Below are 57,671 nucleotides of genomic sequence, written 5' to 3' on the forward strand. Positions count from 1 at the left end.
CACGGCCCTGGGGGTCGCCGGCGTGGAGGCGCTCGACCGTTTCGGGATCGAGGCCACGTGGCTGTCGATGCTCGCGGTCGCGCAGGTCGCGGCCTACGCCGCGCTGCAGCTCCCCGCCGGGGCGATGCTCGACCGTTGGGGCCCGCGGCGCCTCATGATCGGCGGGGCGCTGCTCATGGCGGTCGGCACGGGCCTGCTCGCGGTCACCACGTCGCTCGGCGTCGCGCTCGTCGCGCGCGTGCTCATCGGCGCGGGCGACGCGCCGATCTTCATCGCCGCGTGCCGCCTCATCCCGCAGTGGTTCCCGGCGCGCCGCGTCCCGGTGCTGGTCCAGATCACCGGCTTCGCCGGTCAGGCGGGCCAGCTCGCGACCGCGGTGCCCGTGGCGTGGCTGCTGCGCGAGGAGGGCTGGACCGTCGCGTTCGGCGCGCTCGCCGCGGTGACGCTCGCGCTCGCGGGGCTCGCCGGCCTCGGGATCCGCACGCCCGCCCCGCCGGACGCACGCCCGCGCGCATCGTCCACCGGTCTCCGGGGCGCCATCCGCGAGGCGACCCGGCCCGCGGGCACCCGGCTCGGATTCTGGACGCACTTCCTGTCGCTGTTCCCCGCCAACACCGTGGCGCTGCTGTGGGGCGTGCCGTTCTTCCTCACCGCGCAGGGGCGCAGCGCGCGCGAGGCGAGCCTCCTGCTCATGACCATCACCCTCGCGAAGATGGCCGCCGGCCCGCTCGCGGGCATGTACACCGCCCGTCACCCGCTGCGACGCAGCTGGCTGGTGCTCGCCTCCGCGTGCGCGACGCTCGCGGCGTGGGCGGCGGTGCTCGTGCCGTCGACGCCGCGTCCGCTGTGGCAGCTGGTCGCCCTCATGGCGGTGATCGGCGCGGGCGGCCCGGTCTCGCTCATCGCGATGGACTACGCCCGCACCTTCAGCCCCGAGGAGCGGCTCGGCACGGCCACCGGATTCGTCAACGTGGGCGGCTTCGTCGCGACCATCGTGTCGATCCTGCTCGTCGGCGTGACGCTGCAGGCGGTCTCGCCCGCGGGCGCCTCGACGTACACGCTCGACGAGTACCGGATCGCCTTCGCGACGATGCTCGTGCCGTGGGTCGTCGGGGTGGTCGGGGTGCTGCGCAACCGGCGTCGCGCGCGCGCCGACATGGCCGCCGCCGGGGTGCTGGTCCCGCCGCTCCGCGAGGCCTGGAGGCGCTCTCAAAAGGGACGATGGTGACGTTCACATCGCGGGTTTGACGAGGGGCCCGCCGTGGTCCCACAATCCTGCCAACAGTGCGTGTCGGCTGAGAAAGTCGGCGCGCACTGTCTCTTTTTCTCCATGCCCCCGCCCGGATCCCGTTTCCTCCCTGTTGGTCCGGATCGTCCAGCTGCGCCGGTCCCGCGAGCGCCCGAGGGCGGCGGCGTGGTGCTCTCCGACGCCGTGACCTGACCGTTACCGTAGGACGGTGGTCGACTACATCGGGCGCGCGCTCGTCGCGGACGCCCTACGCGAATGGAGGGAGCAGCTCCAGCAGCTCGCGACCGTGTCACCGCTGCGCGATCTCGCAGCGAGCGAGACGACGATCGTCGATCTCCGCGGCTCTCACCCGGGCGGCCTCGCGCCCCTGTTCGCCGGTCGCGCGACCTCGCTCGCCGCGCTGATCCGCGACCCCGAGCACTACGCCCAGGCGCTCCATCGCGCGCGGGTCATCCGCGAGAACGCGGATCGCGTCAAGGCGGCCACCGGCGTGTGGACCGCGGCGATGGTGGTGGGCACCGTCGCCTGGAACGAGGACGGCCGCCGCCGCGAGCTGCCGCTCGTGATGCGACCCGTCCACTTCGAGCCGGGCCGCCAGGGCGACGTGCTCGTCACGATGCTCGACCAGGTCGCCGTCAACCCCGTCTTCGTCGCCGAGGCGCGCGAGCGCGGCGTCGGAGCGGGTCTCCCGGGCGTCACCCCTGTCGCGGGACCGGGCGTCGAGTTCGATCCGCGCCCGCTGTGGCAGCACGTGCGCGGCCTCGGCGAGGCCTTCCCCGAGATCGAGGTGGGCGACCGGCTGTTCGTCGGGGCGTTCGACGACCCCGAGCAGCGCCTGCTCGACGACCTCGACGACATGGACGCCGTCATCGGCGCCTCGGACATCCTCGCGGCCACCGCCGGGGACCGCGAGGCACAGGCGATGCTCGCGCAGCCGTTGCCCGCGTTCCCCACGGGCGACCGCGACCCCTTCGCCGAGCGCGGCGTCGGCGATCTCGACGACGCGGGCTTCGCGGCGCTCGACCTCATCGCCACCGGCCGCTCCGTGTTCCTCCAGGCGCCCCCGGGATCCGATCCTGCGGGCACCGTGGCGGCGATCATGGCGGACGCGGCCGCCTCGGGGCGCGCCGTCATGGCCGTCGGCGGCACCGAGCAGGCCGCGCGCGCCGTCGCGCGCCGGCTCGACCGCGTCGGCGCGTCGGACGCCTACATCTCCGGCGCCGTCGGGTCCTGGAACGAGACCGCGCGACGCCGTCTGCTCACCTCGATGACGATGGGCGTCGACGACGTGGACGACGAGGCGCTCCGCTCCGCGGGCGAGAGCCTGCTCACGGCGCGCCACGAGCTCCAGGGGCGCCTCGACGCGCTCCACCGTTCGCATCGTCCGTGGGACGTGAGCGCGTACGACGCCGTCCAGGCCGTGGTCCGGCTCATCTCGACGGCGCCCGCGCCGCAGACCCAGCTGCGCCTGGGCCCCGAGGCCGCGGCGCTCGTGGCCGAGCACGGCTTCGCCTCCGTCGCGCACGCGATGAACGAGCAGCTGCACCCGGACGCGCAGAAGGAGGAGCCCGCTCCGGCCCCCGCGCCCGCGACCACCGCGCTCGTGCCCTGGTGGTCGACGGTCACCGAGGATCCCGCGGAGGGCGCCCGCCTCGACGAGGCGCTCGCGACCCTGGTGGTGCGCCACCTGCCGAAGATGCGCGCGGAGGCGCAGATCGCCGCGCACGAGACCGGCATGGACGAGGCGCCCACGATCGCGGCCTGGGCCGACCAGGTGGGCCTGTTCACCGACCTGCGCGTCACGCTCGAGATCTTCTCCCCGGCGGTGTTCCACCGCTCGCTGCACGATCTCGTGGCGGCCACCGCCCCGCCCGGCACGCCCCAGGCGGGCGAGCTCGCCCGCCGGGACCGTCGCGCGCTCCGCCGCCGCGCCGTCGAGCTGCTGCGACCCGGCCGCACCAAGGACGAGCTGCACCAGCACCTCCTCGACGCGCACGCCCAGGCGCTGCGCTGGCGCGCGCACTGCTCCGCGGGCGGCTGGCCCGTGGTGCCTGACGACTTTGACCTCTACTCCGACCGCATCGACCAGGCGCTGCGCCTGTGGTCGCGGATCGCCGAGCCCGTCGCGGCGGTGTCCGGCGAGAAGGAGCTGCTCGACCAGCCGTGGGACCGCGTGCGCGAGGTCCTCGAGCGGCTCGCCGAGGGCGTCCCCGGCACCCTCGAGGCGGCCGAGGCGCTCCCGATCGAGCGCGACGTCGAGGCCGCCGGCCTGGGCCCGCTGCTCGCCGAGCTGCGCGAGCGCGACGCGTCGCCCGAGCAGGTGCGCCGCGACCTCGAGTTCGCGTGGTGGGCCTCGGCCTTCGACTCGATCGTCTCGGCCGACCCCCGCCTCACCGAGGAGGGGGCGATGGGCCGCGTGGTCGAGCGCTTCCTCGTGTGCGACCGCGACTTCGCCGAGTCGCGCGTCGGTCCCCTCATGCGCGCGGTGGCCGAGCGTCGCCGCCTCGCGATCGCGCGCCACCCGGACTCCGCGCGCGACCTCTTCGCCACCCTCGTCGAGGGCGCCGACGCGCCCTACCGCGAGCTGTGGCGTGCGCATCCGGCGCTTGTGACCGCGCTGCGGCCCGCGGTGCTCGCCACCGCCGAGCAGGTCTCGCGGCTCGCGCCGCCCTCGCGCTGCGTCGACGTCGCGATCGTGTTCGGCGCGGAGTCTCTCGCGCTCGCGGAGACCGTTCCCACGCTCGCCCGCGCCCGCCAGGTGATCGTGGTGGGGGACGCCGAGTCCGCGACGCGCAGCGCCGTCACCGCCCTCGCCCACCTGCTCCCGCGGGTGTCGTTGCACTCGGCCCCGCAGCCGCGCGACCCGCGCGTCACGGGGGTGCTCGGCACCCTCGCGTACGGCCGCGCGCTCAGCTCCCTTCCGTCCGCCGGGCAGCCTCACGCGCTCACGGTCACCGTGCTCGACGCGCGGGGCACCGCCGTCGCGGGGGAGCGCACGGTCGAGTCGACCCGCGCCGAGGTCGCCGCCGTGATCGAGCACGCCGATGCGGCGGTGCACTCGATGCCGCGGCGCACCCTCGCGATCGTCGCGGGCAACGAGCTCCACGCCGCGCGGCTGCGCGACGGCCTCGAGGAGCGCGGCGCGCGCCTGGCCGAGTCGGTCGACGTGGTCACGCTCGGCAACGCCGCAGGGCTCGACGTCGACGAGGTGATCCTCACGCTCGGCTACGCCCGGGAGACCGACGGCACCCTGCCCTCGCGGCTCGGCGTGCTGTCCGAGGAGTCCGGCGGCCGCACCCTCGCCCAGGCCGTCGTGGCGAGCCACGAGGCGCTCACGCTCATCACGTCGCTCGGCACCGACGACCTCGCCGCGATCGCCGAGGGCGGCGACGCGGAGGGCATCGACGGGCTGCGCGACCTCATCGCCGCATCGTCCACCGAGCCTGTGCCCGCCGAGCGTCCCGAGCCCGCCCCGGGCGACTGGCTGCTCGCCGACATCGCGTCGCGGCTGCGGGCCCAGGGGTACGCGGTGCACGTGCGCTACGGCACCGGCGCGGACGCGATCCCGCTGGTGGTCGGCGGCCGCCACGACCGCGGCTACTCCGTCGCGGTGGTCACCGACGAGGCCGTGCGCCTCAGCGGGACGAGCATCCGGGACCGCATGCGCCGTCAGTACGGCGGCCTCGAGGCGCTCGGGTGGACCGTGGTGTCGCTGTGGACCCTCGACGTGTTCATGGATCCCGACGCGGCCGTCGCATCGATCGTCGACGCCGTGGAGAGCCATCGCGCCCCGCTGGTGTGGGAGCAGCCCTCGCTCGATCTCGGTGTCGAGACGTCCGCGATCCGCGTGCCGGTCGAGGACGTCTTCGACGTCGACGCGGTCGAGGAGGTCACGGGCGCCGAGGACTCCGAGCCTGCGGACGCGGACGATGCGCCGGGGGACGACGCGCCCGAGCAGCCCGTGGAGGCGCCCGACATCACGCTCGGCATCTCGGTCATGCTGGCGGAGCACATCCTCGCCGACAAGGTCGAGACGCGGGCGCTCGCGGTCCAGCAGGAGCTCGATCTCGACTCCGTGGTGCCCGAGGCGCAGGATGAGGACATGACCGACCCGACCGTCCCCGACGACGCCTTCGAGGACGTCGACGAGCCCGAGGACCGGCCCGAGCAGGACGTCGACCCGGTGGAGCAGCCGGAGGAGGCCGAGGCCGAGCCCGAGACCGAGACCGAGGCCCAGCCCGAGTCTGAGGCGCCGGCCGAGCCCGAGCAGAAGCCCGAGCCCGAGACCGCCGCCATCCGCCCGGCGTCACGCACCGCCGGCCGTCCGCTCATCCCGACGCGAGCGAGCGAGGACCTCGACGAGGGCTGGGGCGGCGGCTACGGCGGGTCGAGCCGCGACGAGGAGATCAAGCGCGAGCGTCCGCCGCACTGGTGAGCCGCCTCGGCTCCAGGGGCATGAGAAGGGCCGCGCCGGATGGCGCGGCCCTTGCTTTCGAGCGGGTCAGGACGCGCTGGACGTCGACTTCGACTCGGAGCGGGAGTCGGTGCGGTAGAAGCCCGATCCCTTGAAGGTCACCCCGACGGCGCCGAAGCGCTTGCGCACGGGCGCGGTGCACTCGGGGCACTCGGTCAGGGCGGCGTCGTGGATGGACTGGACCGCATCGAACGCGTGGTCGCACGCGGTGCACGCGTAGGAGTACGTAGGCATGGGGGCCATTCTACGCGGGGAGCGAGTGTGCTCCTTCGGGGGTGATGACCATGTCGACGCCGAGGTCGTGACGCTCGCGCGGCAGCGGTTCGGCGGCGCCGTCTCGGACCTCGTTCGCGAACGTGAGCGCGATGACGGGCGAGCTGGGCCGCGCGTCCATGAGCGCGCGGTCGTACCAGCCGCCTCCCTGACCGAGCCGGGTCCCGCTCGTGTCGACCGCGAGGGCCGGCACCACGATCACGTCGGCGTCGGCGAGCGTGGTCGACGGCAGGAACTCGCCGCTCGGCTCCGGCGGGCGGCCCGGGGCGCGCTCCACCAGGTCCTCGATGCCGTGATAGACGCCCCAGCCGCGCTGGAGGCCGTCGCCCAGCATCGGGATGAGGACACGGATGCCGCGCCGGTGAAGCGCCTCGATGAGCGGACCGGTGCCCGGCTCATGCGGCCGCGACGCGTAGACCGAGACGCAGCCGGCCTCCTGGATCGAGGTCAGCGCGAGCACATGGTCGCGAAGAGCGGCGGCCGCCTCCTGGCGCCGCCGCTCGCTCCGCTGGAGCCTCTCGCGTCGGATCGTCGCCCTGAGGTGCGCCTTCGCCTCGTCCGGTTCGAGTGCGCGCACAGAGCTGTCGGACATCGGCGTCATGGGCTCCATTGTGCCAAAGTTCGGTAAATCTTTGTTCCACCCTCGGGCATGTCCCTAGGCTTCCCTCATGCATCAGGCCGGAGCCGACGTGATCGCCCGCACCCTCGACGAGCATCGTGACGCGGTGACGCGTGCGCTCGCCCCGATCCCGCCGCTGACCGTGCTGGTCGGCGACGCCGCGGGCGCGACGCTCGTGGAGCCGCTCGTCGCGGAGGCGGCGCTGCCGCGTCACGACGTGGCGGCGTGGGACGGCTACGCGGTGCGGGCCTCCGACGTGCCGCTCGCGCATGCGCTCCCCGTGGCGCACGAGGTCGCATTCAACGACCGCGGACCCCGCCGTCACCTGCCTGGCACCGCGGCCCGCGTCGCGTCCGGCATGGCGGTCCCCGCGGGCGCCGATGCGGTGGTCCCGCTCGCCGCGACCGACCACGGCGTCGCGCGCGTCGCGATCACGGGCGAGGTCGAGGCCGGCACGGGGATCCGAGCCGCAGGAACCGATGCGGAGTCCGGGCGGCTGCTCGTTCCCGCCGGGCGGCGTCTCGGCGGCCGCGAGCTCGCGCTGGCGGCGGCGCTCGGGCATTCGCGCCTCACGGTGCGGCCCGTGCCGCGCGTGGTGGTCGTCGCGACGGGGAGCGAGCTGGTCGACGTCGGCTCGGGGCGTCCGGGCGTTCCGGAGGCGACGGCGCACCTCATCGCCGTCGCCGCCCGCAACGCCGGCGCGCACGCCGTCCGCGTGGGGCCGGTGCCGGACGACCGCACGGCGCTGCGCACCGCGCTCGAGGACCAGCTGGTCCGCGCCGACCTGCTCATCGTCACCGGCGGTCTCAGCGACGCCGAGTCGGACACGGTCGTGTCCGTGCTCCGGGACCTGGGACGCGTGGACGATGTCGCGCTCGCCTTCGCGCCCGGGCCGCACCACGCCTTCGCGATGCTGGGCGAGGACGGTGCGCGGCAGGTGCCCGCGATCGCGCTGCCCGGCTCGCCGGTGGCGGCCGCGCTCGCCTTCGAGGCCTACGTGAGGCCCGCGCTGCGGCGCATGTGCGGCTTCACCGAGTCGGTCCGCCCCGGCGTGCGCGCGCGCTTCTCGACCGGGTGGCCGTCGCCGGCCGGGATCACGCAGGCCGTGCCCGTGTGCCTGGGGCTCGACCGCGAGGGCCATGTCACCGCGACCCCGGCATGCGATCCGGGAGACGTCACCCTCGCCGCCCTGGGCGACGCCGACGGCATCGCGTGGGTCGACCCTGCGGTCACCGAGGTGCGCGCGGGCGACGTCATGCGCTGCACCGTGTGGGACGACTGATGCCGTCCGGCCCGGTGCTCGAGTCCGCCGGGGTGCGGCTGCGCGCGCTGCGGCCCCGCGACGAGGCCGAATGGATGGACCTCCGCGCCCGCAACCGCGAGTGGCTGCGGCGTTGGGAGGCGACGCTGCCGCCCGAGGCGCAGGCGGCGGACATGTCCTTCCGGGCCTTCACGCGGCTCGAGCGGCGGCAGCGGCGCGAGCTGTCCGCGCTGCCCTTCGCCATCGAGGTGGACCGGAGGCTCGTGGGGCGCGTCGCGGTGGCGGGCATCCAGTGGGGCGCTCAGCGCTCGGCCTCGCTGGGCTACTGGATCGACGAGGGCTACACAGGCCGCGGGATCGTCACCCGCGCGGCGGCGATGGCCGCGACGTACGCCTTCGACATCGGCCTGCACCGCCTCGAGATCGCGATCCGGCCGGAGAACGCGGCGAGCCGGCGCATCGCCGAGAAGCTGGACTTCACGGAGGAGGGGGAGCGGCGCTCGTACCTCTTCATCGACGGGGCCTGGAGGGACCACCTGATCTTCGCCCGAACTCAAGACGACCCTCGTCCGAGCCGATATTGGGACGTCGACGGCTGACACGCCGCGCGCCCTGCGCGGGTCGCGGGCCGCACGGTCGTACGGTCGTCCCATGCCTCCCGCTGGACTGCTCGCGATCATCGCCCTTGGAATGGTGCTCGCCTACGTCATCCCCCAGCGGATCCGCGAACGCGCCGACTACGCGCTGGTGCGCACCGAGGACCGCTACTCCGCGGAGATGCGTGTGGTGAAGACCACGGCGGAGCGCGTCAAGCGCGCCGTCTCCCGTGCCTCGACCGACTCCGGTGAGGTACCCCTGCTCGCCACCGGCGCCGCGCGCGCCTCGATCGCGCGCCTGGGCGCCGAGTCGATGTCGCGTCCTGCCGGCCCGATCGACAAGGCGGCGACGTCCGCGCAGCGTCAGCTCATCTCGATGCGCAAGGACCGCGCCGCCGCGCTCGCGGAGCGCAAGGCCCGCGCGCGTCGCCGCGCCCGCGTCGCGCTCGCCGTCACCGTGCTCACGATGATCGCCTGGATCCTCGTGCCGTTCACCGCGGTCACCACGCTCGCGGGCGCCGTCATGACCTCGCTCATGGCCGGCGTGCTCGTCATGGGTGCGCGGGCCGCCGCGGCCCAGCGTCGCGTCGATGCGCGTCTCGCGCTGGTCGCACGCGAGGTCGGTGCGGCCGCGACCGCGACGCAGGCGCTGCGCCAGGTGACCCGCGACCGCGCCGCCGGTCTCGACTCGCAGCCGTCCGACGTGGCGACTCAGGCGATCAAGATCGTCACCTCGGCGGACATCGCGCCGCTCTCGGCCCCCGCCCCGGTGGTCGAGCGGACCGCGGAGGCCGAGGCCCCCGCGGTCGAGGAGTCGGCCGCCTGGAGCCCCCGCGAGCTCCCCGCGCCCAGCTACACGCTCAAGGCGGAGGTCCGTCAGGCGCAGGCCCGTCCGCTCGAGGAGGGCGACATCGCCGCCGCGTCCTACCACCAGGACGCTCCGGCCGCGTCGACCGAGCAGGCCAAGGCCGACACGGGCTCACTCGACTCTATCCTCGCCCGTCGCCGCAGCGCCTCCGCGTAACGCGCGCCGCGCATCGTCCCCGCCCACCGCGTCCACCCGCGTCGGGACGCTCAGTACTGGTCTCGAGCTGCTATGCGTGCGTCGCGGGACGGTCAGTACTGCGCGGGCTGCGCTGCGCCACCGGTACTGACCGTCCCGCGAGCGGGCCCCCGCGGCCCGGGACCGGTACTGAGCGTCCCGAGCCGGGGGGCGACGCGTTGGCGCGTCAGGTCAGACGCGCACCCGCTTCGGGCTCGCGACCAGGGTCGGCACGCTGTCGGTGGCGGGAACGGGCTCGAGGCGGGCGAACAGCCTGTCGAACACGTTGACGCGGTCGAACTGCATCGCGTGCTCGCGCGCACGATGCTGCCACCACTCGCGGTCCGCCTCGTCCATCCCGCCCGCGCACACGTTGAGCGCGACGGTGAGCGCCGACGGGTCACCCGACGGCACCACCACGGCGGTGTCGCCCACGGCCTCGAGGATCCCTCCGGTGTCGCACGTGATCACCGGGCCGCCGCCCGCGAGCATCTTCTCGACGAGCGCGATCCCGAAGGTCTCCGTGAACTCGGGAGCGGGCTTCGACGGCAGCGCGTACGCGGTGCAGGCCGCCATGAGGTGCGGCTTCTCCTCGTCGCCCACGTCCTGGAGGAAGATGATCCTGTCCTTCGCCGCGGTGCGCTTCGCGACCCGCTGGAAGTACGGGAGGTCGGGTCCGCGACCCGCGATCACCAGGGTCTGGCCCTCGCAGCCCTCGGCGGCCGCGAAACCGCGGATGAGGTCGTCGACGCCCTTGGCCTTCTGGAGCCGGGAGAGGTACAGCACGTACTCCCCGCGCCGCAGCCCGCGCGCCGCGAGGACCCTCTCGGTCTCCGCCGCGTCGAGGTCGAGGTACGCCGAGGTGTCGATCGCCGGGTAGGAGATCTCGACGCGGGACTCGCACTGCGCCGCGAAGGCGGTGCCGTACATCGCGTCGAGCTCCGCGGCGGACTCCACGATCACACGCTTGGTGTAGTCCGACACCGCGACGCAGAGGTCCTGCGAGAGGTAGGTCGACAGCACGGCGGCGGCCGCGCCGAACTCGCCGTGGTCCACCGCCGAGCGGACCACGTCCGTGATGTCCGAGCCCACCGCCTCCGCGATGGTGGTGACGTTGACCGGCAGCCCGGTCGAGCGGGCGATGCGCAGCGCATCGGCCACCGCCGTGGTGTGCGGGTGGAGGTACAGCGACATCGCGACCGTGGGGACGCCGTCCGTGAAGAGCTCCACCAGGCGCCCGGTCATGCCGGCGAGGTAGCGGCCGTCGGGGATCTTGTATCCGCCCACGGGCCCCGGGCGCTCGACGGTGATGCCGGGGGAGTAGGGAAGGACGGTGTCGAGGGGCTTCAAGGGAAGCCCGGTCTCCTCGAGGCGTTCGAGCGGCCAGGTGACGATCCTGACATCGTCGAAGCCTCGGGTGAGCGCGACCTCGGCCAGGTTGCGCGCCTCTCCGCTGTGCCCGCAGATGACGGGATCGGCCCTGACGATGATGACGAGCCTGCGGTTGACCTCGGTGTTCATGACACCTCCTTCACGGGAGCAGCCCCACGGTGGGGCGAGGGGTGGACGGGGGGCGGTGGGACCGTCCCCATTCGCTCGGAGCGTCCCCGAGCACGTAGCGCAGCTCTCCGCCCAGGTGAAGCTCGGAGCCGCTGATCCAGGAGGACTCGACGGGGGAGCCGTCGAGTGTGACGGACCGGACGTACTGGACCGGTCCGCCCGGCCGAGGCTCGATGAAGCCCTCGGTCACGATGCGGAGCTCGCCGCGCGCCATGCGCATCGTCGCTGAGGCGAAGGCGGGCGGGTGGAGCAGGAACACGTTCTGTCCTGCGACGGGGAACAGGCCCAAGGAGGCCCAGACGTACCACGACGATAACCCGCCGGAGTCGTCGTTGCCAGGGAGACCTCCGCGGCCCGGCCCGAACATCTGGTGGACGATGCCGTGGACCACCTCGGCGGTCCGGTCGGGACGGCCGGCGTAGTGGTACGCCCAGGGCGCCTCCATGTCGGGCTCGTTGTTGAGGCCCTCGAAGCGGCCGAGCGAGTAGCCGGCGACCATCTCGGCCGCGGACGGCCGCTCGCCGGGCTGGGTGACCGGCTCCGCGCCGTAGCCGAAGAACGCGTCGAGAAGCCCGACGAAGGCCTCGTCGCCGCCCGCCATCTCGATCCGCGCGGCCATGTCGTGCAGCAGGCGGAACGAGTAGTTGTAGCGGGTGCCCTCGTAGTACGTCGACTCCTTGAGCAGGCCTGTCGCCGGGTCGAAGGCGTTGCGCCACCGTGAGGCCAGCTCGACGTTCTCGTTGAGCTGCGTGCGGTCGCCGAGGAGCTCCGCGACCACGCCCGTGCACCAGTAGCCGTACGCGAGGTCGAGGGTGTGGCTCATCGGCTGCGCGTGGCCCTGGAGCAGGAACTCCTCGCCGTACGCGCGGCGCAGGTCGGTCTGCATGTGGACCAGCGCCCAGTCCCAGTCGATGTCGTGCATGCCCAGGTGCGCGAGGTCCGCGAGCAGGGTGTGCACCAGCGCGCTGCCCTGCCGGCTGAAGCGGTCCGAGCCGCGCGCCATGCGGTAGCCGATCGGGAGGTTGCCCTCCTGCTCCGCGATGGTGAGCATCGCGTTGGCGAACTCGACGGCACGGTCGGGCAGCAGCGCGGTGAGCAGCGGCAGCTGCGTCCGGTAGATGTCCCACATGGTGGAGACGTCGAAGACGAACGGCCCCTTCTGGCGCCAGAACGGGCTCTCGTCGGGGGCGAAGCACGGCTTGATGAGCGAGTGGTAGAGCGCGCTCGCGAACACCTGGCGGCGGTCGTCGTCCTCGGTCTCGACCGTGACGGCGTGCAGCAGGCTGCGCCACGTCTCGCGCGTGCCGGCGAGGCGGGTCGCGAACGAGCCGAGCTCGCCGAGGTCGGCTCGCAGGTTCTTCTTCGCCTGCTCGACGCCCCGCAGCGAGAAGCCGATGCGCAGCTCGATCACCTTGCCGGGTGCCGCGACTCCCTTCCACATGAGGCCGAAGGGGCGCAGGGTGCTGGGGCGGATCGAGTCGAGGTCGAGGCGCGTGCCCGCGGGCATGAGCCTGCTGTCGTACCAGAGCATCTGGCGCCAGTCGTCGGCGTCGCACTCGATGTAGACCGCGAGCGGCACGCCCTCGACCACGATCTCGCCCTGGACCACGCCCGGCTCGACCGACTCGAGCGTGGCGCGCAGCGGCAGCGTCGCGCCGTAGGGGATCTCGAGGCCGCCGAGCGAGAAGTCGACCACCAGCCGCGCCGACGGGTGCTCGGGGAACGTGTACCGGTGCACCACCGACTTGGGGCCCGCGGCGAGCTCGGCCTCGATGCCGTTCTCCATGACCGCGTGGTAGTAGCCGGGGTGCGCCTCCTCGTCGACGATCTCCCAGGCACGGTCGAGCTCGTCGAGCGGCTCGAGCATCGGGGTGACGCGGAAGTAGTTGTAGTACTTGCGGATCGCGCCGGTACCGGACTGCTGGAAGTGCGTGAAGCCGGAGGCGACGGGCTTGTCGTGGAGGGCCGTGGGGCGGCCCTCGGTCGAGAGGTCGTAGAGGCCGTAGCCGGTGGGGTAGGCGCCCGAGTACGCGCAGGCGGACACCATCCCGAGGGGGTAGCAGGCGCCGGGGTGGGTGTTGCCGACCTGAGGCTTGGGCCACCACCAGGTTGCGGCGATGCCGCTGGGCTCGGGCAGCGCGGTGGCCTCGGTCCCGATGAACGGATCGACGTCGTCGTACACGGCGGCACCTCCCTTCCCGAAGCCTGCTCCTGACGAGCGGGGGATGCACGTCGGCGAGCATCCTTGGGGAGACCGTAGGCGGGTCGCGTGTCGCGTCCATTGCGCAAATGTGACGGACTCTTTAACTTTCCCCGCGAACTTGCCCGGGACGATGCGGGCGAAGGTGTACGTCGGGGCCGGGAAGTGGTGCTAATCTATTCAGGCACTCAGGGGCTGTGGCGCAGTTGGTAGCGCGTCTCGTTCGCAATGAGAAGGTCAGGGGTTCGATTCCCCTCAGCTCCACCACCACGAAGGGCTCGCCGTCAGGCGGGCCCTTTCGCATTGCCCGGAGGGGCGGCCCGGGAGGACGCCGCGCAGGCGGCTAGATGAGCGCGGATGCGAGCGCCTCGAGCGTCTCCGTGGTCCCCGCATCGATCTTGACGTCGGCGCGCCGGTCACCCTTGGTGGCGCCTCGGTTGACGATCACGATCGCAGCGCTGCGGCGATGGGCGCGCTCCACGAGCCGCAGCCCCGAGTTCACCGCCAGCGAGGAGCCGGCGACCAGCAGGACCTCGGCCTCGTCGACGATGCGCTCGGCTGTCCGGGTCCGCGCGGCGGGCACAAGCTCTCCGAAGAAGACGACGTCGGGCTTCAAGACGCCGCCGCACGCGGTGCAGTCGGGCACCGTGAGGCCCTCCCACGACTCCGGCATCACGTCGCCGTCCGGCCCCAGCCGCACCGCACCCGGGAGCGCCAGGGCCGGGTTGTCGCTCTCGAGCCGCGCTGCGACCTCGTCGCGGGAGAAGCGGGTGCGACATGCCAGGCACGACACGCCGCGCATGTCGCCGTGCAGCTCCACCACGTGACGCGAGCCGGCGCGGAGGTGGAGGCCGTCCACGTTCTGCGTGACGAGGCCGGTGACCGCTCCCGCGTCCTCGAGCGCGGCGAGCGCGTGGTGTCCCGCGTTCGGGCGCGTGGTGGAGAAGGTCCTCCAGCCCAGGTGCGAGCCGACCCAGTAGCGCCGCCGCCGCGCCTCGTCGCTCACGAACTCCTGGAAGGTCATGGGCGTGCGTCGAGGAGAGGTCGCGCCGCGATAGTCGGGTATGCCCGAGTCCGTCGACAGGCCGGCGCCGGTGAGGACCGCGATCGTGCGTCCCGCGAGCAGCTCGAGCGCTCGGGAGATTGCGGTCGCGGCGAGCTCGGGTGTCCTGGGTTCTGCTGCGGTCACGCGGCTCCTCCTCCCGGCATGTCGCGCGGGCCTCCGCTCATGATGGTCGCACGCCCGCCGTGGGTAGGCTCATCCCCACGATGAGCGAGCACCGCGCGCGGCGCCCCTGGGAGGGCATCACCCTCACCGAGGACTTCGAGCGCGCCCTGGAGATCCTTCACGGCGGCGGGCACCTGTTCCTCACGGGGCGGGCGGGCACGGGAAAGTCCACGCTCATCCGGCACTTCCTCGCGACCACCGACCGCACGGCGGTGACCGTCGCCCCCACCGGCATCGCCGCCCTCAACGTCGACGGTTACACCATCCACCGCCTGTTCTCCTTCCCCATGGGGGTGAACGAGGACCTGGTGCGCGGCTCCGGCTACTACCCCGGGCGCTTCGCGAGCACGCTGGCCGGGCTCGACACGCTCATCGTCGACGAGGCCTCGATGGTGCGCGCGGACCTCTTCGACGCGCTGGTCGCCGCGCTCGAGCGCTTCGGTCCGCAGCCGGGCGAGCCCCTCGGAGGGGTGCAGCTGGTGCTCGTGGGCGACCTGCACCAGCTCCCGCCCGTGGTCCGCGACGACGAGGTCGACTTCTTCGACGAGCGCTACGGCACCCCGTACTTCTTCTCCGCACGCCGCTTCGACCGCGACACGTTCCCGGTGGTCGAGCTCACCACCGTCTTCCGCCAGGTGGGGGACACGCAGCTGGTCGACATCCTCAACGCGGTGCGCGACGGCGCGCTCCTCGAGGGCGCGCGGGCGGCGCTCAACGCGCGAACCCATCCGGGCTTCGAGCCTCCGCACGACGAGTTCTGGCTCACGCTCGCCACCACCAACCGCATCGTCGGCGCGCGCAACCGTCGCGAGCTCGAACGGCTGCCCAGCCCGCTGCTCTCGTACCAGGCGCGGCTCACGGGCGACACGGACGGCTTCGAGCTGCCCGCGGAGTCGAGCCTCGACCTCGCCGTAGGCGCGCAGGTGATGCTGCTCAACAACGACCCGGCCGACCGCTGGGTCAACGGCACGCTCGGCCGGATCCTGCTGCTCCAGCGCGACGAGGACGGGCCGGTCGCCACCGTGCTGCTGCGCGACGGCCGGCAGGTCCGGGTGCGCGCCTACACCTGGGAGATCACGCGCCCCGTGGTCGCGGGCGGGAGCCTGCAGCGTGAGGTGGTCGGGACCTTCACCCAGCTGCCCATGAAGCTCGCCTGGGCCATCACCATCCACAAGGCTCAGGGCCAGACGCTCGATCGCGTGGTGGTCGACCTCACCGGAGGCACGTTCGCCAACGGACAGCTGTACGTGGCGCTCAGCCGCTGCACGTCGCTCGAGGGCCTGGTGCTGCGGCGCGACGTGCTGCCGCGCGACCTCAAGACCGACGGCCGCATCCGTCGCTTCCTCGCCGTGTCTCGCACGGGCGCAGGGGACGATGCGAGAGCAGGGCACGTGTACATGGCCGCGCTGACGGTGGGCACGGCGGGGGACAGGTACCGCCCCCGTCCCGTCGAGATCGCGGTGGTGACGGATGAGGGCGACGAGGCCACCACCGTGATCAACCCCACGAGCGACCTGTACGAGGCGCAGACCCAGTTCGGTCTCACCACGCGCGACGTCCAGCTCGCGCCGGTGCTCGCGGAGGCGTGGGCGTGCCTGTCGCCGCTGCTCGCGGGACGCGTGCCGGTCGGCGTCGGCATCGATCGCACGCTCGGGTGGATCGACTTCGAGCTCAAGCGCAACGGGGTGGTCGAGCCCATGGCGCTCGGGGTCGAGCTGCCGCTGCATGCGTTCGACGCGGGTCAGCGTGCCGGGCTCGCCGCGCCGACCGCGCTCGAACGGGCGCGGGCGCTGCGGGACGCGGGGGAGGGGTGGCTCGACCGTGGCGGGGACGATGCGCTCGAGGCGGGCACCCCGTTCGCCGACTGGCCTCGCGGTCACGGATTCCTGCAGGCGCGGGTGGTCGATGCACGGGAGGACGGCCACGGCTTCGTGGTCGGCGGCAACCTCTCCGCCGAGGACGACCCGAGCGCGGTGCTCGCCGCCCTGCTCGTTCGCGCGTGGGGGCGCGTGATCGACAGGGACGCCGCCGCGCTCGACCGGATCCGCGCCGCCGAGCGGCACTTCGGGGTCGAGGTGCTGCCGGCCGACCTCGAGCTCGACGGCCCGGTCGAGGCATCGGAGGTGCTCGTGCCCGGCGCGCGCGTGTGCTTCACCGGCACGGTGGTCGCCGCCGGGAGGGGCGTGGTGGACCGTGAGCGCATGATGAGGCTCGCGGAGGAGGCCGGGCTGGTGCCCGTGCCGACCGTCACCAAGACGCGCACCGACGTGCTGGTGGTCGCGGCGCGAGGGACGCAGTCGGGCAAGGCGCGCAAGGCGCTCGAGTGGGGTAAGCCCGTGATCGCGGCGGAGGACTTCCTCGCGTGGGTGGAGGCGGGCGCCTGACCCTCATCGTCGTCCCGCTCCGGGAGGCGCCGGGCCTGGTCGCCGGCCGGTACCGCGTGCGACGATGCAGCCGTGAGACGCGACGTGACCAGCTCCCTGACCCTCGACGCCGAGGGCCCGGCGCGCCTGGTGCTCGCCATCGCCGTGGCGGACGGCCTCGCAGCGGAGGAGACGCTCGCGATCACGCAGGACGGGGTGCCCCTCGAGGTCGCCGAGCTCTCCGACGCGCACGGTACCCGGCTGCATGAGGTCGACGTGACGGCCGGTCGCGTCGAGGTGCGCTACTCGGCGCGCGTCGAGGGCCGCGGCGAGCCGGCGCCCGTCGACGAGCTCGACGATGTCCGCTACCGACGTCCCAGCCGCTACTGCGAGTCCGACACGCTGGCGGCGGTGGCCGCTGCAGAGTTCGCTGGTCTGGGCATGGACGATCTGCTCCCGGCGGTCTCGAGCTGGGTGGGGACGCAGCTCGCGTACGACGGCAGCTCGACGGACCCCACCGGCGGCGCGGTGGCGACGCTCCTCTCGCGCCGAGGCGTGTGCCGCGACTTCGCCCACCTCGTGGTCGCCCTGCTGCGCGCGCTCGGTGTGCCCGCGCGGGTCGTGGCGGTCTACGCGCCCGGGCTCGAGCCCATGGACTTCCACGCGGTCGCGGAGGCCCTGGTCGAGGGTCGCTGGCTCGTGGTCGATGCGACGACGCTCGCGCCGCGCGCCTCGCTCGTGCGCATCGCGACGGGCCGGGACGCCGCAGACACCGCATTCCTCACCACGATCGGCGAGGCGGTCCGGATGGTCCGGATGGAGGTCACCGCGACGGCCGACGCGCTGCCCGACGAGGACGTGCGGACGCCCGTCGCGCTTGGCTGACGCGCCGCGACCGGCTGCCGCCGGCGCGAGAACGCGTCGCGGAGCCCGTCGTCTAGCTCCTGCCGCGCCGCGCGGATGCTACGTCCCCGCGCATGTCGCCCGTGTTTCGGGTCGACCCCCAATGTCACACGGATGTCACATGTGTGTCCGTTCCGTTAACAGTGGCCCGGACCTTCCCTGCGTCCGTGGCGCTTCTCGTGCGGGCTCCGACGCCCAAGAATCGATGGCATGGACGAATCTCGATCCGGCGCCGACGCCGGATGCACGGCCTCACGCCGCAGGTTCCGTCCCTGTGCCGTCCCCACCGTCCGACGAAGGAGCTCCACATGACAGAGACCGTCACGATCCTCACCGCGAAGCTGGTGCGCACCATGGACGATGCCGTCCCCACGGGCACCGGCGTCGCCATCCGCGGCGGCCGCATCCTCGCGGTCGGCACGCCCGAGGTCCTCGCGCAGACCTACCCGGACGCCGAGACCGACGACCGCTACGCCGACAAGGTGCTCACGCCCGGCTTCGTCGAGGCGCACGCCCACATGGGCGGTCTCGACTCCCCGTACTTCGTCGGCTACTTCCCCCGCACCTCGCCCGACGGCACGCCGCTGCCCGGCGCGCAAAGCTTCCAGGGTGTCCTCGACGCGCTCAAGGCCTGGGACGCCGACCTGCCCGAGGGCGCGCCGCTCATGGCCAGCGGCTTCGACACGCTGTTCTTCCCGGGCGAGGTGCTCGACCGCCACGCGCTCGACTCGGTGAGCGCGACCCGCCGGATCCTCGTGATCCACGCGAGCGGCCACGTCGCGACGGCCAGCACCGCGATGCTCGAGGCCGCCGGCTACGACGCCTCGACCGAGATCGAGGGCGTCGTCAAGGCCGAGGACGGCTTCCCGACCGGTGAGCTCCACGAGCTCGCGGCGATGATGCCGTTCATGAGCCTCGCGGGGCTCGACCTCAGCAAGGGGCTGACCAACGAGAAGGGCATGTACAACTACGCCGCGGACGCCCGGAACCACGGCTGCACCACCGCGACCGACCTCGCGAGCTTCGACGTGGTCCGCCCCGGCGGGCTGGACCTGCTCGCCGAGGTGACCGGCCGCGAGGACTTCTCGCTCCGCCTGGTTCCCGCGACGCTGGGCGCGATGACCAAGTCGGCCGAGGAGGCCGAGCAGATGGCGGGCCTCCTCTCCTCGCTCCAGGCACGCGCGACCGACAAGCTCCACCTCGGCTCGGTCAAGCTCATGCTCGACGGCTCGATCCAGCAGTACACCGCGAAGCTCCAGGAGCCGGGCTACGTCTGCGGGCACGATCACAGCATCTGGAACACGGACGCCGAGACCTTCCGCGCGCAGCTCAGCGCTTTCCACAAGGCCGGCCTCAAGGTGCACGTGCACTGCAACGGCGACGAGGCGACCGAGGTCTTCCTCGACACGATGGAGTCGGTGCTCGCCGAGAGCCCGCGCTGGAACCACCGCCACAGCGTCGAGCACAGCCAGCTCACCACCCGCGCGCAGTACAAGCGCATGGCCGAGCTCGGGATGTGCGCCAACATCTTCTCCAACCACATCTGGTACTGGGGCGACCAGCACATCGACCTCACCGTCGGCACCGACCGCGTGCAGCGCATGAACGCGGCGCGCACCGCCCTCGACGCGGGCGTCACCATCGGCCTCCACAGCGACTCCGGCGTGACGCCCCTCGACCCGCTGGCGACCGCCTCGTACGCGGCCGAGCGCCGCACCCCGACCGGCCGCTCGTGGGGCGACGCCGAGAAGATCTCGGTCAAGGAGGCGCTCGAGGCGATCACCATCGGCCCCGCCTACCTGCTCAAGCTCGACCACCTGGTCGGCTCGATCGTCCCCGGCAAGTTCGCCGACTTCGCGGTCCTGGACCGCGACCCGTTCGAGGTCGCCGAGCCCAAGGAGCTGCGCGACATCACCGTGTTCGGCACCGTCGTCGGCGGCGCCCACTTCCCGTCCCCGGTCCTCGCGGCCGCCTGATCCCTCACTCGCAAGGAGCTCACCATGCCCATCCCCGAGAACCCCGCGGGTCAGGAGACCTACCGGCTCGACCGCGCGCACGTCTTCCACTCGTGGTCCGCGCAGAAGGCGCTCGACCCCATGGTCATCACCGGCGGCGAAGGGTCCTATCTGTTCGACGCCGACGGCAAGCGCTACCTCGACTTCTCGTCGCAGCTGGTCTACACCAACGTGGGCCATCAGCACCCCAAGGTCGTCAAGGCGATCCAGGACCAGGCCGCGACGCTCGCGACCATCGCCCCGGCGCACGCCAACGACAAGCGCTCGAAGGCGGCCAAGCTGATCACCGATGTGGCCCCCGAGGGCATGAACAAGGTGTTCTTCACCAACGGCGGGGCCGAGTCGATCGAGAACGCGATCCGCATGGCGCGCCTGCACACCGGCCGCACCAAGGTGATGAGCCAGTACCGCTCGTACCACGGCGCGACCCACACGGCGATCCAGGCGACGGGCGACCCGCGTCGCTGGGCCAACGAGTTCGTGCCCGCCGGCACGGTCCACTTCTTCGGGCCCTTCCTCTACCGTTCGGCCTTCAACGCGACCACCGCGCAGGAGGAGTGCGACCGGGCGCTCGAGCACCTCGAGCAGATGATCACCTTCGAGGGGCCCGGCACCATCGCGGCCATCGTCCTCGAGACGGTGCCGGGCACGTCGGGCGTCATGCCGCCGCCCGAGGGCTACCTCGCCGGCGTGCGGGAGCTGTGCGACCGCTTCGGCATCGTGATGATCTGCGACGAGGTCATGGCCGGCTTCGGGCGCACCGGCGCCTGGTTCGCGGTGGACCACTACGGCATCACCCCGGACCTCATCACCTTCGCGAAGGGCGTCAACTCGGGCTACGTGCCCATGGGCGGCGTCATCATCCGCGATGAGATCGCGGCGACGTTCGACGAGCGCGCCTTCCCTGGCGGCCTCACCTACTCGGGTCACCCGCTCGCCGCGGCGGCCGCGGTCGCGACCATCGAGGCGATGCACGAGGAGGGCGTGGTGGAGAACGCCGCCCGCATCGGAGCCGAGGTCTTCGGACCCGAGCTCCGCGCGATGCAGGAGCGCCACCCGTCGATCGGCGAGGTCCGCGGGCTCGGCGTGTTCTGGGCGCTCGACCTGGTCAAGGACCGTGCGACCAAGGAGGAGCTCGCGCCCTACGGCGGTGCCGCACCCGCGGTGACCGGGGTGCTCGGCGCGGCGAAGAAGGCCGGGCTGCTGCTCTTCAACCAGTACCACCGCATCCACATCGTCCCGCCGTGCAACATCAGCGACGCCGAGGCCCGCGAGGGTCTCGCGATCCTCGACGAGGCGCTCGAGGTCGCCGATGCCGCCTACGAGGGTGCGCGCGAGCCCGCCCTGGTCGGCTGACGCCCACACCCCGAGAGGAATGAACTCCATGGGAATGAAGAAGACCGCAGCCGGAGGCGCAGTCGGCCTCCTCGTCGCCACCGAGGTGGGTAGCGGCCTGGTCCAGGGCTGGTACGGCCCGCTGCTCACGGACCTCGGCGAGAGGTACGGCGCGAGCGCCGCGATGCTCAACCTCGTCGCCGTCGCCTACCTGCTGTCCTCCGTCGTGTTCGTGCCGCTGCTGACGAAGCTCGGCGACAAGCATGGCCACAAGAAGCTGCTGCTGGTCGCTGTCGCGATCACCGCCGTCGGCTCCCTGCTGGTGGCCTTCGCGCCCAGCTTCGGCGTGCTGCTGTTCGGGCGCGTGCTGCAGGGCGCCCTCGTGGCCTTCCTGCCGCTCGAGTTCGCGATCGTGCGCCAGCGCTCGCCCGAGAAGGTCGACCGCAGCATCGGCGCGCTCATCGCGTCGCTCGCGATCGGTGCCGTGGTCGGCGCCGTCGGCGCCGGGGTCCTCGTGTCCGCGGCGGGCCTGACCGCCGCTCTGGTGGTGCCCGGGATCTACTTCGCCGTGTGCTTCGTGCTCATCGCGGTGTTCGTGCCGGAGACCGAGACGTCGGGCACGGGCAGCATCGACTGGGCAGGCATCGGCCTGCTCGGCGTGGGCGTCGCCTCCGTGCTCGGCGGCATCTCGCTCGGTGGTCAGATCGGCTGGGCGAACCCCGTGATCTGGGCGCTGGTCGTCGTCGGCATCGGCGTGCTCGCCGCCTTCGTCGTCGTCGAGCAGCGCGTCGCCGAGCCGTTCATCGACTTCGACGTCCTCCTGCGCGGAGGCATCGGCCTGCCGATCGTCATCGGCCTGGTCTTCAGCTCGCAGTCGCTCGGAGCCGCCTCGCTGTCCGCCCTCTACGTCCGCGTGGACCCCGAGGTCCACGGCTTCGGGCTCGGTCTCGACGCGGCCCAGGCCGGCATGACGCTGTCCGCCATGGCCCTCGCAGGGTTCCTCGGATCGCTGTTCGGCGCGCGGTTCGTCGGGCGGTGGGGCTACCGCCCCACGATGGTCGTGGGATCGCTGTCCTCGGGTCTCGGATACCTGATGATGATCCTCGTGCCGGGGTCCGTCGGCCTGTTCACCGTGTGGCTCGTGCTCGGCGGCATCGGCATCGGCGTCATGACCGCGGTCCTGCCCGCGATCGTGGTGAAGCGTGCGAATCCCGACGCCGTGGCCGTCGTCTCGGGCCTGTACAACACCCTGCGCACCGCGATGGGAGCCGCGGCGGGCGCCGCGTTCACCGCCGTCATGGCGGCCTTCCTGGTCGAGGGCACGGGCACCGGCGACACGGCCGGGGTCACGTCCTTCACCGGCTACGCCATGGTGTGGGGCTGCGCAGTGGTGCTGTCGCTCGTCTCCGTGGCGCTGATCCTGCGACTGCCGAAGGACGCTGCTCCATCGACGCCTGCCGTGGACGATGCGGCGGAGACCGCGGAGGAGCCCGAGCCCGAGCTCGTCTGACCTGCACCCGCGACAGCGGGGGTCGCACCGGCATCCGGTGCGGCCCCCGCTTTCTTGCGTCCGCCCGCCCCGCCTCTGCCCGCCCCGCCCCGCCCCGTCAGTGCGGACGGATCTCGAGAGGCCGCGCCGGCCGCGGGCCCCCCTCAGGGTCGTTCCCACGGCGTGTCGAGGCGAACTCCGTCCGCACTGTCCCGGGGCGGTGGGGCATATGCGACACCGTGTGTCGTCGGTGTTAACGCTGGCACCCCCGCCGTGACACATGCGACACGCAGGTGTCGTGTCGGTTAACGGTGGCCCGGACCTTCCCCCGGTCCGTGGCGCTTACCCGCGGGACCGCGTCCGACCAGGATCGATGTCGTCACAGAAGTCGACAACGAACCGAGGAGGTGACCGTGGCGAAGTATCTGGCCAAGCGGCTCGGGTCGGCGCTGCTCGTGCTCTTCGCGCTCTCCCTGCTGTCCTTCGGGATGGTGCGGATGATGCCCGGCGACCCCGCGCTGCAGTACCTGAACATCGACAACCCGGATCCGAACCAGCTCGCCGAGGTCCGCGCCGAGCTCGGCCTCGACCGCCCCTGGACCACGCAGTACCTCGAGTGGGCGGGCGGGATCCTCACCGGCGACTTCGGCTCGTCGATGACCAAGTCCCAGGAGATCGGGACGATGCTCGGGGACCGCTTCCCGGTCTCGCTGCAGCTCGCGATCATCGCCGTGATCGTCGGCCTCGTCATCGGCCTCCCCAGCGGCGTGGTCTCCGCGGTCCGCCAGGGCACGCCGCTCGACGCCGTGATCCGCGGAGGCTCGTTCCTCGCGCTGTCGGTACCGGCCTTCGCGATCGGCGCGGTGGTCATCATGGTCAACGCGCTCACGCTGAAGCTCCCTCTCATCGGCTACACGCCGTGGGCGCAGGACCCGCTCGGGTCGATCCTGTCGCTCCTGGTGCCGGCGCTCGTGCTGTCGCTCGCCATGTCCGCGGTGATCTCGCGCTACTCGCGCGGCACCGTGCTCGACACCCTCTCCCAGGACTACATCCGCACGGCCCGCTCCAAGGGCGTGCCCACCGGGCGCATCGTCCGCGGCCACGCGCTGCGCAACGCGCTCATCCCCGTCACCACGGTGGTCGGCATCCAGCTGGCCGCGCTCATCGGCGGCACCGTCGTGATCGAGAGCATCTTCACCATCCCCGGCATGGGCTCGATGCTCATCGAGGCGATCAACAGCTCCGACTACCCGACCATCCAGGCCTGCGTGCTGGTGCTCGGCGCGTGCTTCGTGATCATCAACCTCGTCGTCGACCTGCTCTACCCCGTCATCGACCCCCGGGTGCGTGCCTCATGATCAAGCTGAAGAAGAACGGCGCCCTCATCGGCGGAGCCGCGATCCTCGCTCTCCTCACCGTGTACGCGCTCCTCGGCCCGCTCGTCGGCGGCTACGACCCCAACCTCACCACCGGCGGCCCGTTCGAGGGCCCGTCGGGGGAGCACTGGCTCGGCACCGACAACATCGGCCGCGACAACTTCGTCCGCCTCGCCATCGCGACGCGGTACGCGATCGTGATCTCGCTGGTGTCCTCGGTCATCTCGATGGTGATCGGCACCGCGATCGGTCTGATCGCCGGCTACGCGGGAGGACGCCTCGACAACCTGCTCATGCGCGGCACCGAGATCATCATGGCGATCCCGGCGATCCTGTTCGCGCTGGTGATCCGCGTCATCATCGGCCCCGGCTTCATCCCGCTCATCATCGCGATGGCGATCATCGGAGCGCCGGGCTTCGCCCGCATCATGCGCTCGCCGATCCTGGTGCTGCGCGACCGCGACTTCGTGGTCGCCGCGGAGATCGCGGGCGTGCGCAAGCCGTTCATCGCGCTGAGCCACCTGCTGCCCAACGCGACGACGCCGATGCTGGTGAACTTCGCCTCGACCGCCTCGCTCGCGGTGCTCATCGAGTCGAGCCTCAGCTTCCTGGGCCAGGGCGTGCAGGCGCCCGACCCGAGCGCGGGCCGCATGATCTCCGAGTCCATGCGCTACATGCAGCTCGATCCGCTGCTCATCGTGCTCCCCGCGATCCTCATCACGCTGCTCACCGTGGCGTGGAACCTGCTGGCCGACGGCGTCCAGCTCGCGCTGTCCCCGAAGGCCGGCAACCTCGCGGTGCCGACCCGTGGGCGGCGGCGCAGGAACAGGACGTCCGGCGCGGCTGGCAGTGCCGCCGCCGGCACGACGGTGGTGGCGGGCGAGGGACCCGTGCCCGCCGACACCCCCCAGGACGACGCGACCCCGGCCCGGGTCTGACCCGCCGCGCATCGTCCACCCATCCAAGGAGGAGACCCAGCCATGAGGACCATCACCCGAGGGATCGCCGCCACGGCCGCCGTGGCCGTGCTCGGCCTGACGCTCGCCGCGTGCGCGAGCGCCGGCGAGGACACCGGCGCCGCCGAGTCGTCCGAGCCGCTGCCCGCGGTCGAGGGCGGCGCGCTCGTCTACGCGAGCGACGTCCAGCCGCTCGCCGGCGGGCTCGACCCGTACGTCGCGCAGGCCTTCGCGAACTCGAACGCGCTCGTCCAGATCTACGAGCCCCTGCTCGCCAAGGACGCCGACGGCACCGTGATCCCGTGGCTCGCCGAGTCGTGGGAGCAGGTCGACGACCTCACCTACACGTTCACCCTCCGCGAGGGTGTCACCTTCTCCGACGGCACCCCGCTGACCGTGGAGGACGTGGTCTTCTCGCTCGAGCAGATCCGCGCGTCGTCCGCCGGCGCGAGCTACTTCCCCACGGTGGACCAGATCACCGCGGTCGACGACGCGACGGTGCAGGTCACCACGTTCGTCCCCGACGCCACGATCCTCAACATCCTGTCCTACCGCGGCATGGTGATCGTCAACCAGGCCTGGTACGAGGCTGCGACGGAGGAGGAGCGCCAGACCACCGCGCTCGGCACCGGGCCGTTCGTGCTCGACGAGTGGCAGGACCAGGTCTCGATGACCTTCACCGCCAACGAGGCCTACTGGGGCGAGGGCCCCGAGGTCGACACGCTCGAGTTCGACTTCATCGGCGACGAGAACGCGCGTGCCGCGCAGCTGCGCCAGGGCTCGGGCACCGACATGGCGTGGTTCCGCGACCCGATCCAGGTCCAGTCGCTCGAGTCCGAGGGCTACACCGTCGGTGAGAACGCCGAGACCCGCTCGCTCACCATGTACGTCAACGCCTCCGACGGCCCGCTCGCGGACGTCAAGGTGCGCCAGGCCGTCTCGAAGGCCATGGACCGCCAGGCGCTGATCGACTTCGCGATGGGCGGCATGGCCGAGCCCAGCCTCGTGGTCCCGGTCGGCGACCCGTGGGGCATCGCGCCCGACGAGTCGACCCCGAACTACGCGCACGACGTCGAGGGCGCCAAGGCGCTGCTCGCCGAGGCCGGCCAGGAGAGCCCGACCATCACGCTGACCTACGCGTCGGACGCGGCCTTCGCGCTCGACGTGCCGATGGTCGAGGTCCTCAAGCAGCAGCTCGCCGAGGCGGGCATCACGCTCGAGCTCGTGGGCAAGCCCTGGACCGAGGTGCTGCAGTCGTACATCGGCGGCACCTGGACCGACCTGGTGCTCGTGCCCGGCGTGTACATGCCGGACCCGTCGGCGTACTTCGCCACCGTGCTCACCCCCGGCCTGCCGATGGTGACGACGGTCGACGAGACCTCGCCCGAGGTCGCGCTGTACATGCAGCTCCGCTCGACCTTCGACGAGGCCGAGCGCGCCGAGGTCCTCGCGCAGCTCGAGACCGCCGTCGCGGAGAACGTGAACGTGCTCGTCGCGTACACCGGCCCGCAGCGCTACGAGGTCTGGGGCGACACGGTCACCGGCTACGAGGTCGACCCGTACACCTACCGTGAGGGCCTCGCCACCACGGCGAAGACCTCCTGAGAACGTCCTGGCGGGCGGGGCACCGTCCCCCCGAGCCGCCCCGCCCGCCAGGACCCCCCACCACCCGCACCGAGAACGAGGAGGACGCCATGACCGCGACGATCGCCACCACCGACGCGCTCGCCGTCGAGGACCTCACCATCAGCTACGGCGACGGCACGCCGGTCGTCTCCGGCGTCGACCTGCGGGTCGGACCCGGCGAGATCCTCGGCGTCATCGGCGAGTCCGGCTGCGGCAAGTCGAGCATCGGCTTCGCGGTGCTCGGCCTCCTGCCGGCCGTGGCCCGGGTCGACGCCGCGCGGCTCGACGTGGGCTCGCGCCCCATGGGCGACGCCGACGAGGACGACTGGAACCAGGTGCGCGGACGCGTCGCCTCGATGGTGTTCCAGGAGCCGATGTCCGCCCTCAACCCGTGCATGCGGGTGGGCGCCCAGATCGCCGAGGTGCTGCTGGTCCACGGCCTCGCCGACAAGAAGGCCGCGCACGCGAGGGCCCTCGAGCTGCTGAGGCTCGTCCAGGTGCCCGAGCCCGAGCTGCGCGCCAAGCAGTTCCCGCACCAGATGTCCGGCGGAATGCGCCAGCGCATCGTCATCGCGATGGCGCTCGCCGCCAACCCCCAGCTGCTCGTCGCCGACGAGCCCACCACCGCGCTCGACGTCACCGTCCAGGCGCAGATCCTCGACCTGCTCGACCGGATGCGGCGCGAGACAGGCGCAGGAGTGCTGCTCATCAGCCACGACCTCGGCGTCATCGCGCAGACGTGCGACCGGGTGGTCGTCATGTACGCGGGCGAGATCGTCGAGGAGGGCGAGCCGGGCGAGGTGCTCGCGAACCCCTCGCACTCCTACACCGCGGCGCTCGTCGCGTCGATCCCCACCACCTCGAGCGCGCCGCGCGAGGACCTGCCGATGATCGCCGGAGGCGTCCGCGACTCGGACCGTGCGACCGCAGGCTGCCGCTTCGCCGCACGATGCGCCTTCGCGACCGAGGGCTGCGCCTCGCCGCAGACGCTCGTCGAGGTGGCGCCGGCGCACACGGCCCGCTGCTGGCGCAGCACCGAGCTCGATCTCACCACCCGCACGGAGGCGACCGCATGACCCTCACGGACCTCGAGCCCACGCAGCGCCCCGAGGGCGCGAGCGACGCGCTCATGATGCTCAACGGCATCCGCCAGGAGTTCCCCGCGGCGGGTGGCCGCACGGTCCACGCGCTCGACGGCGTCACCCTCGAGGTGCAGCGAGGCGAGACCCTCGGGATCGTCGGCGAGTCCGGCTGCGGCAAGTCGACGCTGGCCCGCGCCGCGCTGCTGCTGCGCAAGCCCACCGCGGGAGAGATCCGCTTCGGCGGCCAGGACGCGCTCGCGATGCGCGGCGGCAGGCTCCGCGCACATCGCCGCCGCGCGCAGATGGTCTTCCAGGACCCCAACGACTCGCTCGACCCGCGCTACAAGGTCCTGCGCTCCGTCATGGAGCCGCTGCTCGCGGCCGGCGTGCCGCGCAAGGAGGCCAAGGACAAGGCCCTCGCCGCGCTCGAGGCTGTGGGCGCGCCCGACGGTGCCGCCGACCGCTTCCCGCACGAGTTCTCGGGCGGCCAGCGCCAGCGCATCGCGATCGCCCGTGCGATCGCGACCGAGCCCGAGCTGGTGGTCCTCGACGAGCCGACCTCCGCGCTCGACGTCTCGATCCAGGCGCAGATCCTCAACCTGCTCCTCGAGCTGCAGGAGAGCAAGAAGCTCACCTACATGTTCATCTCGCACAACCTCGCGGTGATCCGCCACCTGTCGCACCGCGTCGCGGTGATGTACCTCGGTCGCATCGTCGAGGTGGGCCCCGCGTCGCAGGTGCTCGCGGACCCGCTGCACCCGTACACGGCGGCGCTGCTGTCCGCGGTGCCGGACCCGGACGCCGGCAAGCGCGAGCGCATCATCCTCCAGGGCGACCCGCCCAGCCCCACGCAGCGCGTCCCCGGCTGCGCCTTCGCGAGCCGCTGCTGGCTCGCGACCGAGCAGTGCCGCACCGAGGCCCCGCCGCTCGTCCGCACGGACGCCGCAGCCGACTCCACGGGCGGCCACCTGGTCGCCTGCCACCGTCCCGGCGAGGGCCAGGAGGCGCTGCGCCTCGGCCTCACCCCCGCATCGTCCACCACCGTCTGATCCAAGGAGTCACCATGACCGACACCGTCACCATCCTCACCGCGAAGCTCGTCCGCACGCTCGACGACGCCGTGCCGACCGGGACCGCGATCGCGGTCCGCGGCGACAAGATCCTCGCGGTCAGCGACGTCGACCAGCTGCTGTCCGCCTACCCCGGCGCCGAGGTCGACGACCGCTACGCTGACCAGGTGCTCGCGCCCGGCTTCGTCGAGGCGCACTCGCACATGGGCGCCGGCATGGACAGCCCGTTCTACCTGGGCTACTTCCCCCGCATGACCCCGGACGGCGTCCCGCTGCACGGCGCGCAGTCCTGGGAGGGTGTCCTCGACGCGCTCAAGGCATGGGACGCCGAGCTGCCCGAGGGCGAGATCCTCAACGCGCGCGGACTCGACATGCTCTTCCACCCGGGCGAGACGCTCGACCGCCACGCTCTCGACTCGGTGAGCGCGACCCGTGGGATCTACGTCATCCACGCGAGCGGCCACGTCGCCACCGCCAACTCGGTGCTGCTGGAGAAGGCGGGCTACGGCGCGGACACCGAGATCGAGGGTGTCGTCAAGGGCGAGGACGGCCTGCCGACCGGCGAGCTCCAGGAGATGGGCGCGATGATGCCGGTGATGGCGGCGCTCGGCATGGACTTCAGCAAGGGCATGACCAGCGAGAAGGGCATGTACGACTTCGCCGCCGATGCCCGCAACCACGGCTGCACCACCGCGACCGACCTCGCGAGCTTCGACGCGGTCCGCCCCGGCGGCCTGGGTCTGCTCACCGAGGTGACCTCGCGCGAGGACTTCTCCCTCCGCCTGGTCCCCGCGACCTTCGGCGGCATGACCAAGTCGGCCGAGGAGGCCGAGGGCATGGCCGCGCTGGTGAAGTCCATCCAGGGCAAGGGCAACTCCAAGCTCCACCTCGGCACCGTCAAGCTCATGCTCGACGGCTCGATCCAGCAGCACACCGCCAAGCTTCAGGACCCGGGCTACGTCTGCGGACACGACGACGGCATCTGGAACACGGACGCCGAGACCTTCCGCGCCCAGGTGAGCGCGTTCCACAAGGCGGGCCTCAACATCCACGTGCACTGCAACGGGGACGAGGCGACCGAGGTCTTCTGCGACGCCGTCGAGGAGGTCCTCGCCGAGGCCCCGCGCTGGAACCACCGCCACACCGTCACCCACTCGCAGCTCACCACCCGCGCGCAGTACAAGCGCATGGCGGAGCTCGGGATGGGCGCCAACATCTTCTCGAACCACATCTGGTACTGGGGCGACCAGCACATCGACCTGACCGTGGGCCAGGACCGCGTGCAGCGCATGAACGCGGCGCGCACCGCGCTGGACTCGGGCGTGAAGATCGCGCTGCACTGCGACACCCCGGTGACGCCGCTCGACCCGCTGGCGACCGCCTCGTACGCGGCCGAGCGCCGCACCCCGACCGGCCGCTCGTGGGGCGACGCCGAGAAGATCTCGGTCAAGGAGGCGCTCGAGGCGATCACCATCGGCCCCGCCTACCTGCTCAAGCTCGACCACCTCGTCGGCTCGATCGTCCCCGGCAAGTTCGCCGACTTCGCGGTGCTGGACCGCGACCCCTTCGAGGTCGCCGAGCCCAAGGAGCTGCGCGACATCACCGTCCTCGGCACCGTCGTCGGCGGCGTCCACTTCGAGGCGCCCGTCGCGGCGACCGTCTGACCCGTCCAGGAAGGAGCAGTCATGCCTATCCCCAACGATGCCGCGGGCCGCGAGGCCTACGAGCTCGACCGTGCGCACGTGTTCCACTCGTGGTCGGCGCAGAAGGCCCTCGAGCCGATGGTGATCGCCGGCGGCGAGGGGTCCTACCTCTGGGACGCCGACGGCAAGCGCTACCTCGACTTCTCGTCGCAGCTGGTCTACACGAACGTGGGACACCAGCACCCGAAGGTGGTGAAGGCGATCCAGGAGCAGGCCGCGACGCTTGCGACCATCGCCCCGGCGCACGCCAACGACAAGCGCTCCAAGGCCGCGAAGCTCATCACCGACCTCGCGCCCGAGGGCATGAACAAGGTGTTCTTCACCAACGGCGGTGCCGAGTCGATCGAGAACGCGATCCGCATGGCGCGCCTGCACACCGGCCGCACCAAGGTGATGTCGCAGTACCGCAGCTACCACGGCTCCACGGCGACCGCCATCCAGGTGACCGGCGACCCGCGCCGATTCCCCAACGAGTTCGTGCCCGCCGGCACGGTCCACTTCTTCGGGCCGTTCCTCTACCGCAGCGTCTTCAACGCCACCACGGAGCAGGAGGAGTGCGACCGGGCGCTCGAGCACCTCGAGCAGATGATCACCTTCGAGGGGCCGGGCACCATCGCGTCCATCGTCCTCGAGACGGTGCCGGGCACGTCGGGCATCATGCCGCCGCCGCCCGGCTACCTCGCGGGCGTCCGCGAGCTGTGCGACCGCTTCGGCATCGTGATGATCTGCGACGAGGTCATGGCGGGCTTCGGCCGCACGGGCGCCTGGTTCGCGATCGACCACTACGGCATCACCCCGGACCTCATCACGTTCGCGAAGGGCGTGAACTCCGGCTACGTGCCCATGGGCGGCGTCATCATCCGCGATGAGATCGCGGCGACGTTCGACGAGCGCGCCTTCCCGGGCGGGCTGACGTACTCCGGTCACCCGCTCGCCGCGGCGGCCGCGGTCGCGACGATCGAGGCGATGCACGAGGAGCAGGTGGTCGAGAACGCCGCACGCCTGGGCGCCGAGGTGTTCGGGCCTGCTCTGCGTGAGATGGCCCAGCGTCACCCGTCCGTGGGCGACGTCCGCGGCCTCGGCGTGTTCTGGGCGCTCGACCTGGTCAAGGACCGCGAGACCAAGGAGCCGCTGGCGCCGTACGGTGGCGCCGCACCCGCGGTGACCGGCGTGCTCGGCGCGGCGAAGGAGGCGGGGCTGCTGCTGTTCAACCAGTTCCACCGCATCCACCTGTGCCCGCCGTGCAACCTCTCCGACGAGGAGGCCCGTGAGGGCCTCGCGATCCTCGACGAGGCGCTGTCGGTGGCCGATGCGGCCTACGAGGGCGTGCGCGAGGTCGTCGCGGCGTAACGCCTCACGCGAAGGGGGTCGGCGAAGCGCCGGCCCCCTTCGTCATGTCCCGCCCCACCCCGGCCCGACGGTCCGGACGGATCTCGTGGCGACACGCCGATGAGGAGGGACGATGCGCGGGTCGAGGCCCGCGTGTCGGCTCGAACTCCGTTGGAGCTGTCAGCGGGGGGCTACTCCGCCATCTGCTCGCGGATGGCCTCGCCCAGCAGCTGCACGCCCCGGGGGATCGCCTGGAGCGGGATCGCGTTGAACCCCACGCGGATGTGGCGGCGCTCGGCAGCCTCGAGATAGAAGCGCTCGCCGGCGTCGACCAGCACCCCCCGCTCGCGCGCGAGCTCGGCCACGCGCGTGCCGTCGAAGCCCTCGGGCCCCTCGATCCACACGCTGAGGCCGCCCGCGGGCACCGGCGGGAGCTCGAACGGCAGCTCGCGCTCGAGCTCCTCCATGAGCGTCTCCCACTTGCGCGACAGGTGGCGGCGGTGCTGGCGCAGGGCGCGGTGGTACTCGCCGGTCTCGATGAACAGGCCGAGGGCGCGCTGCAGGTGACCCGACGGGTGCTTGGTGAGGTAGCGACGCCGCTCGCGGAGCGCGGCGATGAGCGCGGCATCGGCCACGACGAAGCCGAGCCGCAGGCCCGGTGCCACGAACTTCGAGAAGGTGCCGACGTAGATGACGCGGCCCGTGCGGTCGAGCGACTTGAGCGACGGCGTCGGGCGACCCTTGAAGCGGACCTCGGAGTCGAAGTCGTCCTCGATCACCAGCGCGTCCTCCGACTGCGCGGCACGGAGGATCGCGGCGCGACGGGCGTACGTGGTCGTGACCGAGGTCGGGTGGTGGTGGCTCGGGGTGAGGTAGAGGAACTCCGAGCGCGCGGCGTCGGCGCGGGTGACGCGGGCCCCGCCGCCGTCGACGGGAAGCGGGTGCAGGTGCGCGCCGGCGTTGCGGAAGATGTGCCAGGCGTCGACGTAGCCGGGGTTCTCGACGCTGACCGTGTCGCCCTCCTGCACCAGCAGGTCCGCGAGCAGCGACAGCGCCTGCTGCGCGCCGTTGGTGATGATCACCTCGTTCGGCGAGACCGACATGCCTCGCGGCGGAAGGATCTCGCGGCAGATCGCCTTGACCAGGAGCTCGTCGTCGCCGTCGACCGAGTCGCGGAGGCTGGGGGCGAGGTGCGGCCCGGCGAGCGCGTCGTTGAGCGCGCGCAGCCAGGCGCGCGACGGGAACGTCGACAGCTCGGGCTGACCGGGCAGGAACGGGAAGGGGAAGCGGGTCCAGTCGGGGTGCGCGGCGGCATGCTGGAGGTCCGCACCGAGCGGCCGGGGGAGCCGCTGCGCCCAGTCGACCTGGCCGGTCGGGACCGAGCGCGGGCGCTGCCGGGCCGGGCCGTCGACCGCGTTCGGCGCCTGCGCCGTCGCGAGCCGCTCGGCTGCCGGGTAGAGGCCCGAGCGCGGACGCGACTCGATGAGGCCCAGCGCGGTGAGCTCCTGGTAGGCCGCGGACACCGTGTTGCGCGAGACGCCGAGCACGCCGGCGAGGTGGCGCGAGGACGGCAGCGGACGGTTCGGCTTGAACCGGCCCTCGAGCAGGGACTGCTCGAGGAAGCGGCGGACCTGCTGGAACAGCGGCTCGCGGCTCTCGGGATCGATGTACTGGCGCGCGCGGTCCTCGATCGTCTCGTCGGGCTCGGGACGCAGGTCGTCGATCACCGGGGAACCTCCTGGGTGGCGTGGCCGCGGACTCACGCCGCCACGCCCCGGAGCGCGAGCGCCACACCCGACACGAGCGAGAGCACGAGGGCGGACCGTCGCACGAGCTCTGCCGGGAGGCGGCGGACGAGCGGGGCCGCGGCCACCGCCCCGAGGATCACCGCGGGGGTCAGCGCGAGCCCGTGGAGCACGTCCGCTCCAAGGGAGGCGACGCCGGTGCCGCTGGCGGTCAAGGATAGCGTCGCCAGCGCCAGCACCGATGTCACGGCGAAGTAGGCCGACAGCGTCGAGCGCATCGTGCGGACGTCATCCGGGCGGTACACGACCGCCATGGGCGGCCCGGGGAGCGCGGCGACCGGGGTGAGGACGCCGCCCAGCGCGCCGGCGACCGCGACCGAGGCGGGGGTCATGCGCGCCTTCCACGCGAGCAGCGACAGGGCCGATGCGGCGGCGACCACCGCCCCGACCGTCACCTGCATCGCCGCCTCGGGCGTGACGCGGGCGATCGCGGTCCCCACGACGACGCCCGGCACCGCCGCGACGGACGTGCGCACGAGGTCCGGCACGCTCAGCCAGCGGCGCTCGGACCAGGCCACCGCGCACATCACCACGACCGTGATCGCGAGCACCGCGCCGATGCCGAGCTCCGGAGCGACGAGCACGAGCAGCGGCACCGCCACGATGCCGAATCCCATGCCGGTGCCGGCCTGGACCACGGTGGCGAGGATGACGACGAGGCACGCGGCCGCCCAGGCGACGGCGGTCACCGAGCCTCTCCGGGCGGCGGGCAGAGGGGGAGGAGCATGCCCAGCATCCTGCTGGACCCGCGTGCGCCGGGCCAGGTCCACCTTCGTCGCAAGAGTGAGGCCAGAAGTTACCTCCGGGAAACACGGTGGCACCGCGGGTGTGGCACCGTCTGGACCTGGCCCCCATGCCAGGGGGCCAGGCAGGCTGAGGCCATCCGCCGCGCATCGGGCGCGGCCCGACAGGAGGTAGACATGTCACAGCGGATCGCGGTCGTCACGGGAGCCAGCAGCGGGATCGGCGCGGCCAGCGCGCGGGCCCTCGCGGCTGACGGCTGGCATGTGGTGATCGGCGCCCGTCGCGTGGACCGCCTCGAGGCGCTCGCGGCGGAGATCGGCGGCACCGCGATCGCCCTCGACGTCACCGACCAGGAGTCCGTCGACGCCTTCGCGGCGCAGATCGAGAGCTGCGAGCTGCTGCTCAACAACGCCGGCGGCGCGCTCGGCACCACCTCGATCGCCGAGGGCGACGTCGACGAGTGGCAGTGGATGTACGACGTCAACGTGCTCGGCACGCTCCGCGTCACCAAGGCGCTGCTGCCGAAGCTGGTGGCATCCGGCGACGGCCAGGTCATCAACATCGGCTCGATCGCGGCGCGCGAGCCGTACAAGGGCGGCGGCGGCTACAACGCCGCGAAGCACGCCGTGGCGGCCATGACCCGCGTGCTGCGCATCGAGCTGCTCGGCCAGCCCGTGCGCGTGTCCGAGATCGACCCGGGCATGGTCGAGACCGAGTTCTCGATCGTGCGCTTCGGCGGCGACGCGGACAAGGCCGCGAAGGTCTACGAGGGCGTCACCCCCATGAGCGCCGAGGACATCGCCGACGCCGTGCGCTGGGTCGCGTCGCGTCCCAAGCACGTCAACATCGACCAGATCCTCATGCTCGCGACCGCGCAGACGTCGGCGCAGGTGATCCACCGCGAGCTCTGAGCCTCGCCCGGCCGCACGCCGCATCGTCCCCTCCCGGGGCGGTGCGGCGTCGCCGTGAGGGGCGGAACTCTGCGGAAACTCCCAGCCGCAGGCGCCGGGAGCCGCCGAGGCGGCGGGTACCCTGGATCGGAGCCCGCGTGCGAGGCCGTCACTGCATCAGGACGCAGCCGGCCGGGAATCGCGCGGCAGACCAGCGGTGACCGGGTCGAGGCCTGCGCCGCGTTGCGCCGCGAACCGGCGGACAAGCCTTGAGGAGATCCATGAAGAAGAACGTGCTGGCCAGCGTCGCGATCGGCGCGGTCGCCGTGCTCGGCCTGGCCGCGTGCAGCCCGGCCTCCGACTCCGAGGCGTCCGCCTCGGCCTCCGCCGCGGCCGTGCCCACGGCCGCCGAGGACATCGCCGCGCTCGAGTCGATCGAGTGGACCGAGACCGACGGTGTGCCCGAGCTCGCCTTCGAGCCCACGCTGTCGGTGGGCGACACCACCGTGCTCCACGTCGCCGACGGCGAGGGCGACGCGATCGAGGAGGGCCAGGACGTGGTCCTCAACTACGTGGTGTACTCGGGCGTCGACGGCTCGGTCATCTGGTCGACCTACGACTCGGGCGTGCCCGAGGCCGTCGAGATGTCCGAGGACTACGGCGAGCTCTACGAGGAGCTCGTGGGCCGCAACGTCGGCACCGACTTCCTCTACGCGTTCCCCGACACCTCGACCGAGGACCTCGAGACCAACATCATGGCCGTGACCGCGTCCGCCGCGGTGACGCCGCTCGAGCGTGCCGAGGGCACCGCGGTCGAGCCGGCCGAGGGCCTTCCCACGGTGACGCTCGACGACACCGGGGCGCCGACCGTCGACTTCTCGGACGCGGGCAAGGCCCCCGAGGAGCTCGTCGCGCAGACCCTCATCGAGGGCGACGGCGACCCGATCAGCGAGGGCGACGAGGTGTGGTTCCACTACACCGGCCAGGTCTGGAAGACCGACGAGGTCTTCGACTCCTCGTGGGCGCGCGGCGCGGACGCGATGTTCACGCTCTCGGCCGACCAGCTCATCGAGGGCTGGATCGAGGGGCTCGAGGGCGCCACGGTCGGCAGCCAGGTGATGGTCGTCATCCCGCCGGAGCTGGGCTACGGCGACCAGGACGACATCGACGCGATCCCTGCGAACTCGACGCTCGTGTTCGTGGTGGACATCCTCGGCGTGGCCTGACCCACGCCTGACGTACGCAGGGCCCCGGCGGAAGCCGGGGCCCTGCGTCGTCTCCAGGGTGCGGGCCTCAGCCCTCGGGGTCAGGCTCCGCGGCGGGCGTGGGATCCGCCGAGGGCGTGGGATCCGCGGCCGCCGCGCTGCGGGAGTCGATCTCGATGACCTCCCACTTGCGCCCCGAGTTCTTGACGATCGCGGTGATGAGCGCCGCGATCGGGAGCGCCATGAACGCGCCCAGCGGTCCCGCGACGGCGCCTCCCGCGAGCGCGCCTCCGAAGGCGATCGCGCCGTTCAGCTCCATGGTCTGCGACGAGAACCGCGGGCTCAGCCAGTAGTTCTCGGCCTGCTGGTAGACGATGACCCAGCCGAGCAGCACGAGCGCCGGCACGAGGCCCTGCACCGCGAGGATGATCACGATGGGCAGCGCCGCGCCGAGGTAGGTGCCGATGAACGGGATGAACTCGGACACGAAGCCCATGAACAGCGCGAGCGGGATCGCGTACACGAGCGGCAGCCCGACGAGCAGCATCACCACGAAGCCCAGCCCGCCGCACACGCCCATGAGCAGGAGGCGCGAGTAGAAGTACCCGCCCGTCTGCTCGATCGAGGTGTCGGCGATCCACGCGAACGTCCGCTGGCGCTCGGGGGGCATGCGGGACATGAAGGCCCGCATGATCTGCGGCCACTGCGCCGCGATGTAGAACGCGAACGTCGCGACGGTGAAGAGGTCGAAGACCAGGCCGATGCCCGAGGTCACCAGCCCGAGCGCCTCGTCCGCCCAGCTCGCGACGTCGAGGGAGAAGGCCGACAGCACCGAGTCCGCGCCCGAGGTGTCGATCGGGATGCCGAGCACCCGCTGGCTCCACTCGGTCAGCGAGGCCGACCAGCCGGGCAGCGACTCGCGCACCGAGTCCGCGAAGCGGGCGATCGCCGGGATGAGGACGCCGACCATGAAGACCACGACCACCACAGCGGCTAGGTACATGAGCCCGACGGCGGCGCCTCGTCTCATCCCGTAGCGGCGGTGGAGCGCCGTCACGCCTGGCAGCATCGCGAGCGCGATGAACAGCGCGAAGATGATGAGACCCAGCAGGTGACGCATCTGGAAGGCGATCCAGACGGCGACCACCACGAGCAGGACCACGCGGACCGCGCTCCACAGGCCGCGCTTGATCGCGGCGTCGAGCCACGGCGGTGCGGGCTGCTCGTCGGCGCGCGCGGCCTCGACGGCCATCGCGCGCGCGACGTCCTCGGGGATCTCCGGGTCCACGGGCCCCTCCGGCGCGCTCACAGCTCCGCCTCGATCCCGCGGCCGAAGGTGAACGCGCGGACCAGCCCCATGATCCCGAGCACCACGAAGACCGCGGCGGCGATCCAGATCATCACGGTCGCCGTCATCGTCGGGAAGGCGATCACCGCGATGCCGGCGAGCACCCCGATCGCCCCGTAGGCGACCGCCCAGCCGCGCGAGCGCGCCTTCCCCGACTCGAGGATCACCATGATCCCGTCGATGATCCAGCCGACGCCTACGGTGAGGGCGACGATGACGAGCAGCACGGTGGTCGACGCCGCGAGGTTGCGGAGCATCACCATGCCGGCCACGAGCATGAGCACGCCCATGACGATCGAGAGCCCGCGCAGCCCGCCCGAGATCGATGCGCCGAGCACCCCCATCGCGATGCGCGCGACGCCCGCGATCACGAAGTAGATGCCCGCGAGCGCGGCCCCGACCGCGAGGGTCCGTCCGGGCCACACGAGCATCGCGACCCCGACCGCGAGGGCGACCACGCCGAGCACGGCGAACATCACCCTCACCGCGGTGATCGCGCGTGCGGTGAGGGCTCGGGCGTCGAGCTCGAGGCCCAGCTGTCTGGCGTCCGGCATGTGCGGCTCCTTCCATGCGACTGCGCCGCGAGGCGGCTGATCACACGCTACCGCCGTCCCGGGCGTCGCCGCATGCCGCATCGTGCGCATCCTCGGGCGGGAGACCAGGGGTGACGATGTCATCGGGGCGTGCGCGCGGGCCGGAAGGGGGCTCGCGGGGCGCCTTCCTGCTTCGCGGGGCCGGTCGCGGCGGCGGCCACGGGCCGTTTCAGGCGGATTCTTTCGGAGACGGGTGCCCATTGCGGTGAATAGGTGCAAGAATGGGCCGCCTGGTGCAGGTTGCTTGCGAGGGGGGAGAAGAATGTCGCTCGACGACCTGGACCGGCGGATCATCGACGAGCTGAGGCTCGACGGGCGCGCGTCCTACGCGGAGATGGGGTTGCGCATCGGCCTGTCGCCCTCAGCGGTGAAGCGCCGGGTCGATCGCATGCTGGCCGACCGTGTCATCCAGGGCTTCCGCGTGAGGCTCGATCCCGGACTCGACGCCGGCGGCACGGAGGCCTACGTCGAGGTGTTCTGCCGCGGGACGGTGGCGCCCGAGGAGCTGCGCCGCATCCTCGAGAGCATCCCCAACGTGGTCGAGGCGTTCACCGTCACCGGTCAGGCGGACGCGATCGTGCGCCTGCGCGCGGCGACGATGCCCGACCTCGAGATCGCGCTCGAGCGCGTGCGGCTCGCGCCTCAGGTGGACAAGACGCGCAGCGCGATCGTGCTGAGCCGGCTCGTGGAGAGCCGCGTCGACTGACGGGCTCCGTCAGACCCAGCTGGGCAGCCACATGTGCGCCTGCCAGTACCGGAACGGGATGGGCGTGCCCACCCACAGCGGCATGAAGAAGCCCGAGATCACCAGGATCGCCGCGAGGACGAGCCCCACCCCGATGGTCCCGCGTCGCGACCAGCCGCCGTCGAGCTCGGGAGGCTGCGCGATCCTGCGCAGCGCCCACACGAGCGTGAGGATGAGGAACGGCGCGAACACCACCGTGTAGAAGGTGAAGATGGTGCGGTAGGCGTACGGCAGCCACGGCAGCCAGCCGGCGAGGACTCCCGCCGAGACGGCGAGGGCCAGCCGGTCGCCGTGGCGGAGCACGCGCCACACGGCCCAGGCGAGCGCGGCGGTGCCGAGCCACCAGATCAGCGGGTTGCCCAGCGCGTGGATCGCGCTGACGCAGCGCTCCGCGCCGCAGTCGGCGCCGGGCGCGTCCTCGAAGTAGAAGGCCGTGGGGCGCCACTGGACCAGCCACGTCCACGGGTTCGACATGTAGTTGTGCTCGGACGTGAGGCCCGTGTGGAAGGTCCACATCTGCTGGTGGTAGTGCACGAACGAGTTGAGCGCGTCCGGCAGCCAGGTGAGCCCCTCGCCCGGGTTGTCCTCGGCCCAGCTGCGTGCGTACGAGCCGTCCGTGAGGAACCAGTTCGCCCACGTCGCGACATAGACGATCGGCGTGATGACGAGCGTGGCGAGCCCCGCGGGGACGGCGTCCCTGAACGTGCCGCTGATCCACCGGTGCCAGCCGAGGTCGCGGCGGGCGAACGCGTCCCACACGACCGACAGGACCAGCAGCACCGCGGCGAAGTAGAGGCCGTTCCACTTGACCGAGGCGGCGAGGGCGAACGCGACGATCGCCGCGAGCCTCCACCAGCGGACGCCTGTGCGCGGGCCCGGCCCGATCAGCAGCTCCTCCTCGGCGAGGTCCTCGCGCTCGCGCTCCTCGGCGGCGATGCGTGCGAGCCGTTCGCGCGCGGTGTCGCGGTCGATGACGAGCAGCCAGAAGCCGAGGACCACGAAGAACGTGAGGAAGCCGTCGAGCAGCGCGGTGCGCGACAGCACGATCAGCTCGCCGTCGACCGCGACGAGCACGCCCGCGACCGCGCCCCACACGGTCGAGCGGAACAGGCGGCGCGCGGTGAGCGCGACCATGACCGCGATGAGCGAGCCGAGCACGGCGCCCACGACGCGCCAGCCGAACGGCTCGTTGCCGAACAGCTCGATGCCGAGCGCGATGAGCAGCTTGCCCACCATCGGGTGGACCACGAAGTCGCCCTCGGTCGTCAGCCCGGACGTGTCCCCCTGCGCGAACGCGTCGTCGTCGCCCGTCCAGTCGCCCTCGTAGCCGAGCTCCGTGAGCGAGAATGCGCCGCGCGCGTAGAACACCTCGTCGAACACCAGCGCATGCGGGTCCGCGAGCGACGCGAGCCGGATGATCGCGGCGAGCATGCCGACGCCGACCGCCATGAGGGTGGCGCGCCAGCGCCAGAGCGTCGCGAGATTCACACGCGCAGCCTAGTGGCCGCGGCCCTGTGGGACGCTGGAGCCATGACCGGCCGCATCGTCCTCGCAGCGACTCCCATCGGCAACGTGGACGATGCCTCGGCCCGGCTCCGTACGGCGCTCGAGACCGCGGACATCGTCGCGGCCGAGGACACCCGGCGGGTGCGCGACCTCGCGTCCCGGCTCGGCGTGCGGATCGGGGGAGCGCTGGTCGCGCACCACGATCACAACGAGCAGGCCTCCGCGGCCGAGCTCGTGGCGAGGGCCGGCGGCGGCGAGACGATCCTCGTGGTGTCCGATGCCGGCATGCCGGCCGTCTCCGACCCGGGGTTCCGGGTGGTCGCTGCCGCGGTCGCCGCCGGCGTCGAGGTGTCGGTGCTGCCGGGCCCCTCGGCCGCGCTCGCGGCGCTCGCGCTCTCGGGGCTGCCGACCGATCGCTTCTGCTTCGAGGGGTTCCTGCCGCGGCGTCCGGGCGAGCGGTCCGGGAGGCTCGCGTCGCTCGCGCTCGAGGAGCGCACGATGATCTTCTTCGAGGCGCCGCATCGTCTCGCGGCGACCCTCGACGCGATGGCGGAGGCGCTGGGCGCGGAGCGCGCCGCCGCGGTGTCGCGCGAGATCACCAAGACGTACGAGGAGACCCGGCGCGGGACCTTGTCAGATCTCGCCGCGTGGGCGAAGGCGGACGAGCCACGAGGCGAGATCGTCGTGACCGTCGCGGGTCGGACCGCCGGAGCGCCGACCGTCGAGGCGCTGGTCGCCGAGGTGCTCGCGCGCGTCGAGGCGGGCGAGCGCGCCAAGGCCGCGGTGGCGGACGTCGCGTCCACCGCGGGCGTGCCGAGCCGCGAGCTCTACGCGGCGGTGCTCGCCGCGCGTGACGCACGCGCGTAGCCGCGGCCGCCACGCCGGTCGGCCGTCAGGTGGCCGTCCGCGCGGGACGTACAGTCGAGAGGTGACCGCCGCGAACCGACCCCGGATCGACGGGCGGAGCGCGCCTCGATGAGGGTCTCCCACGAGCCGGTCTACGTGTACCGGCGCCGGCGCCTCGGCGCGGCGCTCGCGGTCGCGGTCCTCGGCACCCTCGCGGGCTTCGGCTCGGCGGAGGTCGCCGACCGGATGCTGGGCGGCGACGGAGACGAGTCCTCGGCCGCGGCGCTCGCCTCGTCCCCGTCGGCCTCCGTCGCGGCGGCGCAGGCCGAGCCGACGGCGTCCGAGTCGCCGACGGCGTCGCCCTCGGCCTCCCCGTCGGCGACCGCGGCGAGCCCGTCACCGGAGCCCTCGCCCGCCGAGGAGGCGGATCCCGGCTTCGACCTCGCGGCGCTCAGCGTCGACGACCCGGCCTCGACGTGGGTCGTGGTGAACAAGCTGCGCCCTCTCGACCCCGAGGGCTTCGCGCCCGAGGACCTCGCGAGCGTCGACGGCGTCGGGGGCGGGGCGCGGATGCGCGCCGACGCCGCCGCCGCGATGACGGCGCTGCATGCGGCCGCGGAGGAGGCCGACGCGGGCTTCTCGATCACCACCGGCTACCGCGACCACGCCTTCCAGTCGTCGCTGTACGAGGGCTACGTCGCCTCGCGCGGCCGCTCGGCGGCGGACCGCTTCTCCGCGCGCCCGGGGTACTCGGAGCACCAGACCGGCCTGGCCGCGGACATCCGCTCCGAGGGCTGCGATCTCGAGGCGTGCTTCGCGTCCACCGCCGCCGGGGTGTTCGTCGCGGAGCACGGGTGGGAGTTCGGGTTCATCGTGCGGTACCCCGCCGGCGCGGAGGATGTCACCGGCTACATCTACGAGCCGTGGCACCTCCGGTACGTGGGCGTCGAGCTCGCGGCCTACCTTCACGAGGAGGGGGTCGCGACCCTCGAGGAGGCCTTCGGTCTCGACCCGGCGCCCGACTACGGCTGACGCGAGCGCCGCCGCCCTTGACCGCGGGCGGAAGGCCCACAGGGGCATCGTCCGCGAACACTAGGATGGACGCCATGTCACGCATCCTGTCCGCCGTCGCCTGGCCGTACGCGAACGGCCCCCGTCACATCGGTCACGTCGCCGGATTCGGCGTCCCGTCGGACGTCTTCTCCCGCTACATGCGCCTCGCCGGCCACGACGTCCTCATGGTCTCGGGCACCGACGAGCACGGCACGCCCATCCTGGTGCAGGCCGAGGGCGAGGGAGTGACCCCGCAGGAGCTCGCCGACCGCTACAACCGCGTGATCGTCGAGGACCTCACGCAGCTGGGCCTCAGCTACGACCTCTTCACCCGCACCACCACGGGCAACCACTACGCGGTGGCGCAGGCGATGTTCAAGGCCGTGCACAAGAACGGCTACATGATCTCCGAGACCACGCGCGGCGCGATCTCGCCGTCGACGGGTCGCACGCTGCCCGACCGCTACATCGAGGGCACCTGCCCCATCTGCGGCTCCGACGGCGCGCGCGGCGACCAGTGCGACAGCTGCGGCAACCAGCTCGACGCGATCGACCTCAAGAACCCCGTGAGCCGGATCAACGGCGAGACGCCCAAGTTCGTCGAGACCGAGCACTTCTTCCTCGACCTGCCCGCGCTGGTCCAGCCGCTCACCGACTGGCTGGGCGCGCGCCAGGGCTGGCGCCCCAACGTCCTCAACTTCTCGAAGAACCTCCTGGTCGACGTGCGTCCGCGTGCGATGACACGCGACATCGACTGGGGCATCCCCGTCCCGCTCGACGGCTGGTCCGACAACCCCGCCAAGCGCCTGTACGTGTGGTTCGACGCCGTCATCGGGTACCTGAGCGCCTCGATCGAGTGGGCGCGACGCGAGGGAGACGCCGACGCGTGGCGCCAGTGGTGGAACGACCCGGCCGCGCTGTCCTACTACTTCATGGGCAAGGACAACATCACCTTCCACTCGCAGATCTGGCCCGGCGAGCTCATCGCCGCCAACGGCCGCGGTGCGCGCGGGGGAGAGCTGAGCGAGTTCGGCGACCTCCAGCTGCCCACCGAGGTGGTCTCGAGCGAGTTCCTCACCATGGAGTCCGCGAAGTTCTCCTCGTCGCGCGGGCACGTCATCTACGTGCGCGACATGCTGTCGCGCTACCAGCCCGACGCGCTGCGCTACTTCATCGCGGTCGCCGGCCCGGAGACCTCCGACGCCGACTTCACCTGGTCCGAGTTCAAGCGTCGCAACAACGACGAGCTGGTCGCGGGCTGGGGCAACCTGGTCAACCGCACCGCGTCGCTGCTGCACAAGAACGTGGGCGAGATCCCGGCTCTCGGCGAGCTCGCCGACATCGACCGTGCCGCGCTCGCGGCCTCCGAGGCGGCCTTCGGCACGGTGGGCGAGCACATCCGTACGCAGCGCCAGCGCGCCGCGATCGGCGAGACGATGCGCGTGATCGGCGACGCCAACAAGTACCTCGCGGACACCGCGCCGTGGAAGCTCAAGAACGAGGACCCGGAGCGCATGCGGACGGTGCTCGCCGTCGCGGCGCAGCTGGTCTCCGACGCGAACACGATGATGTCGCCGTTCCTCCCGCACAGCGCGCAGCAGGTGCACGAGGCCCTCGGCGGCACGGGCACCCTCGCGCCCATGCCCCAGATGAACGAGGTCGAGGACCTCGACCTCGCCGACCGCCACTACCCGGTGATCCAGGGCGACTACTCCTCCGTGGTCGGCTGGGGTCGCAGCGAGCTCGTCGCGGGGACCGCGGTGCCCGCGCCGTCGCCGATCTTCCAGAAGCTCGACGACGAGATGGTCGAGGCCGAGCTCGAGCGGATGGCGGACGAGTAGGAGATGCGTTCGGGAGCATGGCCCCCCGCGCCTGAGGCGCTGCCCGTCCCGGTGGTGGACAACCACTGCCACCTCGAGTTCCCCGCCGGGGACCCCGAGCTGAGCGTCGAGCAGCGCCTCGCCGCGGCCGCCGCCGTGGGCGTCGACCGGTTGGTCCAGGTGGGGTGCGAGCTCGACTCCGCACGGTGGACGGCCGAGGCCGTCGAGCGTTACCCGTCGATGCTGGGCGCCGTCGCGCTCCACCCCAACGAGGCGCCGCTGCACGCGGACGGCTCGCATGAGAGCGGCATCGGTTACGAGGACGCCCTCGCGGAGATCGCGGCCCTCGCGCGCGGCTCGCGGATCCGGGCGATCGGCGAGACCGGGCTCGACTTCTTCCGCACCGGCGAGGAGGGGCGCGCCGCGCAGATCCGCTCCTTCAGGGACCACATCGCGCTCGCGAAGGAGCTGGACCTGCCGCTGCAGATCCACGACCGCGACGCTCACGCCGAGGTGCTCGACGTGCTCGAACGCGACGGCGCTCCCGAGCGGACCGTCTTCCACTGCTACTCGGGCGACGCCGGGATGGCGCGGGTGTGCGCGCAGCGCGGCTACTACCTGTCCTTCGCGGGCACGGTGACCTTCAAGAACAACGACGGGCTGCGCGCGGCGCTCGCGGTGACGCCCCTCGAGCGCGTGCTGGTCGAGACGGATGCGCCGTTCCTCACGCCGCACCCGCATCGGGGTGCGCCGAACGCCCCGTATCTGGTCCCGGTGACCATGCGGACCGTCGCGACGGTGCTCGGGACGGACCTGGAGGCCGCCTGCGCCGCCGTCTCTACAACGTCGGAACTTCTCTATGGCCCCTGGTAGACCTCGGTGTGTGACGCATTCCACAGGACCTAGGTCTCAAGCGGGGTTGGACGACGCCGTTATCAATATGAGATAAAAGGCGTCAGACAGCGCGGCCTCGCCCCCCAGGCATCGGTCCGCCAGACGAGAGGACCCCGTGAGCTACCGACGATCCAACCCCATGCCCGGAGGGCGCCGTGAGCAGCGCACCCGGCGCGGTGCGCGGAGCCGCGTCCTGACCCAGGTCGGCGCCGCCGTCGCCGTGGGCTCGTTCGCGATCGGCTCGTTCGCGGCCGCCGCGACGCCCGTGTTCGACGCCCCCGAGGCCACGACCGTCCAGGCCGACCTCGCGGCGCTGCCCGAGATCGCCACCAGCGCCGACGACGCGCCCGTGGTGACCACCGAGACCAAGTCCGTCGCGATCAAGCCCGACTCCGTCAAGGAGGACGACCCCGACCTCGAGAAGGGCGTCGAGGAGGTCGTGACCGAGGGCGAGCCCGGCGAGCGCGTCATCACCTACGACGTCACGTACGTCGACGGCGAGGAGGTCTCGCGCGTCGAGACCCTCCGGCTCACGGTGTCGCAGCCGACCGACGAGGTCATCGCCGTGGGCACCAAGGAGGAGGTGGTCGAGGAGTCGACCAGCTCGTCGAGCGGCTCGTCCGTCCCGGCGACCTCGACCGTCTCCGCCGGAAGCTCGCGCGCCATCGGTCAGCAGTTGGCCGCCGACATGTACGGCTGGTCCGGCGACCAGTGGTCGTGCCTCGACGCGCTGTGGCAGAAGGAGTCGGGCTGGAACCCGAACGCGCACAACCCGTCCTCGGGCGCGCATGGCATCCCGCAGGCGCTGCCCGGCTCGAAGATGGCCAGCGCGGGCTCCGACTGGGCGACCAACCCGGCCACCCAGATCCGCTGGGGCCTCGGCTACATCAAGGCCCGCTACGGCACGCCCTGCAGCGCGTGGGGGCACTCGCAGTCCGTCGGCTGGTACTGACCCCGGTGGCGCACCTCCTGGGTCCGACCGACATCCGGCTCCTCGCGCAGTCGCTCGACACCGCCCCCCACAAGAAGTGGGGACAGAACTTCGTGGTGGACGCCGGGACGGTGCGTCGCATCGCGCGGCTCTCCGGGGTCGGCGAGGGCGACGCGGTGGTCGAGGTCGGCCCCGGTCTGGGCTCGCTCACCCTCGCGCTGCTCGAGACCGGCGCCCACGTCACGGCCGTCGAGATCGACCCGGTGCTCGCCGAGGCGCTGCCGCGCACCGTCGGTGAGCGAGCGCCGGAGGAGGCCTCGCGCTTCTCGGTGATCCATCAGGACGCCCTGACCGTCGAGTCGCTGCCCGAGCCCCCGAAAGCGCTCGTGGCGAACCTGCCGTACAACGTCTCGGTGCCGGTGATCCTGCACTTCCTCGAGACGTTCCCGACCCTCGAGCGCGTGCTCGTCATGGTGCAGTCGGAGGTCGCCGACAGGCTCGCAGAGCCGCCCGGCACCCGCACCTACGGCGTGCCCTCGGCGAAGGCCGCGTGGTACTGCTCGGTGCGCAAGGCCGGCGAGGTGGGCCGCGCCGTCTTCTGGCCCGTGCCGCGCGTCGACAGCTCCCTCGTGCTCATGGAGCGGCGCGAGCCGCCGACCACCTCCGCATCGCGGGAGGACGTCTTCGCCGTGATCGACGCGGCCTTCGCGCAGCGGCGGAAGGCGCTCCGCGGGGCGCTCGCCGGGATCGCGGGCTCGCCCGCCGCGGCGGAGGCCGCGCTGCGCGCCGCAGGGATCGAGCCGCTCACCCGCGGTGAGAAGCTCGCCATCGAGGACTTCACGCACATCGCCGAGGCGCTCGCCTCTGGCACAGTGGGGGCATGACCCGCACCGTCCGCGCGAAGGCGCCTGCCAAGGTGAACCTTCAGCTGGCCGTCGGTGCGCCCGAACCCGACGGGTACCACCCGCTGGTCACGGTGTTCCAGGCGCTGGACCTGTGGGAGACCGTCGAGGCGACCCCGCGCACGGACGGTCAGATCCGCCTCACCGTCGACGTCGCCGCCGGCGCGCCGGTCGACGCGTCGGGGGTTCCGCTCGACGGGACGAACCTCGCGTGGCGCGCGGCTGAGCTCCTGGCCCGCACCTTCGGCATCACCGACGGCGTGGACCTCCACCTCATCAAGGGCGTGCCGGTCGCGGGCGGGATGGCCGGAGGCTCCGCCGACGCCGCGGCCGCCCTCGTCGCGTGCGCCGAGGCCTGGGACACCGGCGCCACGCGCGGCGAGCTCCTCACGCTCGCCCGTCGCCTCGGCGCCGACGTCCCGTTCAGCCTCCACGGCCACACCGCGGTCGGGCTCGGACGCGGCGACGACCTCATGCCCGCCATGACCCACGGCGAGTTCCACTGGGTGCTCGCCACGCAGCGCGACGGGCTGTCGACGCCGTCCGTCTTCGCCGAGTACGACCGTCGCATCGAGGCGCGCGAGCAGGCGCGCTCGGAGCTCGAGATCGATCGCGAGGTGATGACCGCGCTCATGGCGGGCGACCCGGTCGCTCTCGGGAGCGCGCTCACCAACGACCTCGAGGGCCCCGCGCTCGCGCTGATGCCGCGCCTCGGCGAGCTGCTCGACGCCGCCGACGCGGCCGAGGCCTGCGGCGCCATCGTGTCCGGGTCCGGGCCCACGGTCGCCGCGCTCGCGCGCTCGCGCCAGCACGCCCTCGCGATGGCGGCTCACCTGCGCGCCTCGCGCCTCGCGGACGCGGTGGTGACCGCCTCCGGTCCGGCGTCCGGCACCGTCCTCATCCAGGACTGACGATTCCCAATGACACACGTGACCGAGGTGACGTGTGGGAGCACTGTGCCGCCGCATCGTCCCACCCCAGGCACATGCGTCACATGTGTCATTGGGAATCGCTAGCTGCGGGCGCGCAGCGCGTCGCGGATCTCGGTGAGCAGCTCGATCTCGGTGGGCGCGACCGGCTCGTCGGGGGCGGGCTCGCCCTTCTTGCGCCGCTCGGCCAGCTTGTTGAGCGGCATGACGATGACGAAGTAGACGGCCGCCGCGACCGCGAGGAAGTTGAAGAGCCCCTGCAGGATCACCCCGATCGAGAACTCCGCGTCGTTGATGATGAAGTGCCCCACCCCGGTGAGGTCCGGCTGGCCGAAGATCGCGGCGACCAGCGGGTTGATGAGGCCGTCGACGATGCTTGTGACGAACGCGGTGAACGCGGTGCCGATGACCACCGCGACCGCGAGGTCGACGACGTTGCCCCGCAAGATGAAGTCCTTGAAGCCCTTGAGCATGGCGCCCTCCCGTGGCGTCGGGGCACCCGGCTGGCGCCCACGTTCGCACACTACGACGCGGCGTCGTCCCGCAGCATTCCCAGGGACGATGCGGGCGTCGGGTCAGTCGGAGGGGAGCCCGGGGCGGCGCTCGAGCGAGGACAGCCCGTTCCACGCGAGGTTGACCAGGTGCGCCGCGACCACCTGCTTCGACGGCTCGCGCACGTCGGCCCAGTGCTGGCCCGCGAGGGCGACCATGCCGACGAGCATCTGCGAGTACACGGGGGCGACCACGGGGTCGAGGCCGCGCTTGCGGAACTGCTCGGCGAGGAGGCCCTCGACCTGCGCCGAGACGTCGCCGAGCAGCGAGGAGAAGGTGCCCGAGGCCTGAGCGACGGGCGAGTCGCGCGCGAGGATGCGGAAGCCGTCGGGGGAGTCCTCGATGTAGCCGAGCAGCGCGAGGGCCGCCCGCTCGACCAGCTGCCGCGGGTGCGCCTTCTGCGCGAGCGCTCCGGTGAGCGCGCCCAGGAGGGCCTCGACCTCGCGGTCGACGATGACGGCGTACATGCCCTCCTTGCCGCCGAAGTGCTCGTAGACCACGGGCTTGGACACGTCCGCGCGCGACGCGATCTCCTCGACCGACGTGCCCTCGAACCCCTTCTCGGCGAACAGCGCGCGTCCCACGGTGAGCAGCTGCTCACGGCGCTCGCGCGCGGTCATGCGGGAGCGAGGGGCGCGGCGAGGTTCGAGGGTCACGGCTCAAGTGTGCCGTGAATCCTGGCAGACTTGACGCCCGGGTGCGGCGCGCCGTGCGCGGCCGCTCCCGTTCCGCCCTGGTGTAACGGCAGCATGCGGGCCTTTGGAGCCCTGCGGTAGAGGTTCGAATCCTCTGGGCGGAACCGATTCGCGCGCCGTCGGCCCCGGACCTGGGACCTCGCGCGCGAAGGGTGCCTCCTCGAACGTTAGACTTGCGAGGTCCAGCCGTCAGCCCCCCTTGCCCGGGGTTCCGCCACGTGAGGAGATCAGGTGAGCCCGACTCCGCCCGCAGCCGTGATGATCCTGGCGGCAGGGGCAGGCACCCGCATGCGGTCCGCCACCCCCAAGGTGCTGCACCGGATCGCGGGACGCACGCTCGTCGCGCACGCGCTCGCCGCCGCGGCCGAGCTGGTGCCGGGACGCACCGTCGTCGTCGTCCGCCACGAGCGCGAGGCCGTCGCCGGCCACATCGCCGAGGTCGCTCCGGACGCCCTCATCGCGGATCAGGACGACGTCCCGGGCACCGGAGCCGCCGTGCGGTGCGGGCTGTCCACGCTGGACGCCACCACGATCGCGGCGGCGGTCGCCGCGGGCGGTGCCGATCAGGCGCACCTCGACAGCCAGGTGCAGGGATCGATCGTGGTGACGAGCGGCGATGTCCCGCTGGTCGACGGCGCCCTGCTCGGCTCGCTGGTCGAGGCGCACGAGGCCCAGGGCAACGCCGTCACGGTCCTCACCGCGCAGGTGCCGGACGCGACCGGCTACGGACGCATCGTCCGCGATGATGCCGGCGCCGTGACCCGCATCGTCGAGCACAAGGACGCCACCGACGCCGAGCGCGCCATCGGCGAGATCAACGCGGGCATCTACGTCTTCGACGCCGCGCACCTGCGCGACGCCCTCGCGCGGCTCACCACCGACAACGCGCAGGGCGAGCAGTACCTCACCGACGTGCTCGCGCTCGCCCGCGAGGCGGGCGGCCGCGTGGGCGCCATGGTCGCCCCGGACGCGTCCGCGGTCGAGGGCGTCAACGACCGGGTCCAGCTCGCATCTGCGGGCGCGGCGCTCAACCGCCGCATCGTCGAGGCGTGGATGCGCGCCGGCGTCACCGTCGTCGACCCCGCGACCACGTGGATCGACGTCGACGTCACGCTCGAGGCGGACTCGACGGTGCTGCCGGGCACGCAGCTCCACGGCGCCACGCACGTCGCCGCCGGCGCGACCGTCGGCCCGGACTCGACCCTCACCGACGTCGAGGTGGGCGCGGGCGCGACCGTGACCCGGGTCCACGGCTCGGGGGCGCGCATCGGCGCCCGCGCGACCGTCGGCCCGTTCACGTACCTGCGCCCCGGCACCGTCCTCGGCGACAAGGGCAAGATCGGCGCGTTCGTCGAGACCAAGAACTCGACCATCGGCGCCCACTCGAAGGTCCCGCACCTCAGCTACGTGGGCGACGCGACCGTGGGCGAGCACTCGAACATCGGCGCCGGCACCATCTTCGTCAACTACGACGGCGTCTCGAAGTCGAGCTCGCGCGTCGGGGACCATGTCCGGGTCGGCTCGGACAACACGCTGATCGCCCCGGTGGAGATCGGCGACGGCGCGTACACGGGCGCGGGGACGACCGTCCGTCACGACGTGCCGCCGGGCGCGCTCGCGCTCAACGCCGTGCAGCAGCGCGTGGTGGAGGGCTGGGTCGAGCGTCGCCGCCCGGGCACGCCGTCGGCGACCGCCGCACGCGCTGCGCAGGACGAGGTTGTGGCCCGCGGTCTATCGTCGGGGGCACAGGAGGAGAGAGCGGCTGCGGTCGCCGAGCACGAGGCGGCTCCGGCCGCCGACCACAAGGGAGAAGCATGAATGCCGTGATCTCGAACCCGAGCGAGCGCCGGATGGTCCTCGCGGGCGGCCGGGCGCATCCGGAGCTCGCGGAGGCGGTCGCGGAGCACCTGGGGGTCGACCTCCTGCCCACCACCGCGTACACGTTCGCGAACGGTGAGCTCTACGTCCGCTTCGGCGAGTCCGTGCGAGGCGCCGATGCGTTCGTCCTGCAGTCGCATGCCGCGCCCATCAACGAGGCGATCATGGAGCAGCTCATCATGGTCGACGCGATGAAGCGTGCCTCGGCCAAGCGCATCACGGTCGTCATCCCGATGTACGGCTACGCGCGTCAGGACAAGAAGCACAAGGGCCGCGAGCCGATCTCGGCGCGCCTCATGGCGGACCTCTTCAAGACCGCCGGCGCGGACCGCGTCATGTCGGTCGACCTGCACACCGCGCAGATCCAGGGCTTCTTCGACGGCCCGGTCGACCACCTCTGGGCGATGCCGATGCTCGCGGACTACGTGAAGTCCCGCGTCTCGCCCGGCAACCTCACCATCGTCTCGCCCGACGCGGGCCGCGTGCGCCTCGCCGACCAGTGGTCCGACCACCTCGGCGCGCCGCTGGCCATCATCCACAAGCGTCGCGACCCCTCGGTGCCCAACCAGGTCAAGGTCCACGAGCTCGTCGGTGAGGTCAAGGGCCGCACCTGCGTCCTGGTCGACGACATGATCGACACCGGCGGCACCATCGTGCAGGCCGCGGAGGCGCTGTTCGAGAACGGCGCGAAGGACGTCATCGTCGCCTCGACGCACGGCCTGCTCTCGGGCCCCGCGGTCGAGCGCCTGTCGAAGTCCGGCGTCTCCGAGGTGGTGATCACGGACACGCTGCCGATCACCGAGGAGAAGCAGTTCGACAAGCTCACCATCCTGTCGATCGCGCCGCTGCTTGCGCGCGCGATCCGCGAGGTCTTCGACGACGGCTCGGTCACCTCGCTGTTCGCCGGCGGCGTCTGAGCCGCACGCCTCACGCGTCCCGGGGCCCGCGCATCGTCACGATGCGCGGGCCCTGTCGCGTCCGGCGGCGGAGCGTAGGGCCCACGCGGGCGCCTGCCTGGGCCCTTGGTCACTCGCGGGCCGCGCCGGGGCGGCCCTAGCCTGCGAGAGGGTCCCCACGACCGCGATCTTCCAGGGGTAAAAGAATGTTCCAACGGCGGAACCGTTCACTTGCGCGAGCCGCTCTGGCCGGCGCCGGCGCGCTCGCGCTCACCGGCTGCGAGCACATCGACGGGGGAGAGGCCAGCCTCGCGCTGCCCGACCTCGGGGATGTCACCACGTCGGGAGGCATCTCCGGCGCGGCGCTGCTGGTCGGCGGCCTGCTCATCACGGTGCTCGGGCTCGCGTTCGGCTTCACGGTCCTCGGCCGGATCCGGAACCTCCCCGTGCACCGGTCGATGCGCGAGGTGTCGGAGCTCATCTACGAGACCTCGAAGGCGTACCTCGTGCAGCAGGGGCGCTTCCTCCTGGCGCTGTGGGGCGTCATCGCCGCGGTGATCGTCCTCTACTACGGCGTGCTGGTCGGCTTCTCGTGGGGCCGCGTCGCCGTCGTGATCGCGTTCAGCCTCATCGGCATGGCGGGGTCCTACTCGGTCGCCTGGTTCGGCATCCGGGTGAACACGTACGCGAACTCGCGCACCTCCTTCGCCGCGCTCGAGGGCAAGCCGCTCGCGGTCCACCGCATCCCGCTGCAGGCGGGCATGAGCATCGGCATGGTGCTCATCAGCCTCGAGCTGCTCATGATGCTGGTGATCCTGCTCTTCCTGCCGCGCGACATCGCAGGCGCGTGCTTCATCGGCTTCGCGATCGGCGAATCGCTGGGCGCGGCGGCGCTGCGCATCGCGGGCGGCATCTTCACCAAGATCGCCGACATCGGCTCGGACCTCATGAAGATCGCCTTCAAGATCAAGGAGGACGATGCCCGCAACCCCGGTGTCATCGCCGACTGCACCGGCGACAACGCCGGCGACTCGGTGGGCCCCTCGGCCGACGGCTTCGAGACCTACGGCGTCACCGGCGTCGCGCTCGTGACGTTCCTGCTGCTCGCTGTGCACGACCCGGCCGTGCAGGCGACACTGCTGGTGTGGATCTTCGCGGTGCGCGCGGTCATGCTCGTCGCGTCCGTGCTGTCGTATCTGGCGAACGACGCCTGGGTCCGCCGCCGCTACGCCCACGCGGACCGCATGAACTTCGAGCACCCTCTCACCTCGCTCGTGTGGCTCACCTCGGCGCTGTCGATCGCGGCGACCTATCTCAGCGCTGCCTGGCTCATCGGCGACCTGCCCGACGGCATGTGGTGGAAGCTCGCCACGATCATCAGCTGCGGCACGCTCGCCGGCGCGCTCATCCCCGAGCTGGTCAAGGTCTTCACGTCGACCAACAGCCGCCACGTGCGCGAGGTGGTGAAGAGCTCGCGCGAGGGCGGCTCCTCGCTCAACATCCTCTCGGGCCTTGTCGCGGGCAACTTCTCCGGCTACTGGCTGGGGATCTGCATCGTCGCCCTCATGGGCGCCGCGTACCTGATCTCGGGCCTCGGGCTCGACCAGCTCATGCTCGCCCCGGCGGTGTTCGCCTTCGGGCTCGTGGCCTTCGGCTTCCTGGGCATGGGGCCGGTCACCATCGCTGTCGACTCGTACGGCCCGGTCACCGACAACGCGCAGAGCGTCTACGAGCTGTCCGTCATCGAGGAGCTCGAGGGCATCGACGGCGAGATCGAGCAGGACTTCGGCTTCGCCCCGCGCTGGGAGAGCGCCAAGCGCATGCTCGAGGAGAACGACGGCGCGGGCAACACCTTCAAGGCGACCGCCAAGCCCGTGCTCATCGGCACCGCGGTCGTCGGCGCGACCACCATGATCTTCTCGATCATCATCTCGCTCACCGACGGGCTCACCACCGGCATCGAGAACCTCTCGCTCATCCACCCGCCGTTCCTGCTGGGCCTCATCGCGGGCGGGGCGACCATCTACTGGTTCACCGGCGCGTCGATCCAGGCGGTCACCACGGGCTCCTACCGTGCGGTCGAGTACATCAAGGACACGATCAAGCTCGACGGGGAGACCAAGGCCTCGACCGAGGACTCGCGCCGCGTGGTGGAGATCTGCACGCAGTACGCCCAGCAGGGCATGCTCAACATCTTCCTCGCGGTGTTCTTCGCGACGCTGGCCTTCGCCTTCGTGGAGCCGTACTTCTTCATCGGCTACCTCATCTCGATCGCGCTCTTCGGTCTCTACCAGGCGATCTTCATGGCGAACGCGGGAGGTGCCTGGGACAACGCCAAGAAGATCGTCGAGGTGGACCTCCACGCCAAGGGCACACCGCTGCACGATGCGACCATCGTCGGCGACACGGTCGGCGACCCGTACAAGGACACCTCGTCCGTCGCGCTCAACCCCGTCATCAAGTTCACGACGCTGTTCGGCCTGCTCGCGGTCGAGCTCGCGGTGGGCCTGGGGGAGCAGGGCAGCCACGCCCTCGTGTACTGGCTCGCGGGAGGCTTCTTCCTGGTCTCCGCGTTCTTCGTGCACCGCTCGTTCTACGGCATGCGCATCAAGGCCTCGCTCGAGGGGGGCGAGGAGGACCCCGAACCGGCGCCCTCCTCGGCTGACGACCGCTCCGGCGCCTCGGTCACGGCCGGCTGATGGCCGCGCTCGCGATCCTCTGCGACGGCGTCGCCGTCGCGGACGGTCGCGTCGCGGGGCACGATGCGGGGGCCACCCTGGTGCGCCGCCTCCAGCGGCTGTTCCCGGGGGCGGACCTCATCGGGTCCCGCGCGCAGCGGGCCGACGGCTTCGACGTGGTGCCGCTCGAGCTCGTCGACCCGCGCGAGACCGTGGTGGTCAACATGGACGTGCTGAGCTCGCCGGCGGTGTGGCGCACCCTCGCCGCCGGCGGGGCGGAGCCGCGCATCGTGAACTTCGTGTGGTGGAACACCTCGCAGTTCACGCACCCCGTGCAGCGGGCCTCGCTCGCGCTGTCCTGCGCGCTGTTCCCGACCTTCGCGAACTCGCTCCGCACGGCGACGGAGGTGCGGGAGATCGTCTTCGCGCTCACGGTGCCGCAGCTCGCGGAGAGGGCGCGCATCGACTGGGCGAACCTCGGCATCCGGCTCGAGCACGTGCAGCCGCGCGAGGACCCCGCCGTGCCGGTGGTGCTCTACCCGGCGATCCGCCTGTCCGAGCGCAAGCAGCCGCAGCTGTTCCTCGACGTGGTCGAGAGGGTGCGCAAGCGCACCCCCATCCAGGTGGAGATGAGGCTCCAGGAGTCGCACCTCATCTCCGAGCAGGCGATCCGGCTGTCGCGCAAGGACTGGGCGTGGGTGGGGCCGCTCACCGCGACGCGCGAGGACTACTACTACCGGCTCGCCCGCACCACGGCGTTCCTCGCCACCGCGCGCGAGGAGTCCTACGGCCTCGAGTACGTCGAGGCGATGGTCGCGGGGGCGATCGGGGTGTTCCCCGACCGCCCGTGGGCCCGCGCGATCCTGCCCGACGGCTACCCGTACCTCTACCGAGACGCCGACGAGGCGGAGGAGCTCCTGGTCCAGGCGGTCACCGATCCGCGGGGCTGCCGCGCCGAGCTCGACCGCGTCTGCGGCGGGGACTTCGTGGGATGGCTGCGCGGCCGCCACGACGACACCGAGTTCGAGGACCGCTTCTCCAGTGCGCTGCGGCGCTGGTTCCCCACGGACTGAGCGGGCACGTCCAGGGAAGCGGGGTCACATCCGCGCGTAGCGCGACCGGGCGAGCGAGTAGAGCCCGTAGGCCGCGAACCCCAGCCCGACCGTCACCACGAGCACCGGTCCGGCGGGGGCGTCCCGCAGCCTCTCCACGGCGCCGTCGATCCCTGCCGCCTTGTCCGGGTCCGCGGTGAGCGCCGCGTAGCCGAACAGCCCGCCCACCAGGGTGAGCGCGCCGCCCTTGGCCACGTACCCCACGGTGCCGAGCCACCGCACGCCGGCCCCGACCTCGGGGTGCGACGGGGAGCGCAGATCCTCCTCGAACCGCCGCGTCACGCCCTTGATCACGTGGAACGCGCCGGCCGCCACGAGCCCGAGCCCGATCGCGCCGACCAGCACGCGTCCGGCCGGCGCACGCATCAGCGCGCCGGCGACGCCGTGCGCCTGGGAGTCCTGATCGGAGGCCGCCGAGCCGAGCGCGATCGAGGCGGTGCTCGCCGCGAGGGCCAGGTACACGAGCGACTTCGCGGCCGCGCGGCCGCGCTCGCGGGTCTCGGGCTCGCGCACCGCGTCCGCGGCCTGCCACCCGGCGAGGGCGAGCAGGGCGAGAGCGGCGACCGCGAGCAGCACCCGCCCGAGCGCCCCGTCGCCCACGCTCGCGAGCAGCCGGGTCTGATCGGCCTCGCCGCCCGCGCCGAGGCCGATGCGCACGATCACCGCGCCCAGCGCGACGTGAAGCGCGCCCGAGACGAGGTAGCCGGCCCGTGCCGCACGCTCCCAGGCGTCGCCGCTGGAGCCGGTGCGCAGGCCGCCGAGGGTGGACGATGACATGTCCGACGCAACCGGGGCAGGGGTGCAGGAATTCCTGGTTGGCGCATCGTCCCCGCGTCCAGGTACACTAATCCGGTTCCTCGGCGAGGGAGGCCCTCGGGCGCTCCGTGATCGACGCGGCAGATGCGTGAAGCCTGCCTTGCCCTGGCCCCATCTGACGTAAGAGGAGAAACGCATGTCCGACCAGATCACGCTCGCCGCCGAGACCCGCACCGAGTTCGGCAAGGGCTTCGCCCGCCGCGCCCGCGCCGCCGGCAAGATCCCCGCCGTCATCTACGGCCACGGCAACGACCCCGTGCACATCTTCCTCCCGGGCCACCAGACGATGATGGCGCTCAAGCACTCGAACGCGCTCCTCACCATCGAGCTCGAGGGCAAGTCGGAGATGGTCATCGCCAAGGACGTCCAGATCGAGCCCGTGCGCCGCATCATCGAGCACGTCGACCTGCTCATCGTCGCCAAGGGCGAGAAGGTCACCGTCGACGTCCCCGTCCACGTCGTGGGCGAGTCCTTCGCGGGCACCATCCACGTGGTCGAGCACGGCTCGCTCCAGGTCGCGGCCGAGGCCACGCACCTGCCCGAGGCGCTCGAGGTCTCCATCGAGGGCCTCGTCGAGGGCTCGGTCATCCACGCCAAGGACGTCACGCTGCCCGAGGGCGCGGAGCTCGTCACCGACGGCGACGTCACCGTGGTCACCATCTCGGTCCCGCGCGGCGCCGGCGCCGAGGAGGCCACCGAGGCCGAGGCGACCGAGGCCGCCGCGGAGTAATCTCACCGATGCACGCCCGGCTCGCCCGACTGTGGGCGAGCCGGGCGTCGTCGTCTGCGGGACGGAACGAGGAGGGAACGCGCGTGGAGAACCTGGTGGTCGGGCTCGGCAATCCGGGCCCCGAGTACGCGGAGACGCGTCACAACATCGGCCAGATGGTGGTCGACGAGCTCGCGCGCCGCGGCGCGTCCTCCCTGTCCGTCTCCAAGAAGACGCACACCCGCACCGCGACCGTGCGGCTCGCGGGCCGGCCTGTCGCGATCGGCGTGCCGATGTCGTACATGAACGTCTCCGGCGGCCCCACGTCCTCGCTCATGAAGTACTGCTCGGTGCAGCCGACCGACGTGATCGTGG

The 57,671-nt window shown here is 72.2% G+C and carries 46 protein-coding genes and 2 tRNA genes (2 of these 48 running past the window's edge); 35 read left to right on the top strand and 13 right to left on the bottom strand.

Annotated elements, in window-relative coordinates:
* Both TR42_RS05385 and TR42_RS14755 read left to right on the top strand, forming a co-directional pair.
* Positions 1-1,228 carry the 3' portion of an MFS transporter gene (locus tag TR42_RS05385; RefSeq protein ID WP_042213886.1) on the top strand. The gene continues 86 nt to the left of window position 1, outside the view, so 1,228 of the gene's 1,314 nt are visible here — the last part of the coding sequence; its start codon lies beyond the left edge, outside the window; the stop codon is at positions 1,226-1,228.
* Positions 1,229-1,457: 229 nt separating this feature from the next.
* Entirely contained in the window at positions 1,458-5,684 is a 4,227-nt protein-coding gene (locus TR42_RS14755) for a PDDEXK-like endonuclease domain-containing protein (protein WP_042213731.1), read from the top strand.
* A gap of 66 nt (positions 5,685-5,750) precedes the next feature.
* Here the strand turns inward: TR42_RS14755 and TR42_RS05395 are convergent, their stop codons facing one another.
* Positions 5,751-5,957: an FmdB family zinc ribbon protein gene (locus TR42_RS05395; RefSeq protein ID WP_042213733.1), complete on the bottom strand. Its 207-nt coding sequence runs from the start codon at positions 5,955-5,957 to the stop codon at positions 5,751-5,753.
* A 10-nt stretch (positions 5,958-5,967) separates the two neighbouring features.
* Entirely contained in the window at positions 5,968-6,597 is a 630-nt protein-coding gene (locus tag TR42_RS05400; RefSeq protein ID WP_042213734.1) for a 5-formyltetrahydrofolate cyclo-ligase, read from the bottom strand.
* 67 nt (positions 6,598-6,664) lie between these two features.
* On the opposite strand from TR42_RS05400, the gene TR42_RS05405 reads away from it, so the two are divergent.
* Genes TR42_RS05405 through TR42_RS05415 form a run of 3 tightly spaced genes read left to right on the top strand, consistent with a single transcriptional unit; the run spans position 6,665 to position 9,496 of the window.
* On the top strand, positions 6,665-7,897 hold the full coding sequence (locus TR42_RS05405) for a molybdopterin molybdotransferase MoeA (protein WP_042213736.1): 1,233 nt from the start codon (positions 6,665-6,667) through the stop codon (positions 7,895-7,897).
* Positions 7,897-8,475, top strand: a complete 579-nt coding sequence (locus tag TR42_RS05410; RefSeq protein ID WP_042213738.1) for a GNAT family N-acetyltransferase — start codon at positions 7,897-7,899, stop codon at positions 8,473-8,475. The genes TR42_RS05405 and TR42_RS05410 overlap by 1 nt, the downstream gene beginning before the upstream one ends.
* 52 nt (positions 8,476-8,527) lie before the next feature.
* Positions 8,528-9,496 carry a hypothetical protein gene (locus TR42_RS05415; RefSeq protein ID WP_143058930.1) on the top strand — a complete coding sequence of 323 codons (969 nt, stop codon included), beginning with the start codon at positions 8,528-8,530 and terminating at the stop codon, positions 9,494-9,496.
* 210 nt (positions 9,497-9,706) lie between these two features.
* Here the strand turns inward: TR42_RS05415 and TR42_RS05420 are convergent, their stop codons facing one another.
* Together TR42_RS05420 and TR42_RS05425 are read right to left on the bottom strand one after the other, a co-directional pair.
* The gene (locus TR42_RS05420; RefSeq protein WP_042213741.1) at positions 9,707-11,035 is read right to left on the bottom strand and encodes a glycosyltransferase; all 1,329 of its coding nucleotides are present in this window, start codon (positions 11,033-11,035) and stop codon (positions 9,707-9,709) included.
* 10 nt (positions 11,036-11,045) lie between these two features.
* Entirely contained in the window at positions 11,046-13,256 is a 2,211-nt protein-coding gene (locus tag TR42_RS05425) for a glycoside hydrolase domain-containing protein (RefSeq protein ID WP_042213742.1), read from the bottom strand.
* 209 nt (positions 13,257-13,465) lie between these two features.
* On the opposite strand from TR42_RS05425, the gene TR42_RS05430 reads away from it, so the two are divergent.
* Positions 13,466-13,541: transfer RNA gene (locus TR42_RS05430), tRNA-Ala, on the top strand.
* 76 nt (positions 13,542-13,617) lie between these two features.
* Here the strand turns inward: TR42_RS05430 and TR42_RS05435 are convergent.
* Positions 13,618-14,463: a Sir2 family NAD-dependent protein deacetylase gene (locus TR42_RS05435; RefSeq protein WP_042213744.1), complete on the bottom strand. Its 846-nt coding sequence runs from the start codon at positions 14,461-14,463 to the stop codon at positions 13,618-13,620.
* An 80-nt stretch (positions 14,464-14,543) separates the two neighbouring features.
* Between TR42_RS05435 and TR42_RS05440 the strand changes: the two genes are divergently transcribed.
* From TR42_RS05440 to TR42_RS05495, 12 genes are all read left to right on the top strand, one after another.
* A complete protein-coding gene (locus tag TR42_RS05440) occupies positions 14,544-16,886 on the top strand; it encodes an AAA family ATPase (protein ID WP_042213746.1) in 2,343 nt (780 codons plus the stop codon).
* Between the two features lie 72 nt (positions 16,887-16,958).
* Entirely contained in the window at positions 16,959-17,750 is a 792-nt protein-coding gene (locus tag TR42_RS05445; protein WP_042213748.1) for a transglutaminase-like domain-containing protein, read from the top strand.
* Positions 17,751-18,076: 326 nt separating this feature from the next.
* Entirely contained in the window at positions 18,077-19,744 is a 1,668-nt protein-coding gene (locus TR42_RS05450) for an amidohydrolase (RefSeq protein WP_042213750.1), read from the top strand.
* Between the two features lie 24 nt (positions 19,745-19,768).
* The gene (locus tag TR42_RS05455) at positions 19,769-21,139 is read left to right on the top strand and encodes an aspartate aminotransferase family protein (RefSeq protein WP_042213751.1); all 1,371 of its coding nucleotides are present in this window, start codon (positions 19,769-19,771) and stop codon (positions 21,137-21,139) included.
* Positions 21,140-21,167: 28 nt separating this feature from the next.
* On the top strand, positions 21,168-22,628 hold the full coding sequence (locus TR42_RS05460; RefSeq protein WP_161786625.1) for an MFS transporter: 1,461 nt from the start codon (positions 21,168-21,170) through the stop codon (positions 22,626-22,628).
* A 392-nt stretch (positions 22,629-23,020) separates the two neighbouring features.
* Positions 23,021-23,965 (top strand): ABC transporter permease, encoded by a 945-nt coding sequence (locus tag TR42_RS05465; RefSeq protein WP_042213889.1) that lies wholly within the window; start codon positions 23,021-23,023, stop codon positions 23,963-23,965.
* Positions 23,962-24,921 carry an ABC transporter permease gene (locus tag TR42_RS05470; protein ID WP_052405646.1) on the top strand — a complete coding sequence of 320 codons (960 nt, stop codon included), beginning with the start codon at positions 23,962-23,964 and terminating at the stop codon, positions 24,919-24,921. Before TR42_RS05465 ends, TR42_RS05470 begins: the two co-directional genes overlap by 4 nt.
* A 42-nt stretch (positions 24,922-24,963) precedes the next feature.
* Positions 24,964-26,544 carry an ABC transporter substrate-binding protein gene (locus TR42_RS05475; RefSeq protein WP_042213753.1) on the top strand — a complete coding sequence of 527 codons (1,581 nt, stop codon included), beginning with the start codon at positions 24,964-24,966 and terminating at the stop codon, positions 26,542-26,544.
* Between the two features lie 89 nt (positions 26,545-26,633).
* Positions 26,634-27,641, top strand: coding sequence for an ABC transporter ATP-binding protein (locus TR42_RS05480; RefSeq protein WP_042213755.1), 1,008 nt, complete (start codon positions 26,634-26,636; stop codon positions 27,639-27,641).
* Positions 27,638-28,696 (top strand): ABC transporter ATP-binding protein, encoded by a 1,059-nt coding sequence (locus TR42_RS05485; RefSeq protein WP_042213757.1) that lies wholly within the window; start codon positions 27,638-27,640, stop codon positions 28,694-28,696. The genes TR42_RS05480 and TR42_RS05485 overlap by 4 nt, the downstream gene beginning before the upstream one ends.
* 14 nt (positions 28,697-28,710) lie before the next feature.
* On the top strand, positions 28,711-30,381 hold the full coding sequence (locus tag TR42_RS05490) for an amidohydrolase (protein ID WP_042213759.1): 1,671 nt from the start codon (positions 28,711-28,713) through the stop codon (positions 30,379-30,381).
* Positions 30,382-30,402: 21 nt separating this feature from the next.
* Positions 30,403-31,770, top strand: a complete 1,368-nt coding sequence (locus TR42_RS05495; protein ID WP_042213761.1) for an aspartate aminotransferase family protein — start codon at positions 30,403-30,405, stop codon at positions 31,768-31,770.
* 170 nt (positions 31,771-31,940) lie between these two features.
* Here TR42_RS05495 and pdxR read toward each other — a convergent pair whose 3' ends face one another.
* Both pdxR and TR42_RS05505 read right to left on the bottom strand, forming a co-directional pair.
* The gene (gene pdxR, locus TR42_RS05500) at positions 31,941-33,476 is read right to left on the bottom strand and encodes a MocR-like pyridoxine biosynthesis transcription factor PdxR (RefSeq protein WP_052405647.1); all 1,536 of its coding nucleotides are present in this window, start codon (positions 33,474-33,476) and stop codon (positions 31,941-31,943) included.
* A gap of 32 nt (positions 33,477-33,508) precedes the next feature.
* Positions 33,509-34,243 (bottom strand): sulfite exporter TauE/SafE family protein, encoded by a 735-nt coding sequence (locus TR42_RS05505; protein WP_042213762.1) that lies wholly within the window; start codon positions 34,241-34,243, stop codon positions 33,509-33,511.
* A gap of 231 nt (positions 34,244-34,474) precedes the next feature.
* On the opposite strand from TR42_RS05505, the gene TR42_RS05510 reads away from it, so the two are divergent.
* Both TR42_RS05510 and TR42_RS05515 read left to right on the top strand, forming a co-directional pair.
* Entirely contained in the window at positions 34,475-35,209 is a 735-nt protein-coding gene (locus TR42_RS05510) for an SDR family NAD(P)-dependent oxidoreductase (protein WP_042213764.1), read from the top strand.
* Positions 35,210-35,469: 260 nt separating this feature from the next.
* Positions 35,470-36,414, top strand: coding sequence for an FKBP-type peptidyl-prolyl cis-trans isomerase (locus tag TR42_RS05515; protein WP_042213766.1), 945 nt, complete (start codon positions 35,470-35,472; stop codon positions 36,412-36,414).
* A gap of 67 nt (positions 36,415-36,481) precedes the next feature.
* On the opposite strand, the gene TR42_RS05520 is transcribed toward TR42_RS05515, so the two are convergent.
* Both TR42_RS05520 and TR42_RS14995 read right to left on the bottom strand, forming a co-directional pair.
* On the bottom strand, positions 36,482-37,702 hold the full coding sequence (locus TR42_RS05520) for an AI-2E family transporter (RefSeq protein ID WP_042213767.1): 1,221 nt from the start codon (positions 37,700-37,702) through the stop codon (positions 36,482-36,484).
* Positions 37,699-38,295 (bottom strand): HdeD family acid-resistance protein, encoded by a 597-nt coding sequence (locus tag TR42_RS14995; RefSeq protein ID WP_042213769.1) that lies wholly within the window; start codon positions 38,293-38,295, stop codon positions 37,699-37,701. The genes TR42_RS05520 and TR42_RS14995 overlap by 4 nt, the downstream gene beginning before the upstream one ends.
* A 301-nt stretch (positions 38,296-38,596) precedes the next feature.
* On the opposite strand from TR42_RS14995, the gene TR42_RS05530 reads away from it, so the two are divergent.
* On the top strand, positions 38,597-39,040 hold the full coding sequence (locus TR42_RS05530; RefSeq protein WP_042213770.1) for an Lrp/AsnC family transcriptional regulator: 444 nt from the start codon (positions 38,597-38,599) through the stop codon (positions 39,038-39,040).
* A 9-nt stretch (positions 39,041-39,049) separates the two neighbouring features.
* On the opposite strand, the gene TR42_RS05535 is transcribed toward TR42_RS05530, so the two are convergent.
* Entirely contained in the window at positions 39,050-40,567 is a 1,518-nt protein-coding gene (locus tag TR42_RS05535; RefSeq protein ID WP_052405649.1) for a dolichyl-phosphate-mannose--protein mannosyltransferase, read from the bottom strand.
* Positions 40,568-40,609: 42 nt separating this feature from the next.
* On the opposite strand from TR42_RS05535, the gene rsmI reads away from it, so the two are divergent.
* The 7 genes from rsmI (at position 40,610) to TR42_RS05570 (ending at position 47,942) form a co-directional block, all read left to right on the top strand.
* The gene (gene rsmI, locus TR42_RS05540; RefSeq protein ID WP_042213772.1) at positions 40,610-41,452 is read left to right on the top strand and encodes a 16S rRNA (cytidine(1402)-2'-O)-methyltransferase; all 843 of its coding nucleotides are present in this window, start codon (positions 40,610-40,612) and stop codon (positions 41,450-41,452) included.
* Between the two features lie 108 nt (positions 41,453-41,560).
* Entirely contained in the window at positions 41,561-42,463 is a 903-nt protein-coding gene (locus TR42_RS05545) for a M15 family metallopeptidase (RefSeq protein WP_143058929.1), read from the top strand.
* A 74-nt stretch (positions 42,464-42,537) separates the two neighbouring features.
* Positions 42,538-44,325: a methionine--tRNA ligase gene (gene metG / locus TR42_RS05550; RefSeq protein WP_042213774.1), complete on the top strand. Its 1,788-nt coding sequence runs from the start codon at positions 42,538-42,540 to the stop codon at positions 44,323-44,325.
* A gap of 3 nt (positions 44,326-44,328) precedes the next feature.
* Positions 44,329-45,177 carry a TatD family hydrolase gene (locus tag TR42_RS05555; RefSeq protein ID WP_042213775.1) on the top strand — a complete coding sequence of 283 codons (849 nt, stop codon included), beginning with the start codon at positions 44,329-44,331 and terminating at the stop codon, positions 45,175-45,177.
* A 136-nt stretch (positions 45,178-45,313) separates the two neighbouring features.
* Positions 45,314-46,150, top strand: a complete 837-nt coding sequence (locus tag TR42_RS05560; RefSeq protein WP_174435460.1) for an aggregation-promoting factor C-terminal-like domain-containing protein — start codon at positions 45,314-45,316, stop codon at positions 46,148-46,150.
* Positions 46,117-47,013: a 16S rRNA (adenine(1518)-N(6)/adenine(1519)-N(6))-dimethyltransferase RsmA gene (gene rsmA / locus TR42_RS05565; RefSeq protein ID WP_236623365.1), complete on the top strand. Its 897-nt coding sequence runs from the start codon at positions 46,117-46,119 to the stop codon at positions 47,011-47,013. Before TR42_RS05560 ends, rsmA begins: the two co-directional genes overlap by 34 nt.
* Positions 47,010-47,942 carry a 4-(cytidine 5'-diphospho)-2-C-methyl-D-erythritol kinase gene (locus tag TR42_RS05570; protein ID WP_042213777.1) on the top strand — a complete coding sequence of 311 codons (933 nt, stop codon included), beginning with the start codon at positions 47,010-47,012 and terminating at the stop codon, positions 47,940-47,942. The genes rsmA and TR42_RS05570 overlap by 4 nt, the downstream gene beginning before the upstream one ends.
* A 101-nt stretch (positions 47,943-48,043) precedes the next feature.
* Here the strand turns inward: TR42_RS05570 and mscL are convergent, their stop codons facing one another.
* Together mscL and TR42_RS05580 are read right to left on the bottom strand one after the other, a co-directional pair.
* Entirely contained in the window at positions 48,044-48,433 is a 390-nt protein-coding gene (gene mscL, locus TR42_RS05575) for a large conductance mechanosensitive channel protein MscL (RefSeq protein ID WP_042213778.1), read from the bottom strand.
* 102 nt (positions 48,434-48,535) lie between these two features.
* Complete coding sequence (locus TR42_RS05580; RefSeq protein WP_042213780.1) at positions 48,536-49,132, bottom strand: TetR/AcrR family transcriptional regulator; 597 nt, start codon at positions 49,130-49,132, stop codon at positions 48,536-48,538.
* A 107-nt stretch (positions 49,133-49,239) separates the two neighbouring features.
* Here TR42_RS05580 and TR42_RS05585 point away from each other — a divergent pair.
* From TR42_RS05585 to TR42_RS05605, 5 genes are all read left to right on the top strand, one after another.
* Positions 49,240-49,311 (top strand) — tRNA-Gln (locus TR42_RS05585).
* A 154-nt stretch (positions 49,312-49,465) separates the two neighbouring features.
* Complete coding sequence (gene glmU, locus TR42_RS05590; RefSeq protein WP_052405653.1) at positions 49,466-51,025, top strand: bifunctional UDP-N-acetylglucosamine diphosphorylase/glucosamine-1-phosphate N-acetyltransferase GlmU; 1,560 nt, start codon at positions 49,466-49,468, stop codon at positions 51,023-51,025.
* Positions 51,022-52,002 (top strand): ribose-phosphate diphosphokinase, encoded by a 981-nt coding sequence (locus TR42_RS05595; RefSeq protein WP_042213784.1) that lies wholly within the window; start codon positions 51,022-51,024, stop codon positions 52,000-52,002. The genes glmU and TR42_RS05595 overlap by 4 nt, the downstream gene beginning before the upstream one ends.
* A gap of 185 nt (positions 52,003-52,187) precedes the next feature.
* Positions 52,188-54,680, top strand: a complete 2,493-nt coding sequence (locus TR42_RS05600; RefSeq protein WP_042213786.1) for a sodium-translocating pyrophosphatase — start codon at positions 52,188-52,190, stop codon at positions 54,678-54,680.
* Positions 54,680-55,732, top strand: a complete 1,053-nt coding sequence (locus TR42_RS05605; RefSeq protein WP_042213788.1) for a glycosyltransferase family protein — start codon at positions 54,680-54,682, stop codon at positions 55,730-55,732. The genes TR42_RS05600 and TR42_RS05605 overlap by 1 nt, the downstream gene beginning before the upstream one ends.
* A gap of 24 nt (positions 55,733-55,756) precedes the next feature.
* Here TR42_RS05605 and TR42_RS05610 read toward each other — a convergent pair whose 3' ends face one another.
* Positions 55,757-56,548 (bottom strand): DUF1206 domain-containing protein, encoded by a 792-nt coding sequence (locus tag TR42_RS05610; protein WP_042213790.1) that lies wholly within the window; start codon positions 56,546-56,548, stop codon positions 55,757-55,759.
* Positions 56,549-56,723: 175 nt separating this feature from the next.
* Here TR42_RS05610 and TR42_RS05615 point away from each other — a divergent pair, with 175 nt between their 5' ends.
* Positions 56,724-57,317 (top strand): 50S ribosomal protein L25/general stress protein Ctc, encoded by a 594-nt coding sequence (locus TR42_RS05615; RefSeq protein ID WP_042213791.1) that lies wholly within the window; start codon positions 56,724-56,726, stop codon positions 57,315-57,317.
* A gap of 83 nt (positions 57,318-57,400) precedes the next feature.
* On the top strand, positions 57,401-57,671 hold the 5' portion of the coding sequence (pth, locus tag TR42_RS05620; protein WP_042213793.1) for an aminoacyl-tRNA hydrolase. Its footprint extends 302 nt past the window's final position; only the first 271 of its 573 coding nucleotides appear in the window; it begins with the start codon at positions 57,401-57,403; the stop codon falls past the right edge of the window.

It is taken from the genome of Demequina mangrovi (assembly GCF_000759715.1).
GTDB classification, from domain to species: Bacteria; Actinomycetota; Actinomycetes; order Actinomycetales; family Demequinaceae; genus Demequina; species Demequina mangrovi.

Coding starts and splice junctions, on each gene's coding strand:
- TR42_RS05515 (WP_042213766.1), top strand. CDS start 35,470: ATGAAGAAGAACGTGCTGGCCAGCGTCGCGATCGGCGCGGTCGCCGTG.
- metG (WP_042213774.1), top strand. CDS start 42,538: ATGTCACGCATCCTGTCCGCCGTCGCCTGGCCGTACGCGAACGGCCCC.
- TR42_RS05400 (WP_042213734.1), bottom strand. CDS start 6,597: ATGACGCCGATGTCCGACAGCTCTGTGCGCGCACTCGAACCGGACGAG.
- TR42_RS05570 (WP_042213777.1), top strand. CDS start 47,010: ATGACCCGCACCGTCCGCGCGAAGGCGCCTGCCAAGGTGAACCTTCAG.
- TR42_RS05530 (WP_042213770.1), top strand. CDS start 38,597: ATGTCGCTCGACGACCTGGACCGGCGGATCATCGACGAGCTGAGGCTC.
- TR42_RS05555 (WP_042213775.1), top strand. CDS start 44,329: ATGCGTTCGGGAGCATGGCCCCCCGCGCCTGAGGCGCTGCCCGTCCCG.
- TR42_RS05450 (WP_042213750.1), top strand. CDS start 18,077: ATGACAGAGACCGTCACGATCCTCACCGCGAAGCTGGTGCGCACCATG.
- rsmI (WP_042213772.1), top strand. CDS start 40,610: ATGACCGGCCGCATCGTCCTCGCAGCGACTCCCATCGGCAACGTGGAC.
- TR42_RS05605 (WP_042213788.1), top strand. CDS start 54,680: ATGGCCGCGCTCGCGATCCTCTGCGACGGCGTCGCCGTCGCGGACGGT.
- TR42_RS05615 (WP_042213791.1), top strand. CDS start 56,724: ATGTCCGACCAGATCACGCTCGCCGCCGAGACCCGCACCGAGTTCGGC.
- TR42_RS05610 (WP_042213790.1), bottom strand. CDS start 56,548: ATGTCATCGTCCACCCTCGGCGGCCTGCGCACCGGCTCCAGCGGCGAC.
- TR42_RS05475 (WP_042213753.1), top strand. CDS start 24,964: ATGAGGACCATCACCCGAGGGATCGCCGCCACGGCCGCCGTGGCCGTG.
- TR42_RS14995 (WP_042213769.1), bottom strand. CDS start 38,295: ATGCCGGACGCCAGACAGCTGGGCCTCGAGCTCGACGCCCGAGCCCTC.
- glmU (WP_052405653.1), top strand. CDS start 49,466: ATGATCCTGGCGGCAGGGGCAGGCACCCGCATGCGGTCCGCCACCCCC.
- TR42_RS05600 (WP_042213786.1), top strand. CDS start 52,188: ATGTTCCAACGGCGGAACCGTTCACTTGCGCGAGCCGCTCTGGCCGGC.
- TR42_RS05460 (WP_161786625.1), top strand. CDS start 21,168: ATGGGAATGAAGAAGACCGCAGCCGGAGGCGCAGTCGGCCTCCTCGTC.
- TR42_RS05580 (WP_042213780.1), bottom strand. CDS start 49,132: ATGACCGCGCGCGAGCGCCGTGAGCAGCTGCTCACCGTGGGACGCGCG.
- TR42_RS05420 (WP_042213741.1), bottom strand. CDS start 11,035: ATGAACACCGAGGTCAACCGCAGGCTCGTCATCATCGTCAGGGCCGAT.
- TR42_RS05490 (WP_042213759.1), top strand. CDS start 28,711: ATGACCGACACCGTCACCATCCTCACCGCGAAGCTCGTCCGCACGCTC.
- TR42_RS05410 (WP_042213738.1), top strand. CDS start 7,897: ATGCCGTCCGGCCCGGTGCTCGAGTCCGCCGGGGTGCGGCTGCGCGCG.
- TR42_RS05455 (WP_042213751.1), top strand. CDS start 19,769: ATGCCCATCCCCGAGAACCCCGCGGGTCAGGAGACCTACCGGCTCGAC.
- TR42_RS05405 (WP_042213736.1), top strand. CDS start 6,665: ATGCATCAGGCCGGAGCCGACGTGATCGCCCGCACCCTCGACGAGCAT.
- TR42_RS05480 (WP_042213755.1), top strand. CDS start 26,634: ATGACCGCGACGATCGCCACCACCGACGCGCTCGCCGTCGAGGACCTC.
- TR42_RS05495 (WP_042213761.1), top strand. CDS start 30,403: ATGCCTATCCCCAACGATGCCGCGGGCCGCGAGGCCTACGAGCTCGAC.
- mscL (WP_042213778.1), bottom strand. CDS start 48,433: ATGCTCAAGGGCTTCAAGGACTTCATCTTGCGGGGCAACGTCGTCGAC.
- TR42_RS05510 (WP_042213764.1), top strand. CDS start 34,475: ATGTCACAGCGGATCGCGGTCGTCACGGGAGCCAGCAGCGGGATCGGC.
- TR42_RS05595 (WP_042213784.1), top strand. CDS start 51,022: ATGAATGCCGTGATCTCGAACCCGAGCGAGCGCCGGATGGTCCTCGCG.
- TR42_RS05395 (WP_042213733.1), bottom strand. CDS start 5,957: ATGCCTACGTACTCCTACGCGTGCACCGCGTGCGACCACGCGTTCGAT.
- TR42_RS05485 (WP_042213757.1), top strand. CDS start 27,638: ATGACCCTCACGGACCTCGAGCCCACGCAGCGCCCCGAGGGCGCGAGC.
- TR42_RS05545 (WP_143058929.1), top strand. CDS start 41,561: ATGAGGGTCTCCCACGAGCCGGTCTACGTGTACCGGCGCCGGCGCCTC.
- TR42_RS05440 (WP_042213746.1), top strand. CDS start 14,544: ATGAGCGAGCACCGCGCGCGGCGCCCCTGGGAGGGCATCACCCTCACC.
- TR42_RS05470 (WP_052405646.1), top strand. CDS start 23,962: ATGATCAAGCTGAAGAAGAACGGCGCCCTCATCGGCGGAGCCGCGATC.
- TR42_RS05415 (WP_143058930.1), top strand. CDS start 8,528: ATGCCTCCCGCTGGACTGCTCGCGATCATCGCCCTTGGAATGGTGCTC.